Raw genomic sequence first — 57,671 nt, forward strand, 5'->3', positions numbered from 1 at the left:
CCACCGATAATTTCACCAATTCCCGGGGCTAATACATCCATTGCCGCTACGGTTTTTCCGTCATCATTTAAACGCATATAAAACGCTTTGATATCTTTTGGATAGTTTTTCACCACTACTGGGGATTTAAAATATTCTTCTGCTAAATAGCGTTCGTGTTCAGAGGATAAATCAATCCCCCAAGAAACAGGGAATTCAAATTTTTTGCCTGATTTTAATAAGACGTCAATGGCATCTGTGTAATCAATTTGTGCAAAATCAGAATGAATAAAATTTTCTAAACGGCTGATAACAGAACTATCAACGTGTTTTTCAAAGAATTTAAGATCATCTTTACGCTCATCTAATACGGCACGGAACACATATTTAAGCATCGCTTCGGCGAGTTTTGCGTTATCATTCAGATCTGCAAAAGCAACTTCAGGTTCAACCATCCAGAATTCTGCCAAGTGGCGAGTAGTATTAGAATTTTCCGCACGGAATGTTGGGCCAAAGGTATAGATTTTACTTAATGCACAAGCATAAGTTTCCCCATTTAGCTGACCAGATACGGTTAAAAAGGCTTCTTTACCGAAAAAATCTTGCGAAAAATCCACCGCACCTTGTTCGGTACGTGGTAAATTTTCTAAATCTAGGGTTGAAACACGGAACATTTCCCCCGCACCTTCAGTGTCAGATGCCGTAATCAGTGGCGTTGCTACCCAATAAAAACCTTGTTCGTGAAAGAAGCGGTGAATGGCTTGAGCCAAACAATGACGAACACGTGCGACTGCACCGATGATATTAGTGCGAGGACGAAGGTGTGCCACTTCACGCAAATATTCAATACTGTGGCGTTTAGCCGCCATTGGATAGGTATCAGGATCTTCCACCCAACCGGCTACTTCCACCTTTTCCGCTTGTAATTCTACTGCTTGCCCCTCTGCTGGGGATTCCACCACTTTACCTGTAACAATCACCGAGCAACCGGTGGTTAAGCGTAGGATTTCTTCTTGATAATTCGCAATATCATTATTGACGATCACTTGGATAGGGTCGAAACAAGAACCATCATACACCGCAAGGAAAGAAAGCCCTGCTTTAGAATCACGACGGGTACGCACCCAACCACGCACGGTAACCTGATCACCGATTTGAATTTTGCCTTGTAATACCTCTGCAATAGGGGCAATTTGTGTCATATAAACCTCAATCAAAAAATTTAGCGTAAAAACCCGCTTAGTTTACCGCAACTCAAGAAATTTGCCAAAATGAATTATTCAATTGTTTTTGTGAACTTGCCCACAAAATTGAAGTAAATAACTTGTTTTTAGGTGGCAACCTGATATAAAAAAACAATAATTTCATTTCAAAAATTTAATCCGTTGTGGGGCATTATGATCAAGGAAAGAAAACAAGATAAGTATGTCTTAAAATTACAACAATTAGGGAAAGTGTATCGGCTAATTGAACAATTTGAAGAAATTTCGCGGATTGATCTTTCAAAGCTTTCGCATTTAGCACCAGCGACGATCACCTCTTTAACCCGTCAGCTTATTAATGAACGATTAATTATTGAAAAAGCCGTGCGAAATACAGAAAACCGTGGACGTCCAGCAATTGGTTTATGTGTATCGCCTTTTTTCTGGCAGTCGTTATGTGCGGTGCTGAGTGAAGATCGTTTTGATATATTTCTTTGTGAATTAGATGGCACACCGTTGGCAGAACATTCTTTCCCGCTACGCAGTGAAGAATTTGCACAATTAGATCGCGTTTTAGTGGGGTACGTGCAAGCGTTTTTAGAAAAAACCAAACTCGAACCTTATAAAGTCATCACCTTTTCCATTGCCGTAACTGGGGAGTTAGATAATGAAGAGAGATATGTTTATCACCTTGGCAATCGCCAGCTAACACTTGATCTGAAAGCCTTATTTCACCCTTATTTTAAAATGCCTGTTATGGTAACGGATTATTTCCAAACGTGGTTGTTTGCCGAAAGCTCTGTGGGCAGTGTGATTGGTTGTGATCACGTTTTATTTTTACAACTTGATGAACGAGTCAATTTAAGCGTATTATCACAAGGTGATGTGTTACGATGTAACAAACAGCCAAAGATGAATATTGATAAGCTCATTACGCCAACGTTCAACCCAATTCAGCATCAACTCAATCCTCACTTACCTGAAACGGAACGTCATCAAATTATCAATCAGCTCACACATCAAGCTATTTATAAATTGATTGATTTGGCGTATCCCGACAATCAACAAGTGAATAATATTGAAAAAATTCACTTTTTATGTAAAAAAGCACAAGGCAATGAGGCAAAAGCGATTGATATTATTCACCATATCGCGGATTTAACGGCTTATCATTTAATGTGTTTAGTTAATATGTTTTCCTCTAAAAAAGTGATGTTAAACACCTGTTTATTGAGTGCAAAAGAGATTTTCTTAGCGCGCTTAAATCAACGTTTATCCCTTTATCATTGCAATGTGGAAGTAGTAACGAGCCGCTATAAATGGAATAGCCCTGAAGTCTTAACTGCAGCAATTAAGCAAGGGATTTATGATGGCAGTTTGCTCGGTGATCTACTGAAAAATAAAGAAAAATTGTGTTAGCTCAATACTCTCATTATGAAATTCCTTTAGAATTCCAAACAAATGGGATCATAAGGAAAAAATGATGAGCTACTTTTTTGTTACAGGAACGGATACCAATGTAGGAAAAACGGTATCCAGTCGTGCCATTATCCAAGCCTTGCAAAATCAAGGTATTCAAATTGTAGGTTATAAACCGATTGCGTGTTGCCAAGAGGATTGGGCTTATCGTGAAAGCCCAATAGAAAGCGATTATGGACAAGAAAATAATTCTGATGTCCTAACCTTAATTGACGCCACAAAAGAGAATGTAACCTACCGAGACGTGAATAGTTATAGCTTTTCCCACAGTTTGCCAATGTTAAGTGAAGACGGAGAACGCATTGATATAAAAAAAATTAACGCCGATCTCACCGCACTTACTCAGCGTTATCAATCTGTGCTAGTGGAGGGGGCATTTGGTTGGCTTACTCCAATGAATAAAGAATATAGCTTTGCCAGTTGGGCAATCTCGCACAAAATGCCAGTCGTGCTTGTGGTTGGCATTAAAGAAGGTTGCATTAATCACGCCTTGTTGACGGCGCAATCCATTCAACAATCAGGCTTACCCTTATTAGGCTGGATAGCCAATCGCATTAATCCCGGTTTAGCCCATTATGCAGAAATGATTGAAATGCTCAGCGAAAAAATTGACGCTCCATTACTTGGGCAAATTCCCTATGTTCATCGTCCTGAAGAACAAGAACTCGGGCATTACATCACTAATCTTGAGCGTTTGACTTATCTGCAAACGGAATGGGTGAAGTAGAGTAGATGAAGTAAGCGAAATTCATTAGTTGAATGATTATTAAAGTGCGGTACAAAAAATCAGAATTTTTCCACCGCACTTTGTTTTTCGCTATTATTGAATATTACTTTTGTCTAAAGCACTACAAATGCGCCGTGCTATTCACTGTTTCTAACACAAAACGCCCCGCACTTTCGTTTTCAGCTTGTTCATAACGCACAATGCTAATAGAGGTATTTGCCAAGCGTGTTACTCGCGGATTTTCACGATGGTTTTGCCAAGTTGAGCCGTCAAATAAAGCGAGCAATAAATGTAGTGTATGACCGTGAGAAACCACCAAAATATTGCCTGAATGATGTACTTGAATAATTTCATCAATGGCTTTCATTGCCCGTTTAGCTAATTCACCAAAGGTTTCGCCACGATTGCTTTTAGCCTGAAAATTGGCGGGATCTTTAGTCATTTGTTGATATTCTTCGTTTTGACGAAGGTGGCTCACTAATGCCCCTTCCCAAGAGCCAAAGCTATGCTCATTTAAGCCTTTATGTTGAAAAAAGGGAATATTTCGTTCGCCAATAATGTATTCTGCGGTATCCATCGCGCGTTTTAACACACTTGAATAGGCTGCAACAAAGGGAATATTGGCTAAGTGTTTGCCTGTTTTCATTGCTCCTTCAATACCTTCGGCGATCAGTGGTGAATCGCCTTGTCCTTGTAATAAACCTTGTTCGTTCCAAACGGTACGTCCGTGGCGGACGAAATAAAAGGTAAGTTGTTTTTTCATTACTATCCTTAAAAACGTTGAAAATTTATACCGCATTTATAAAAGTGGGCTGAATAAGAAAAATAAACGTTCGATAACGCGTTGATAAACAGGACGTTTTACCCAATCTTTATAGGTTAATAATGAAGAACTTTGGCGGTAATTTTCTTGCAAGAGGGTAACTTCATTAGCAAAAGTTTGATCTTCCACTACCATTGTAACTTCAAAATTTAACATAAAACTGCGCATATCCATATTTACCGTTCCGACTAAGACAAGGCGGTTATCAATCAACACACTTTTGGTATGTAATAGCCCTTGTTCAAATTGATAAATTTTTACTCCAGCAGCAAGAAGATCTTCAAAGAAAGTACGGCTCGCCCAGCTAACCATTAAAGAATCATTTTTCTTTGGCAGAATTAGCGTCACATCAATACCGCGTAACGCCGCAATGCGTAATGCTTCGGCAATGCTATGGCTTGGCACAAAATAAGGCGAGGTAATCGTGATGCTTTTACGCGCGGAGAAAATCGCAATAGAAAGAGATTGCGCCATTAAGTCATCTGGAAATCCCGGGCCTGTCGCAAGAATCTGTACGGCGTGAGAATTGTTCTTCTCTATGGGCAATAAAGGGCAATTAGGCAACTGCAATGGGATTTCTTTATCACTTTCAATTTGCCAATCCCACGCATACAGCCCATTTAGCACCGCTGACACCGCACCATTAATACGCACCATAATATCCACCCATTGCCCAACGTGGCTGTCTTGTTTGAAATATTTCGGATCGACCATATTCATACTGCCTGTATAAGCAATCTGATTATCGATCACTATAATTTTGCGGTGTTGGCGTAAATCAATACGACTAAAAAACATCCGTAGTAAATTAACGTGTAGCGCTTCGGTGATTTCAATGCCACTTTCTTTCATTTCACGGCAATGTTTACTTTTCAAAAATTGACGACTGCCTACACTATCAAGCAATATTCGCACTGTTACGCCGCGCTTTTGTGCAGCAATTAGCGCGTGTTGCACGTCTTCCACTAGGCCACCATTCCACCAAATATAAAACACCATATTGATGCTATGTTTGGCTTGATGAATATCATCAATAATGCTTTTTATGATACTTTCTGGCGTCTCTAAAATATGCAGTTCATTACCCAGCACACAAGGAATATTTAAGCGACTTTTAGCTAAGTCAAAAATTGGGCGATAAAGCAGAGTATTATGGTGATTGATTAATTGCGGGCATTGTGAAAAATCGCCAAACCATTGATTAAATTTCGGTGCAAGTAAACGAAATGCCTTTGCACGTTTTGTCCCTAATTTCACTTCGCCAAATACTAAATAGGCGATAATGCCTACCACGGGGACGAGATAAATTATCATCAACCAAGAAAGGGTAGCTGAAACGGATTGTTTTTTAATCACCAATCGCATTGTAATGGAGATCGTTAAAATCCAAATCAGAACAGGGATGAGATATGCTATAATCTGTTGAAAAGTAAAATTCATTTATTTTTAACCGCACTTTTATAAATGTCTAATTATGCCAGAGATCACAACGCCAATGTTTGACATTGTTTTTCAGCACGCTGATTTTATCATTATTCACAAGCCTTGTGGCATTTCCGTACATAAAGATGAGCAAGAGGTTGGTCTAACCACCTTAATGGCTCAACAATTGAATTTACCCCAAGTTTGGCTGGTGCATCGCTTAGATAGGGCGACGTCAGGATTGTTGATTTTAGCATTGAATAAGCAAGCTGCGGCAACGTTGTCTGGGTTATTTGCTAGTCATCGCATCGCGAAAACCTATCTGGCGCTATCCACTGAAAAGCCGAAGAAAAAACAAGGACGGATCATTGGGGATATGCAAAAATCGCGTAATGGGACGTGGAAATTATGCCAAAGCAAGGAAAATCCTGCCATTACACATTTTTCTTCGCTAAGCTGTGAACCCAATTTACGCCTGTTTATGTTATTTCCGCAAACAGGCAGAACCCATCAGCTACGAGTGGCAATGAAAAGTTTAGGAAGTCCCATTTTAGGTGATGAACGTTATGGCGGAAATAAGCAAAAATCCGACCGCACTTATTTACATTGTTATCAGCTTGAATTTACTTATGAAAACCAGCAAATTTGTGTGAAAGCCTTACCCAAAACAGGTGAATTTTTTACCGCACTTTCCGTGCAAGAAAAAATTCAACAATGGGAAAGGCAGAATAATTGCGAAAAGCCACAATAAAAACGTGATTTTTTAAGGCGTTAGTATTATCATTAAGAAATTTTTCAGATGTTATATTGTTATTAGAGGATAGGTATGCAACACCTTAAAGAAATTACCGAACAGGCAAAAGAAGCGATTGAAAAATTGCACGATAAAAGCCTTGAAACGCTAGATGCCATTCGTGTGGAATATTTTGGGAAAAAAGGGCATTTTACCCAATTAATGCAAGGATTGCGTGATGTGGCGGCGGAAGAGCGTCCTGCAATGGGGGCAAAAATCAATGAAGCGAAACAAAAAGTGTTAGATTTATTAAACACCAAAAAAGCACAATGGGAAGAAGAGGCCCTTAATGCACAGTTAGCGAAAGAGAGTATTGATGTCAGTTTGCCGGGGCGTAAAACAGAATTAGGTGGCTTACACCCTGTTTCAATTACCATTGAGCGTGTTGTAAAATTTTTCTCTAACTTAGGTTTTAGTGTAGAAGTTGGGCCTGAAATTGAAACTGATTATTACAACTTTGATGCACTAAATATTCCGGCTCATCACCCAGCCCGTGCCGATCACGATACGTTCTGGTTTGATGCAGAGCGTTTATTGCGTACCCAAACCTCTGGCGTACAAATTCGTACAATGGAAAAAATGCGTCCGCCAATTCGTATTATGGCACCGGGACGTGTATATCGTAACGATTATGACCAAACCCACACCCCAATGTTCCACCAAATTGAATTACTTTATGTGGATAAACACGCTAACTTCAGTGAATTAAAAGGCTTATTACACGATTTCTTACGCGCCTTTTTTGAAGAAGACTTACAAGTGCGTTTTCGCCCGTCCTATTTCCCTTTTACAGAACCTTCTGCAGAAGTCGATGTGATGGGTAAAAACGGCAAATGGTTGGAAGTGCTAGGTTGTGGAATGGTTCACCCAAATGTGTTGCGTAATGTTGGTATTGATCCAGAAGAATATTCTGGCTTTGCGGTGGGAATGGGCGTAGAACGTTTAACGATGCTACGTTACAATGTAACAGATTTACGTTCGTTCTTTGAAAATGATCTCCGTTTCTTAAAACAATTTAAGTAATTGAAAACCGAATTTAATGTAGAGAAAGAATATGAAATTTAGTGAATTATGGGTGCGTGAATGGGTTAATCCTGAAGTTAGCACGGAACAATTATGTGATCAAATTACAATGCTTGGACTCGAAGTCGATGGCATTGAAGCGGTTGCTGGTGAATTTAATGGCGTTGTTGTTGGGGAAGTGGTGGAATGCGCTCAACACCCTGATGCTGATAAATTGCGTGTAACCAAAGTGAATGTTGGTGGTGAACGTCTATTAGACATTGTATGTGGCGCACCAAATTGCCGCCAAGGGTTGAAAGTAGCTTGTGCTGTAGATGGTGCTGTATTACCGGGTAATTTTAAAATTAAGAAAACTAAATTGCGCGGTCAGCCTTCTGAAGGAATGTTATGTTCATTTAGTGAATTAGGCATTTCTGACGATCATAACGGTATCATTGAATTACCAGCCGATGCACCGATTGGGACGGATTTACGTGAATATTTACAATTAAATGATAACAGTGTAGAAATCAGCTTAACGCCAAACCGTGCCGACTGTTTAAGTATTGCGGGTATTGCCCGTGAAGTGGGCGTGGTAAATCAGCAAACAGTCAATACGCCTGAGATTCAGCCCGTTGTAGCAACCATTACTGATAAAGCACAAATTGATCTGTTAGCGCCAGAGGCTTGCCCACGCTATTTATTGCGTGTGGTAAAAAATGTGAACGTTAAGGCGCAAACGCCTATTTGGATGCAAGAAAAATTACGCCGTTGCGGTATCCGTTCTATTGATCCGGTGGTAGACATTACCAATTACATTTTACTTGAATTAGGACAGCCAATGCACGCCTTTGATGCGGCTAAAGTGAGCCAGCCTGTACAAGTACGTATGGCAAAAGAAGGGGAAGAATTAGTCCTGTTAGACGGTACAACCGCCAAACTTCAACCCAATACACTTCTTATTGCCGATCAAAATGGTCCATTAGCAATGGCTGGCATTTTTGGTGGTGAAGCAAGCGGAGTAAATGGCGAAACAAAAGACGTTATTCTTGAATCCGCATTCTTTGCTCCGTTAGCTATTACAGGGCGTGCAAGACAATATGGCTTGCATACTGATGCTTCTCACCGCTTTGAACGCGGCGTTGATTTTAATTCACAACGCGATGCGATGGAACGAGCAACCGCATTATTATTAGAAATCTGTGGTGGAGAAGCGGGCGAAATTTGTGAGGTGGTCAGTGAAGTGCATTTACCCAAAGTGAAACAGGTTCAATTACGCCGTGAAAAATTAGATCACCTACTAGGGCATTATATTCCAACTGAAACGGTTACTGATATTTTGCAACGCTTAGGGTTACAAGTAAGTTATCAAGACGGTTTATGGACAGCGATTTCACCAAGCTGGCGTTTTGATATTGAAATTGAAGAAGATTTGATCGAAGAAGTCGCCCGTATTTACGGTTATAACAATATTCCGAATAATCCACCATTAGCGCATTTACAAATGAAACCAATGCCTGAACATTTATTAGAATTGGTTCGTGTTCGCACGGCATTTGTAGATAGTGATTATCAAGAAATTGTGTCTTATAGCTTTGTTGATCCTGAAGTTCAGCAATTATTATACCCACAACAAGAGGCATTAATTTTACCAAATCCAATTTCGCGTGAAATGTCTGCTATGCGTGTTTCTTTATTACCAGGCTTACTTACCACCATTGCTTACAACCAAAATCGTCAGCAAAATCGTGTACGTATTTTTGAAGGTGGATTACGCTTTATTCCTGATAGCCAAGCAGAAAGTGGCGTTCGTCAAGAATACGTTATTGGCGCAGCGATTGTAGGGGATAAACGTCCAGTTCATTGGGAACATAAAGGCGAAAATGTGGATTTCTTTGATCTAAAAGGGGATTTAGAACGTATTTTATCGCTAACAAAGGCTGGAAATCGTTTGCGTTTTGTTGCAAAATCATATCCAGCGTTACACTCGGGACAATCCGCTGCCATTATGTTGGACGATAAAGAAATCGGTTATATTGGTACCGTACATCCAAAAGTCGTGCAACAGCTTGGTTTATCAGGTAAACCAATTGTATTTGAAATTGAATGGGCTGCCATTGCAGAAAAATCTGTGCCAAATGCCAAAGAAATTTCTCGCTTCCCAGCTAATAAACGTGATTTGGCCGTTGTCGTGGATAGCGCAATACCAGCTGGCGATGTGTTAGAAGTCTGTCGTCAAGCAGGCGGAAAACAGCTTGTGAACCTAAGTTTATTTGATGTTTACCAAGGGGCAAATTTACCACAAGGTAAGAAAAGTTTAGCGATTAGCTTAACAATTCAAGATACGGAAAAAACCCTTGAAGAGAAAGAAATTAATGCGGTAATTTCAGCAGTATTAGACGCATTAAAACAACGATTTGATGCTTATTTGAGAGATTAATATTATGACATTGACCAAAGTTGAACTAGCTGACAGCTTAATTGAAAAGCATAATCTAAATAAACGTGATGCCAAATTATTGGTAGAAAGTTTTTTTGAGGAAATTCGCGTAGCGTTGGAAAGTGGGCAAGATGTGAAATTATCGGGATTTGGTAATTTTGAATTACGTGATAAAGCCTCACGCCCGGGACGCAACCCTAAAACAGGGGAAAGCGTACCTGTTTCCGCACGTCGCGTCGTGGTGTTCAAACCCGGTCAAAAATTACGTTCTCGAGTAGAAAAATCGAAGCCAAAGGCTTAAATATTTATGTGATAAGAAAGCTATCTTTTTTTGGATAGCTTTCCTTTTATTTATTTTGTAGGTAAAAAATGCGTTTAGCTAAATTTATTTTAGTTTCCCTTGGTATTGCTGTCTTAGCAGCTTGTTCAGGGTCTCCACATTCAGCAAATCATTCAGATTCTGATGAAAAAATTTCTTATCAGGGACGACTTGATGATCCAATTATGACAATCGCCTTATTAAGTGAACATCAACGAGAATGGGCTGGCACGCCTTATCGTTTAGGCGGGCAAAGTCGCCGTGGTATTGATTGCTCTGGATTTGTGCAAAAAACATTTCGTGATCGTTTTAATATTCAACTTCCGCGTACGACAAAAGAGCAAGTGAAATATGGTACAAAAGTACCAAAATCACAAATTCAAACAGGAGATTTAGTCTTCTTTAAAACAGGGCGAGGGCCTAATGGCTACCACGTTGGGATTTATGTTAAAGATGGTCAATTCCTGCACGCATCAACTAAAGGTGGGGTGATTTATTCTTCCCTCAATAGCCCTTACTGGACGCGCACTTATTGGCAAGCGCGTAGAATGTAAAATTGCATTTATAAAAATAGAGAAATAGAAAAGTGCGGTGGAAAATGTTAATTTTTTTCACCGCACTTAATTTTTTACCCACTTTCTAATTCGCTTTACGTTTAATTCACTTCCTTAAACGCGATCATTTCATTTTGGCTAAAATCGGTTTGTTCCTCTTCATCTTGGTATAATGGGGTAGTTGGCAGATCTTGTTTATCAAAAGCAATATCGCCTTCCACACCGTCTAACTGTTGTCCACGTTGAATATCTTTGAAATTAAATAAATTTTTATCGCATAAGTGAGAAGGTACGATATTTTGCATTGCACTAAACATCGTTTCGATACGCCCCGGATATTGGCGATCCCAAGTCTGTAACATTTCTTTTACCACTTGGCGTTGCAAGTTAGGTTGCGAACCGCATAGATTACAAGGAATAATGGGGAATTGTTTGGCGATAGCATATTTTTCAATATCCTTTTCTTTGCAATAGGCCAGTGGACGAATCACAATTTGTTTGCCATCATCGCTAATTAATTTGGGTGGCATTGATTTCAGTTTGCCACCATAGAACATATTTAAAAATAGGGTTTCTAACATATCATCACGATGATGACCAAGAGCAATTTTGGTTGCGCCAAGCTCTGTGGCAGTGCGGTATAAAATCCCACGTCTTAAGCGTGAGCAAAGAGAGCAAGTGGTTTTGCCTTCTGGGATTTTTTCTTTCACAATGCCGTAGGTATTTTCTTCTACAATTTTGTAATCTACGCCAATGCGTTCTAAATATTCAGGTAAGACGTGTTCGGGGAAGCCGGGTTGCTTTTGATCTAAATTTACCGCCACAATGTCAAAATGAATCGGTGCGTTAAGGCGTAAATTGAGCAAAATATCAAGCAAAGTGTAGCTATCTTTTCCACCAGACAAGCACACCATTACCTTATCGCCCTCTTCAATCATATTAAAATCAGCAATGGCAGCCCCTACATTACGGCGTAGGCGTTTTTGTAACTTATTGAAATTGTAGATTTGTTTCTTTGTTTTTTCGTTTTGAGAAGTTAAATTTTCACTCATTGGATTTATTATTCAGTTATATCAATTTAAAAAACTTGCGTATAGTAAGGGGTAATGGAATTTTTTCCAATAGGAATATGCAGGATTTAGGTCTTTTTAGGTAGCTAAAAAAAGATGAACGTTTTTGACCGCACTTTATTATGATGATGCGGTCATTGATAATTATACTGAGTGAATATGCTGGAGAAGTACTTCATTGATGCGTGATTGCCAACCTTTTCCAGTGGCTTTAAAGGCTTCAATGACTTCTGGTGATAAGCGAATAGTGATAATTTGTTTGGTTGGCGCTTTTTGTTTACCTCTTACTTTTGGTTTTATATGCCCTTGTTTTTCCATTTCAGTTTGATGTGCAAGCACCATATTGACAAAATCATCAGGCATTGTTTCTTGTAACGATTTCATTTGTGTAAAGTCACTTTGCTGTAATTCTCGGGCTTCCCCCTCAACATTAATCAGTGGTATGTTTTTTTCTGTTTTCATATTTTTTGACCTCCCTTGCATTTGCTTTACGGAAGCTAATCACTCGAATTCCTGTTTTTATTGGCGTAAATACAAGAATATGTAATCGCGCTGTTGTACCCACATAACCCGCGGCTAAAAAACGCGGTTCGGGATAATCTTTTCTCTCATCAGCAATAATCATTGCGCTATCCCAATGAAAATAACGCGCCATTTCAAACGAGAGTTGACGCTCTTCAATATTGCGCTGATTTTTCTTTTGATCAAATTCAATTTCCATTTTGAATGTTAAATCAAATAACCATTTCTTTATTGTAAATACATTTTGCTAAATGACAAGTTTTTGTAAACATTTTTGGTAAAAAATCGATCTACAAGATCCGTAAAAAATCCTGTATAATCAACTACAATTTTTGTCTAATTTTTATTTGCTTGTGAGAATACACAATGCTTGAAACATCACAAACAATCCCTGAATTGGTCTCTTGGGCAAGGGAGCGAGAATTTTCGCTTAATTTGCCGACTGATCGTTTGGCGTTTTTATTGGCTATTGCGATTTATAACAATGAACGTTTAGACGGTGAGATGTTAGAAACGGATTTAGTGGATATTTTCCGTCATACCGCATCAGCCTTTGAGCAATCCCCCGATAATATTGCTACCCGAGCCAATAATACGATTAATGAATTAGTGAAACAGCGTTTTCTCAATCGTTTTAGTAGCGAATTTACCGAAGGTTTGGCCATTTATCGTTTAACCCCATTGGGCGTTGGGGTTTCGGACTATTACATTCGCCAACGTGAATTTTCTGCGTTACGCCTTTCTGTCCAGCTTTCTATTGTGGCAGATGAAATTCAACGTGCTTCTGAAGCGGCAGAAGAGGGTGGAGATGAACATCATTGGCGACGCAATGTGTTTGCGCCATTAAAATATTCTGTGGCAGAGATTTTTGACAGCATTGATTTCTCACAACGTGTGATGGATGAAAGTCAGCAACGCATTAAAGATGAAATCGCTGAGCTATTAACCAAAGATTGGCAAGCAGCGATTTCAAGCTGTGAACGTTTATTAGATGAAACCTCAAGCAATTTACGTGAATTACAAGATACTCTCAATTCCGCTGGGGATAAACTGCAAGCACAATTATTGCGTATTCAAGATTGTGTGATCGGACAGCAGAATCTCTATTTTATCGATCAACTTATTATTGATTTACAAGCAAAATTAGACCGCATTATCAGCTGGGGGCAACAATCTATTGATTTGTGGATTGGTTATGACCGCCACGTACATAAATTTATCCGTACAGCGATTGATATGGATAAAAATCGTGTGTTTTCGCAACGTTTACGCCAATCTATTCAACATTATTTTGAAAATCCTTGGTATTTATGGACGGCACAAGCAGAACGTTTAGTAGATTTGCGTGATGAAGAGCTTGTATTACGCGAAGAAGATGCGCTAGGGGAGTTGCCAGAAGCATTACAATACGAAAGTTTGGCTGATTTGCACGAACAAATTGTTGAACATATGCAAGCCCTATTAATTGCTTATCGCGAAAATCATCGTCCTATTAATCTTAGCCTTGTGTTAAAAGAACAGTTATATAATTATCCCGTTGAACGACATTTTGATGTAGCAAGAATTATTGTCGATCAAGCTGTACGGCTAGGAATGGCGAGTGGTGATTTAAGTGGCATATATCCACAATGGGAAGAAATAAATCAGGCGGGTGCTGAAGTACAAGCCCATATTATTGATGAATATAATTAAGAGAAAAAATGATGACAGATCAGTTACAAGATATAATTTCAGTAAAACAAGCTCAAGCCATTGCAAATCCTCTTTTTCCTGTTGTGGACAGCCAATTACGAGCGGGAAGACATATTAGTATTGAACAGCTTGATAATCACGCCTTTTTAATGGATTTTCAATATGAGTTGGATCAATTTTATCGCCGTTATAACGTAGAATTAATTCGCGCGCCAGAAGGTTTCTTTTATTTACGTCCAAAAGCAACAACATTAATTGCGCGTTCTGTTCTTTCCGAGCTAGAAATGCTTGTGGGAAAGGTATTATGTTACTTGTATTTAAGTCCAGAACGTCTTGCTCAACAAGGTATTTTTACCACACAAGAAGTTTATGATGAATTATTAAATCTTGCTGATGAAAGCAAACTGTTAAAAACCGTCAATCAGCGTTCTTCAGGATCTGATTTAGATAAACAGAAATTAGCTGAAAAAGTACGAGCAGCACTTAACCGCTTACGCCGTCTAGGAATGATTGCTACCGTAGGGGATCAGCATAGTGGTAAATTTGTGATTTCAGAAGCGGTATTTCGTTTTGGTGCTGAAGTGCGTGCAGGTGATGATCCAATGGAAGCACAATTACGCTTAATTCGTGATGGCGAAGCGGCAACACCGCAATCCTTACAAGATGAGAAAAGTGCGGTACAAAATGACGTTGAAAATGTAGATGAAATAGAAGAAATTGATGAGGAAGGGGAAGAATAATGAGCAAAGCATTTGAAGTAGAAAATGATAATTTAACCCTTGATAGTGAAGAAATGGAAAATCATCAACCTGAAGAATTAGACATTATTGAAACAGCGCAAGCAGAACAGCAAGATGCGCCTGCTCCCATTGCTCAAAATGTCGAGCGTGGAAAATTCCGCTCACTGACCCTCATTAACTGGAACGGTTTTTTTGCCCGTACATTTGATTTAGATGAGTTAGTCACGACCTTATCAGGGGGGAATGGTGCGGGGAAATCAACCACAATGGCTGGTTTTGTTACCGCATTAATTCCTGATTTAACCTTATTGCACTTCCGTAATACCACAGAAGCGGGGGCAACCACGGGTTCACGCGACAAAGGGTTGCACGGTAAGCTCAAACCGGGTGTCTGCTATGCAGTATTAGATGCAGTGAATTCTCGTCATCAACGTGTTTTAGTCGGGGCGCGTCTACAACAAGTTGCTGGACGAGATAAAAAAGTTGATATTAAAACCTTTTCTATTCAAGGGCTAAGTCTTGCACAAACACCAACAAGTGTTTTAACTGAAACGGTCAATGAACGTCAAGCAAGGGTACTAACACTTAATGAATTAAAAGAAAAAATAGAAAACCTTGGCGCACAATTTAAACAATATCATTCCATTACAGATTATCACGGAATGATGTTTGATTTAGGGATTATTCCTAAACGTCTGCGTTCTTCTTCAGATCGTAGCAAATTTTATAAACTCATTGAAGCCTCGCTTTACGGAGGAATTTCCAGTGCGATTACTCGCTCCTTGCGTGATTATTTATTACCCGAAAACTTAGGCGTCCGTAAAGCCTTTCAAGATATGGAAAGTGCATTGCGTGAAAACCGTATGACCCTTGAGGCAATTAAAGTTACGCAATCGGATCGTGATTTATTCAAGCATTTAATTACGGAAACCACCAATTATGTGGCGTCAGATTATATGCGTAATGCCAATGAACGTCGAGGCAATGTAGAAAGTGCCTTAACACATCGTAAGGAATGGTATTTAGCAAAATCAGAACGTGATTTATCACAACATCGCTTAGTGGATTTTAGCCGTGAATTGGCGGAACTTAACGAAAATGAGCAAACCCTTGAGGTTGATCACCAAAGCGCACTCGATCATCTTAATTTGGTGCTAAATGCGTTACGTCATCAAGAAAAAATCTCGCGTTATCAAGATGATGTAGAAAGTTTACGAGAAAAATTAGAAGAACAAAAATTTGCGGTAGAAGAAGCATCAGAACAGCACGAAGAAAGCCAAGCGCAGTTAGAACAATATGAACAAGAAGTGGATCAACTACGTAGCCAATTAGCGGATTATCAACAAGCACTAGATGCCCAACAAACCCGTGCGTTGCAATATCAACAGGCTATTCAAGCACTTGAAAAAGCCAAAACCCTTTGTGGATTGGCCGATCTTTCTACTAAAAATGTGGAGGATTATCACGCTGAATTTGTCGCGCAAGCGGAAGATTTGACGAATAATGTTCTAGATTTAGAGCAAAAAATGTCGATTTCCGAAATGGCGAAATCGCAGTTTGATAAAGCCTATCAACTTGTTTGCCAAATCGCAGGCGAAATGCCACGTTCTGCTGCGTGGGAAAGTGCAAAAGCATTATTACGTGAATATCCGAGCCAAAAAGTGCAAGCGCAACAAACACCGCAACTTCGTGCCAAATTACACGAGTTAGAACAGCGTTATCAACAACAGCAAAGTGCGGTGCGTTTATTGAAAGAATTTAATCAGCGAGCCGCATTAGAACTTGAAACCGCCGATGAAATTGAAGACTATTATGCGGAGCAAGAAAGCCTTGTTGATGAGCTAAATGAAGAATTAGCAGAACAGGTGGAACAGCGCTCAACTTTGCGTCAAAAACGTGAGCAGTTGAATGTCCGTTACAATGAAAATGCCAATAAAGCCCCTGCGTGGCTTACCGCGCAATCAGCGCTAGAACGTTTACAAGAACAAAGTCATAGCCAGTTTGCTGACAGCCAAGACGTGATGAATTTTATGCAATCACTCTTAGTTAAAGAACGAGAATTAACCATCAAACGCGATCAGTTAGAGCAAAAACGTCAGCAACTTGATGAGCAAATTTCTCGTTTAAGCCAGCCAGATGGTTCTGAAGATCCGCGTTTAAATGTATTAGCAGAACGCTTTGGCGGTGTGCTACTTTCTGAGCTTTATGATGATGTGCCAATTGAAGATGCACCTTATTTCTCCGCGTTATATGGCCCTGCTCGTCACGCGATTGTGGTGCGCGATTTAGACGCTGTGAAAGCACAATTAGCGCAACTTGAAGATTGCCCAGATGATTTATACCTTATCGAAGGTGATCCAAGTTCTTTTGATGACAGCGTATTGTCCGCCCAAGAGCTAGATCTAGGGGTTGTGGTTCAGGTGTCTAACCGTGAATTACGTTATTCAAAATTCCCTGAAATTCCATTATTTGGCCGTGCTGCACGAGAAAAACATTTAGAAGCCTTACAAATTGAACGTGATGAAGTATCCGAACACTATGCCGAATGTGCTTTTGATGTGCAAAAATGCCAACGCTTACACGAACATTTCAGCCAATTTGTTGGTTTGCATTTAGCCCTCGCATTCCAGCCAAACCCTGAAGAATTAATGGCACAAATTCGCCGTGAACAAGGGGAAATCGAGCGTGAATTAGGGCAGTTTACTACCACTGAACAACAAATTCGCCTTAAATTAGACAATGCAAAAGAAAAATTACAGTTATTAAATAGACTGATTCCGCAATTTGGCGTCATTGGTGATGAAGGTTTATTAGATCGTATCGAAGAATGTCGTGAGCAATTAGATTTAGCAGAACAAGATGAACGCTTTATTCGCCAATATGGCGTGACATTGTCACAACTCGAACCCATTGCCAATACATTACAAAGCGATCCAGAAAATTATGAGCGATTAAAAGCTGACTATGAACAAGCAAAACAACAACAAAAACAAATTCAACTACGTGTTTTTGCTTTAGCCGATGTGGTACAACGTAAAGCCCATTTTGATTACAAAGAAAGCGTTCAATCTGAAACCTCTGAATTAAATGAGCAGCTTCGCAATCGTTTAGAGCAAATTCAGCAACAACGTGAACAACAACGCGAACAAGTTCGTCAAAAACAAATTCGTTTTGCCCAATATAATCAAGTTTATATTGAGCTGCGTAGTTCTTATGAAGAAAAAAATAAAGTACTGAATGAGTTGCTTGAGGAAATCAGTCAGCTTGGCGTACGCGCAGATGATGGGGCAGAGCAACGGGCGCAAACACGTCGTGATGAATTATCGCAACAACTTACTACGGTACGTAATCGTCGCCGTTATTTGGAAAAACAATTAACCTTAATTGAAAGCGAAAGTGAAAATCTTAACCGCCGTATTCGTAAAGCAGAACGCGATTACAAAACACAACGTGAATTAGTGGTGGCAATGAAAGCAAGCTGGTGTGTGGTGCTACGATTATCACGCAATAGTGATGTGGAAAAACGTTTAAACCGCCGCGAGTTAGCTTATCTTTCTGCTGATGAATTACGTTCAATGTCAGATAAAGCCCTTGGTGCGTTGCGTACTGCCGTAGCTGATAATGAATACCTGCGTGATGCGTTGCGTTTATCTGAAGATAATCGTAAACCAGAAAATAAAGTGCGGTTCTTTATTGCAGTGTATCAACATTTACGTGAGCGTATTCGTCAAGATATCATTAAAACAGATGATCCGATTGATGCGATTGAACAAATGGAGATCGAATTATCTCGCCTAACTGCAGAATTAACAAATCGTGAGAAAAAACTCGCGATTAGTTCCGAAAGTGTGGCGAATATTATGCGTAAAACCATTCAACGCGAACAAAATCGCATTCGTATGCTCAATCAAGGCTTACAAAATATTGCCTTTGGTCAGGTGAAATCGGTGCGTTTAGTGGTCAATATTCGTGATACTCACGCAATGTTGTTAGATGCATTATCCGATCGCCACAATGATTATCAAGATTTATTCTCAGATAACCGCATTACTTTCTCCGAAGCCATTGCGAAATTGTATCAACGCTTAAATCCACATATCGATATGGGGCAGCGTACCGCTCAAACTATTGGTGAAGAGTTGTTGGATTACCGCAATTACCTTGATTTAGAAGTTGAAGTGTATCGTGGCGCAGATGGTTGGTTACGTGCAGAAAGTGGTGCATTATCAACGGGTGAAGCTATTGGTACTGGGATGTCAATCTTGCTAATGGTGGTACAAAGTTGGGAAGAAGAAAGCCGTCGTATTCGAGGTAAGGATATTGTTCCTTGCCGTTTATTATTCCTTGATGAAGCGGCACGTTTAGATGCGAAATCGATTTCTACCTTATTTGAACTATGTTCTCGTTTAGATATGCAATTATTAATTGCAGCACCTGAAAACATTAGCCCAGAAAAAGGAACCACTTATAAACTGGTACGTAAAATCTCAGGTAATCAAGAACAAGTTCACGTAGTGGGATTACGTGGGTTTGGTGCAACACACTAAGTTATATTAAAGTGCGGTAAAAAATAAGGGGAATTTCTACCGCACTTTAAATTTCTTTCTTTTTACTAAGGATAGCGAATGGCTTATTTATTTCTTGCTATTGCTTGTAGTGTGGCTGTCTCCGTATTATTAAAAGTCGCACGGAAGTTTAATATCGTCATTGAACAGGCAATCGCATTCAATTATCTTATTGCCCTGTTATTAAGTTATTTTTTATTACAGCCTAATTTTCAAGGACAAGGCTTCACCGAGTTTATTGTACAAAATGAAAATAGTGCCATTTTCTTAGCCCTAGGTTTATTGCTACCGAGTGTGTTCATTATTATGTCTAAAGCGGTTGAATTTGCTGGCATTGTGCGCTCTGATGCAGCGCAACGTTTATCCTTATTTCTGCCTATTTTAGCTGCCTTTATATTATTTGGCGAACAGCTCAGTCAATCACGTATTATCAGTTTAGTTTTGGCTTTTTTTGCGTTATTTTGTTTAATCAATAAACCGTGCGAACAGCAACTTTCTGTCAAAGCAGGATTGAGTTTGCTTGCTGTTTGGTTAGGCTATGGTGTCATTGACATTTTATTCAAACAAATGGCCAAAATGGGAAATGCCTTTCCAACCACCTTGTTTATTGCGTTTGCCTTAGCAATGTGCGTGATGTTTATGTATTTATTGATTAAACGAACCCAATGGAATGGCGCAAGCTTATTAGCTGGAATTGTACTCGGCGGGCTAAATTTTATGAATATTCTATTTTATATTCGCGCCCATCAAAGTTTCAGCCAAAACCCAACGCTGGTTTTTGCTGGAATGAATATTGGCGTGATTTGTCTTGGCACGCTTGTAGGCGCAATAGTATTCAAAGAAAAAATAAGTAAAATTAATGGGGTAGGCTTAGTACTTGGTATTTCTGCCATTCTCAGCCTATTTTATTTAGAACCTTTTTTAACAAGGTAAGGTAATGCAAGATAATTTTAGTTTTTTTGTTTACGATTACGAAAGTTTTGGCGTTAATCCCGCCACGGATCGCCCTGCGCAATTTGCCGGTATTCGTACTGATAAAGATTTTAATATTATTGGTGAGCCTGTGATGTTCTATTGCAAGCAAACTAATGACTATTTACCTTCACCCACTGCGGTAATGGTAACGGGTATTACGCCACAACAATGCAACGAACAAGGTTTATCTGAACCAGAATTTGCCCAGCGAATTTTGCAAGAATTCTCACAGCCAAATACTTGTGTAATGGGGTTTAATAATATCCGTTATGACGATGAAATGACCCGTTATACCTTTTATCGGAATTTTATCGATCCTTACGAATATAGTTGGAAAAATGGTAATTCTCGCTGGGATTTACTGGATTTAGTGCGTGCCTGTTATGCCTTGCGACCAGAAGGCATAAACTGGGTTTATGATGATGAGGGAATGCCCTCGTTCCGCTTAGAAAATTTAACCAAAGCGAATGGAATAGAGCATAGCAATGCCCACGATGCAATGGCTGATGTGTATGCAACTATCGAAATGGCAAAACTGATCAAACAAAAACAGCCAAGATTATTCCAATTTTTCTTTGAACATCGCGATAAAAAATCCCTTGAAAAAATGATTAACACCACAGAAATGACACCCTTGGTTCACGTTTCAGGAATGTTGGGGAATTATCGCGGTAATACCACTTGGATTGCCCCTTTAGCCTGGCACCCAAGCAATAAAAATGCCGTCATTGTGTGTGATTTAGATAGCAATATTGATGATTTACTCAATAAAAGTGCGGAAGAATTACGCCAAAATTTATATACCAAAAAAGCGGAATTGGAAGAACAAGGCATTTTGCCAGTGCCATTAAAATTGGTGCATATTAATAAATGCCCAATTTTAGCTCCAGCCAAAACCCTATTACCTGAAAATGCACAACGTTTAGGCATTAATCGTCAAGATTGCTTAGCAAACCTTGCTAGATTACGTGCAGATCTCAATATCCGTGAAAAAGTGCTACAAATTTTCACCGATGAACGGACATTTGAGCCAAACGATAATGTGGAAACTGAATTGTATAGCGGATTTTTCAGTCCAAATGATAAAAATAATATGGCTATTTTGCGTGATTTAGCACCTGAAAAATTGGCTGAACATAATTTGACGTTCCAAGATAAACGTATTGATGGCTTGCTATTTCATTATCGCGCACGACATTTCTATAAAACATTAACCAGAGCAGAGCAGTTACGTTGGGATAAATACCGCCGTAGAAAGCTGGAACAAAGTGCGGTGCAATTTGAGCAAGAATTACAAACCTTAGCGGAAGAACATCAAAACACCCCTGAAAAATTAGCTTTATTGCAACGGGTTTATGAATATGGCGTAAAATTACTAGGGTAACTTTGTGATGCTGTCACAATGTAATTATTTTTCTAACATTATGTAGAATAAAAAATCGAGTAATCTAATTGCTCGATTTTTTTATTTTTCACGTAGCGTAATCATATCTAATTAAGAAAATGATACTGCTAAATAAATTGGACATACTTATATTTCTTATTTAACTAATCAATATATCTGTTAAGTTCTCGCGAAAATACCTAATTTAGTAAACTCATTAGCAACAAGAACAAATAACAGAGACAGATGGGATAGCTTCCATCAATTCCAAATTTTATTTATTAAAATTTTACTTAAATTAAAAGTAAAGCAAGATTTTTCTAGCCTTCATCTTTAATTCTTCTTTAATTTTTCTTTACATTGCATTCATTCCAGTGCGTAACATCTAAAGTTTTAGCGTTACAACGTTGCCGATATGCTTGTTTTCACCTTGCTTAACTAGTAAAAGTGATCTGTGTGTAACCCTGTGATTTTATTTATTCGTAGTTTTCGCTAACCCGATAACTGATTTCGCATAATGTATATTATGTTAAATAATGAAGGTGTAAAAGTAACTTTTTATTACTCTCTTTTGTTGAGCTTATGGCATCTCTAATATTTTATGTTGCGCTTTATTTATTGCAGCATTATCTTATTTTTTAGATTGCTGCGCTGTTATGGTGATGTGGTAATTTACCCTTGATTTCTACAATAGATAAAATAAATGCTAATAAGATTTAAAATAACTAATATTGTGAAACTTATTAAAGAAAGAGAAAAATTCGAATGATGCTTTTGTTACAGGGTTACAAAATAATTAAACAAGATCGATAGAAATGAAAAAAATAAGGGTTTTATAAATTAGGGATATAAAAAAGTGCCTGCACGATTTGTTTAATACAGGCACTTAAAAGACATTAGAGACAATAATAATTAATCAATAAAACGTAATTTTGGAGAGGATTTATTGCTAGATGATTTTTCTATTGCTTTAGGTTTATCAACAGCTTCAACGAAACTTAACGGTTGCTCATCTTGAATTTCATCTTGTTGGGCAAGATCACCTTCAAATTCCTCTGGTTCAAACATAATGCCATCACCACTTTCTCTTGCATAAAGAGCAATAAGCGCGCCCATAGGAATAAAAATTTCTTGCGGTATGCCTTGAAAACGCGCATTAAATTGCACAAAATCATTGGTTAATTGCAAGTTTCCCGTTGCATTCATTGAGATATTTAATACGATTTGCCCATCTTTGACGTATTCAGCTGGTACTTTTACCCCTGCATACGTTGCATCAACCGCCAAATAAGGCGTACAATCATTATCTATAAGCCAATCATAATAAGCTCTTAAGATATAAGGACGTTTCGGTGAGAATTTACGCTCCATAACTCCTCTCTTTTATTTGTCATCCATTAGATTTTTAGGCGCAACTTCACCAACGGATTGCTTGAAAGAATCTCTTTGATACACGCGTTCCATATAATTTTTGATTGCTTTACTTCCCGCTCCTGTAAATTGAATACCCAGCTTCTGCATACGCCATAATAAAGGGGCAATATAGCAATCGACCAAGCTAAATTCTTCACTCATAAAATAAGGTGTTTGATTGAAAATTGGTGCAATAGCTAATAATTCTTCTTTTAATTGCTTTGTAGCCTGCTCTTTCTCAGACTCATCGCCTTGCTCAATTTGGTTTAGTAAAGAATACCAATCTTGCTCAATTCTTAACATTAATAAACGGCTTTTACCACGAGATACAGGATAAACTGGCATTAATGGCGGATGTGGAAAACGCTCATCAAGGTATTCCATAATAATACGAGAATTAAATAGCACTAAATCACGATCTACCAAGGTTGGTAATGTCCCATAGGGGTTTAATTCCATTAAATCTTCAGATACAGAACCTAGAGCCATTTCTTCCATTTCATAAGGCACGCCTTTTTCCGCTAATACAATGCGAACCTGATGGCAATAAATATCTTCTTGATTGGAAAAAAGGGTCATTATTGAACGTTTACTTGATGCACTACTCATTTTATTCCTCTGCTAACCTTTTGCTTATCTGTCATTTTAAATTAAGGGCAATATTTTACCATAAATTATAGGGAAATAGCTAAGTAAATTTATTCAATACTACTCTATCTTATTGATAACAAATTGAATTTTCCTGTAATGATTGGTTTAATAAATTTAGAAAAGAAAAATGGCAAGTGGAAACTTGCCATTTGAACAATATTTGAATAAGAAACGATTAACGTTTTGAGTATTGTGGGCGACGACGTGCTTTGTGTAAACCCACTTTTTTACGTTCAACGCGACGTGCATCACGAGTAACAAAGCCTGCTGCGCGTAATGCTGGACGTAATGTTTCATCATATTCAATTAATGCACGAGTGATACCGTGACGGATTGCACCCGCTTGACCTGAAATACCACCACCTTTAACTGTGATGTATAGGTCTAATTTATCAGTTAATTCAACCAATTCTAATGGCTGACGTACGATCATACGAGAAGTTTCGCGACCAAAATATACGTCTAATTCACGTTGGTTGATAGTAATTTTACCACTGCCCGGTTTGATAAATACACGAGCTGAAGAGCTTTTGCGGCGACCTGTGCCGTAGTTTTGATTCTCTGCCATTTTTCTCACCTCGTGATTAAATATCTAAAACTTGTGGTTGTTGTGCTGCGTGTTCGTGGTTAGGACCAGCGTACACTTTTAACTTACGATACATTGCACGGCCTAATGGACCTTTTGGCAACATACCTTTAACCGCAATTTCAATCACTGCTTCAGGACGGCGAGCAATCATTTCTTTAAATGTCGCTTGTTTGATACCACCTACATAGCCAGTGTGCCAGTAGTAAATTTTATCGCTTTCTTTTTTACCTGTTACGGCAACTTTGTCCGCATTGATAACGATGATATAATCACCTGTATCAACGTGTGGAGTGTATTCAGCTTTATGTTTACCACGAAGACGACGTGCTAATTCAGTCGCTAAACGACCTAACGTTTTACCTGTCGCATCTACTACATACCAGTCACGTTTAACTGTTTCTGGTTTTGCTACAAAAGTTTTCATTAATTAATTACCAATAAAATAATATTAATACCCAGTGTTCAATATTGAACACAACCATTAATCTCAATCTGCACCCCTTCGAGTGTGATCTCGATAAAATAATGTGCGGTGGGAAAGCCAACACATTCACAGGGTCGGGCGATTATACAAGAGCTTTAAGGAAAAAACAAATGAAAAAAGCACCGCACTTTGAAATTCTTAGTCCTTTTTCTTAGCAAGTTCGTTCACTTAATGTTTTAGAATGTTCTAGTTAAGGGGTTACCCTACCCCATTCCAAGAAAAAGCATCGAACAAGCGTTGCCATTGTTCATCTAAAGGTGCGGTGATTTTTAGCCAATTTTTTGTTATGGGGTGAATAAAGGCAAGCGTTTCTGCGTGTAGCATTAACCGATGCACGCCTGTATGTTCAGTTAAAGCGCGATTTTGATGTAAATCGCCATATTGAGTATCCCCTAAAATAGGGTGGAAAATATGCTTTAAGTGACGACGTAACTGATGTTTTCTTCCTGTGTGTGGAATTAACCTCACTAAAGAATAACGACTCGTTTGATAGCGCCCTACCCCATAAGGCATCTCTACTACCTTCAATCCTTCATAATCGGTGATAGCCTCTTGTGGTGCTTTATCTTGCTGAGCAAATTTATCGGCAATTTTATCCAATTGCACTTTCAGCGGATAATCAATCCTTCCCGGGTCTTTGAGATAACCGCGTACCACCGCTAAATAGCTTTTTTCAACCTGCTTCTGCTCAAATTGTTCGCACAGCAATTTGGCTATTTCAGCATTTAAGGCAAAAAGCAACACCCCAGAGGTTGGGCGATCTAAACGATGAATAGGAAAAACGTGCTGCCCAATTTGATCGCGCAAGGTTTGCATTACAAATTGAGTTTCGTGACGATCAAGCCAACTGCGATGCACCAACATTCCAGCTGGCTTGTTCACCGCGATCAAATACTCATCTTGGTAAAGAATATCAAGTGCGGTCATTTTGTGCGTTACAAATTTCTTCGATGGCTTTCAACGGCTCAATTAAGCGTTGCACGGCAATAATATCTTGCTCTTTCAAAGCTTCTTCAATGTAAGGTACGATAGCCATTTTATGCGGTAATGGCTCACTGCTTTCGATAACGGCATACATTCTTGGAATAAACACCCATTGTAACCATTCGTGTGCATTCATTGTATCAATACAAAATGGCTCAACGCTGTCAAAGGCAGCTGCTTCAGGAGGAACGGCTTGCCAAAGCGCTAATTCTTCCATTGCTTTTTGTAATTGTTGTAACTGGTATTTTGTTTGTTCACGCATTGTGGTTTCCTTAATTTGCTTTCTCATCTCATTCTGCCTAAAATGTGGCATTCGCCTTAGTGCAAAACTGAAGGCGTTATGATACCACAAAGCCAAATGCGAAAAAACGCAATCGCTTTCTTGATAAATTAAGGCAGAAAATGTATTTAATTGAGGCTTTTTTTACCCTTACCCAACCTAACAATATGGCTTACCCATTGATTAATCAAGTGATTGAACAATGGCGCTATAATGGACAAATTCTTGGGCGAGAAATCCCCCTTTTCCACGCTGAACTAGAAAACCAGCAAGGCATTGCAGTGCGTGTCGTTTGTCCTGAACAGCAAAGCTTGTTACCCGAATTTAATAATGTGGCGGTACAAACAGCGTTAGATAAAGCACAACGTGCCGGGATAAATTTCGATAGTTTCCAAGTTATTGCTGATGATTTAAATTCAGATCTCACCTATCAAGGTAAACGCCCTAGCTGGCAAGTGCTTTATACTACTTATTTACAATCTTGCTCGCCATTACACAGTGGGGAGGATAACTTGCCTATCCCACTATATAAATATTTTAAAAATGCCCCGCACTTGAGTTTAGATCTCATTAAATGGCAAGAAAATTGGCAGGCTTGCGATCAACTACAAATGAATGGCACAGCATTAGAACAGCACGCCCTTGCGGAAATTTCCGATCTACATAGTCATTTATCTAAACACGGCTATGCCTTATGCCAAGAAATAGAGCAACACACGGGGATTCCAACCTATTATTATTTATATCGTATTGGTGGCGAAAGTTTACAAGCCGAACAACAACGCCGCTGTCCAAGCTGTAATCAAAATTGGGCATTAAAAACACCGCTCTTTGGTTTGTTTGATTTTAAATGTGATCAGTGCCGATTGGTATCCAACCTTTCTTGGCACTGGCAATGAGGAAAAACAATGAATTACAATCACGAAAGTTTACACGACTTAAAACTTGGGCAAGAAACAAAATATGCACAAAATTATGACCGCACTTTACTGCAAGCCGTACCTCGAAAATTAAACCGTGAACAGCTTGGGATTGTGGAAAATCAACCTTTTACTTTTGGGGCAGATATTTGGACGGCTTATGAAATCTCTTGGCTTAATGCCAAAGGTGTGCCACAAGTTGCCATTGCTGATGTGGAAATTGATTTCCGCAGTGAAAATTTAATCGAATCAAAAAGTTTTAAACTTTATCTCAACAGTTTTAATCAAAGTCATTTCGAGACGGCTGAGCAAGTGCAACAACACTTACAGCAAGATCTAGCAAATTGTGCGAATGGGCAAGTCAAAGTGCAGTTAAATTCTTTGCAAAATTACCACCGCACTTTTATTGACGAATTACAAGGCGACTGTATTGATGATCAGGATATTGAAATTCATGATTACCAATTCAACCCCAATTATTTAGCAAATTGCACACAAGAGGCGAAACAGGTGGAAGAACAGTTAGTGAGCCATTTGCTCAAATCAAATTGTTTAATCACCCAACAACCTGACTGGGGATCCTTGCAAATTCATTATGTAGGCAAGCAGATTGATCGGGAAAAATTGTTACGTTATTTGATTTCATTCCGTCAGCATAATGAATTCCACGAGCAATGCGTTGAACGAATTTATTGTGATTTAATGCGCTTTGCTCAGCCAGAAAAGCTCACGGTTTATGCCCGTTATACACGCCGTGGTGGGTTGGATATTAATCCGTTCCGCTCGAATTTTCAAAGCGTACCGCACAATACACGCTTAGCCAGACAATAGGAGGTTGCAGTGGCAAATATTCATTATGTTAATCCACGAGGGAGTATGGAACAGCTCTCACATCTTGAAGTGGAATTACTCACCAAGCAAGCGAAAAGCGAACTGTATCAACTGTATCGCAACTGTTCTCTTGCCGTGCTAAATTCTGGTGCGGTAACCGATGACAGCCGTAAATTATTAAATCAATATCCTGATTTTGATATTGAATTGGTGGCGACAGAGCGTGGTATCACCCTTGAGCTACATAATCCGCCAGAAAGTGCCTTTGTAGATCAACATATTATCCGCAATATTCAGTATCATCTTTTTGCTGTATTGCGTGATATTGTCTTCGTAAATGTGCTAAGCCAACGGATTAATCCTTGTGATATCCAAGATAGCGTACATATCACCAATCAAGTCTTTTCTATTCTGCGTAATGCCAAAGCCTTGATCGTGGGTGAATTACCTAATTTGGTCGTGTGCTGGGGTGGCCATTCCATCAATCAAATTGAATACCAATATTGCCGTGCAGTAGGGCTAGAATTGGGGCATCGCGAATTAAATATCATCACAGGCTGCGGACCGGGTGTAATGGAAGCCCCAATGAAAGGGGCTGCGATTGGCCACGCAAATCAACGCTATAAACATAGTCGTTTTATCGGCATTACAGAGCCTTCAATCATCGCGTCTGAGCCACCTAATCCTATCGTTAATGAATTAATTATTATGCCCGACATCGAAAAACGCCTTGAAGCTTTTGTGCGTATGGGACACGGTATTATTATTTTCCCCGGTGGGCCGGGAACATTTGAAGAATTACTTTACATTCTTGGCATCAAACTCAATCCAGAAAATCAAGTGCAATCTATTCCATTAATCTTAACGGGGCCAAAAGAAAGTGCGGATTATTTTGCTACGATTGATCGTTTTATTGGCGAAACCTTAGGAAAAGAAGCACAATCCTTATATAAAATCATTATTGATGATCCTGTGGCAGTGGCGCGTCATATGAAATCTTCAATAGAAGAAATTCGTCATTTACGCTATGAAAATAATGATTCTTATGGCTTTAATTGGTCGTTGAAAATTGATCCTGAATTCCAACAGCCATTTATCCCAACCCACGAAAATATGGCAAATTTAGATTTACATATGAACCAAAGCAAAGTGAGCCTTGCCGCTAATCTTCGCCGTGTGTTCTCTGGCATTGTGGCGGGTAACATTAAGCCTGATACGCAAGATCGCATCGCTGAGCTAGGCAAATTCCAGCTCAAAGGGGATAAAGATTTAATGGAAAAAGTGGACAACGTGCTACAAGATTTCATCACCCAACACCGAATGAAACTACCAGACGGCGAGGCTTATGAGCCTTGTTATGAGATTATTCGTTAGTAAATAATTAATCCTCTTTTCTTGAATTGTACGGCCGCAAGCCGTATAATTCTTTCATATTAATAGAACAGAGCAAATTATTATGCAAACTAAAATCCCCAAAGCTCGATTAGAAGCAAAAGTAAATCCTGAAATTTATCAATTATTTAAACAGGCTGCAGCGATTACTGGGCGCACATTAACAGATTTTATTGTTGATGTGGTATATAAAGAATCCGTAAAAACCATTGCTGAACATCAGTCTGTGAAATTATCTGTGGCGGATCAAGTCCATTTATTGAAGCATCTAGATTCTTATGAAGTCAATCCAACAATGGAAGAAGCGCTTTCGATGCACCAACAATTCTTAGCAAGGAAAAATGCGCGTGCAGATTGAGTTAGAGCATATTGATATTGTGACATTATCTCAGTTGAAGTTAGATAGAAAATCCTTTTGCAGTCTTTCACCTGAGTTAAACCGCTATTTTTATACCCAAGCCTCACAAGATGAAAGAAAAGAATTATCGAAATGTTTCGTTTTAATTCATCAAAAACAGGCTAAAATTATTGGCTATTACACCCTATCTGCCACTGCAATTAATGTAAGCGACATTCCCAAAACACAAATTAAACAAGAGATTCGCTACCCTAATATTCCTGCTGCATTAATTGGACGATTAGCAGTTGATGAACAATTTGTCGGCTGTGATTATGGTAAATTTTTAATCGCAGACGCCATCAGCAAAATAAAGGAGTCAAAGCTTGCTGTTGCCGTATTACTGGTACAAGCCAAAGACGAACAAGCGACTGCGTTCTATCATAAATTAGGTTTTATCACCTTTCTTGAACGAAAAAATATGCTCTTTCTCCCTTTAACGAAATTGATTAAAAAATAAAAGGCATTAATAAATGCCTTTTAAAAGAATAAATTAAGAAATAATTTAATTTTTCACCGCACTTTTCTTAACTCCTTAACCCCACCCCACGACTGATCAGATAATAGGCGATGCCGTAAAGTGCGGTGATAAAAATGCCTAAAACGCTGAAAGTGTAAACAAGGCTGACATCTTGAATGCCGAGAAAACCGTAGCGGAAACCACTTATCATATAGACAATGGGATTAAATTTAGACACCACTTGCCAGAAAGGTGGAAGTAAGGAGATAGAATAAAATACACCACCTAAATAAGTTAAAGGGGTTAATACAAAGGTGGGAATAATGCTAATGTCGTCAAATGATCGAGCGAAAACGGCATTAATCAAGCCTCCTAATGCAAAGCTTGCTGTGGTAAGCAATAAGGTCGCAAGAATGACCGTCCAAGAATAAATCTGTAATGGGACGAAAAATAGCGAAACTAAGGTAACCAGAATACCAACACTCAATCCACGTGCCATTCCTCCTGCCATATAGCCTAAAATAATAATATGTGGTGAAGTGGGTGAAATCAGCAGTTCTTCCACATTGCGAGCAAATTTTGTGCTATAAAAAGACGAGGCAACATTGGCGAAAGAATGGGTTAAGGCGGACATCATAATCAGCCCCGGTACGATAAATTGCATATAGCTAAAACCGTGCATTTCACCAATGCGATTGCCAATAAGCTGGCCGAAAATCACAAAATATAACGTCATTGTAATCACCGGTGGCACAAGCGTTTGCACCCAAATTCGGGTAAAACGGCGAACTTCTTTAATAAAAATGGTTTGGAAGGCAACCCAAGCTAAACTCATTATTTCACTCCTTTATTCAGTGCCATTGAAACAAAAAGCTCTTCCAAGCGGTTAGCTTTATTACGCATACTCAATACTTGTACGCCTTGCTTATCAAGCTGTGAAAACAACTGATTTAAACCCTGCTCTCTTTTTACCTCGACTTCAAGCGTATTATTATCCAGCCAAGTTACGTTGTAACCTATTATTTCTGGTTTATTTATTTGAGTGGCTAAATCAAACACAAAGGTTTCTGTTTCTAGTTTTGCTAATAACGCTTTCATTGGCATATTCACCACCAAACGTCCTTGCTGAATAATGCCAATATGACGACAAAGCATTTCGGCTTCTTCCAAATAATGGGTGGTGAGAATAATGGTTGTGCCTTGCTGATTTAACTCACGCAAGAACTCCCACATTGTGCGGCGCAGTTCAATATCCACGCCAGCCGTAGGCTCATCAAGAATCAGCAATTTAGGGTGATGCATTAAGGCGCGCGCAATCATTAAACGGCGTTTCATTCCCCCTGAAAGTTGGCGTGATTGCTGATGGCGTTTATCCCATAAATCTAGCTTTTTCAGCCACACTTCCGCGCGTACCAACGCTTCTTTACGTGGAATACCATAATAACCTGCTTGATTAATTAAAATATCAATCACCCGTTCAAATTGGTTAAAATTAAATTCTTGCGGGACTAAACCGATATTCTGTTTTAGCTGACTTGGATTATGATCTAAATCTGCACCAAACACCTTCACTTCACCAGCAGTTTTATTAACCAAAGAACAAATAATCCCAATGGTGGTGGATTTCCCCGCCCCATTATGACCAAGTAAGGCGTAAAAATCTCCCGCTTCAACACTGAGATCAATGCCATACAAGGCTTTCACGCCGTTTTTATATTCTTTCGTTAATCCTTTGATTTCTAATGCTAACATTCAACGTTCCGTATAAAATTTATCGAAATTTTGCTCCGCACTTTTGAAATAAAAGGTAAACAAAGTGCGGTATAAATTTCGCGGATTTCTATGCGTATTTTTAAATTCTACTGACATCAAATAAATCGAGGTTGATATTATCTGGTGTACCATAAAATTTGGCGAGTGCTTTACGCAAAATTTCTGCGCGTTTCGGTAAGCCTTTTTTGGCGTAGGTTTTTACTTGTTCATACACTGCTTGTTTAAATGGTTGTGTATCGCCGGGATCACCGCTTAAATTATCACTACTGGCAATATAACGAAAACCTGCGGCAGTGGCTAAAATCCATTCTAGCGCTTGTGGTTTCACCTCCACTTGCTCGAACTCACGCTGACGTTGTTCAGAACGCCCATCGGGTTCATACCAATAACCAAAATCTTCTAATTTACGCCGTGCTTTGCCTGCAATTAGCCAGTGAGAAATTTCGTGCAAAGCGCTACTATAAAAGCCTCGAGCAAAATAAATGGCATTGTAAGGACAATGTTCATTGGCGGGCAGATAAAGTGGCTCATCGCCCCCTTTGACCAATTTGGTATTATATTCTTGCTCAAAGCATTGATTAAAAATGGTAATAATGTCTTCTAAACGATGCTCCATCACAACTCCAAAAAATAATAAGGCACAAAGTCTGTGCCTGAAAATTTGAAAACGCCCTATTTTAACATTTATGGCGGTTTAGTCACATTCATTATTTTAAAGGGCGGACACATCGGCCCGCCCCTACACTAGTATCAATGAATGATAACTGATTATAATTAAACGAATTTCGTAGGGGCAGAGCTATGTGTCTGCTCGAAAAAGCGTTTATTTTAAGCCATCACTTCTTTATTACAACGCTTCAACACGTCTTGCTAATGGTAACAATTTAAAGGGCAAACACATCGATTCGCCCCTACTTCCATATAAATGAATGATAACTGATTATAATTAAATGAATTTTTGTAGGGGCAGACCTATGTGTCTGCCCGAAAAAGCGTTTATTTTAAGCCATCATTTCTTTATTGCAACGCTTCAACACGTCTTGCTAATGGTAACAATTTAAAGGGCGAACACATCGGTTCGCCCCTACACCAATATAAATGAATGATAACTGATTATAATTAAATGAATTTTTGTAGGGGTAGAGCTATGTGTCTGCCCGAAAAAGCGTTTAGTTTAAACTATCACTTTTTTGAAGTGCCTCAATACGCTTTTCCAACGGTGGATGGCTTAAAAATAATGAAGCTAATCCACCTCTTTTACCATTAATGGCAAAAGCAGCAAATTGCCCTTCCATTTGTTGTGGCTCGTGAAGTTGCTGTAAGCGGCGTAATGCAGCAATCATTTTTTGTTTTCCGACTAAATGAGCCGAACCTGCATCTGCACGATATTCACGGTAACGAGAAAACCACATTGCGATCATACTTGCCAAGAAGCCGAATACCACTTCTAGCACCATTGAAACTAAGAAATAAATACCACTGCTGCTTTCACCGTTGTCGTTGCGATTGCTCGCCACCACATTGGCAATAAGGCGAGAAATAAAAATCACAAACGTATTTAACACTCCTTGCAACAAGGTCATTGTGACCATATCGCCATTTTGAATATGGCTGATTTCGTGGGCTAGCACTGCTTCTGCTTCATCTTTGGTCATTGCATTGAGCAATCCTGTACTTACGGCAACCAACGAATTGTTTTTGCTTGCCCCAGTGGCAAAGGCATTGACATCAGCAGAATGATAAATCGCTACCGTTGGCATCGGGATATTCGCATCACGTGCTTGAATAGAAACGGTATTCAATAACCAGCGTTCTTGTTCCGTGCGTGGCTGTTCAATCACCTGCCCATTCACTGATCTTAATGCCATTGTTTTGGATAAAAATAAGGAAATCAATGAGCCACTGAAACCGAATAGCGCTGCCATAATTAATAATCCGCTAGCATCTTGCGCACGGATACCCGTTAGGCTCAAAATAATATTGAAAACAATTAGCACGGCCATATTGGTGGCTAAAAAAAGTAAAATTCGCATCATAGAAAGTTCCTCATTGTAAGTATGTGATTGATTATCCAATAAATGATTAAAGGAATAACCAATATAATTATAAATTTTGTAATTTCAAGATTTAACGGTTCAGTTTTCCCACAAACTCATCTGTTTTTCTTCTTGTTGTTCCGGTAAATGAACGTGCAGACCAATTAATCGAATGGATTTATCCTGACGGCGTTGCCAAATTTGTGCCAATAATCTACGGAAATTTTCTTGATTAAAATCCACCGCACTTTTCTCTAAGGTAGTGATTTGAAAATCATCAAATTTTAACTTTACACCAATTTTACGCAATTTTTGCACAGGTAAATGAGGACAAGCACGTTGTACACGGCTGACTAATTGCTCATACAATTGACTTAGCACGGCTTCCCCTTGTTCTAGCTCCGTTATATTTTTCAACAATGTGGTTTCTACCCCGACGGATTTCCGCAATCGCTCGGGCTGGACTTCCCTTTCATCAATAGCGTGGCTAAAATGCCAAATACGCTGTCCGCTCTTGCCTAATTGATTGAGTAATAAATGCGGCTCAAATTGCTGTACATCAGCACAGGTTTTTAAGCCCATTTCCAATAAGCGTTGTGTGGTTACCTTTCCTACTCCCGGAATGGCACTGAGCGGAAGGTTGCGTACAAATTCCTCTACATCATTCGGTTCGATGACAAATTGTCCATTCGGTTTATTTTTATCAGATGCAATTTTGGCTAAAAATTTTAATGGGGCGATACCTGCTGAAGCCGTTAATCCTGTTTCGGCAAAAATGGCTTGACGAATTTCTTGCGCAATCCACGTTGCCGATCCAGAGCATTGTTCACAATCTGTTACATCTAAATAGGCTTCATCTAAAGATAAGGGTTCAACCAAATGCGTATAACGATGAAATATTTGCTGAATTTGTTGTGATACCTGTTTATATAACGGCATATTTACGGGTAATAAAATTAAATTTGGGCAACGCTTCAAGGCTTGTGCCGTTGGCATTGCACTGTGTAACCCAAATTTCCTTGCTTCATAATTACAGGTGCTAAGTACACCACGTTGCTCTGCCGATCCACCTACCGCCACAGGCAGGTTTTTAAGATGCGGTTTATCCCGTAATTCAATGGAAGCATAAAAGCAATCCATATCAATATGAATGATTTTTCTTGTTTTTGACATCGTGGCGTAAATTTCTGGAAAAAAATAATGGATAAAGTGCGGTGCAAAATTGGCAACATTTTACCTGTTTTTAAGGCAAATCGAAAATAATAAAAGTGCGGTAAAAAATTAGGGCGAATTTTTCGCCCTAATTAAAAAGAGTTAGCCAACCCAAACGAATTTGGCAATAAAAAGTAAGGCAACCACCCAAACTGGTGCATTGACTTCTTTCCAGCGCCCCGTACAAACTTTCATCACACAGTAGCTAATAAAACCAAAGGCAATGCCTTCCGTAATGGAATAAGTGAATGGCATCATCGCCGCGGTGATAAAGGCAGGTGTGGCTTCGGTCAAATCTTCCCATTGAACACGAATTAAGCTTGAGGCCATTAAAATTCCTACATAGACTAACGCGCCTGCAGTCGCATAAGCTGGCACAACACTGGCTAATGGTGAGAAGAAAATGGTTAATAAGAACAGCACACCAACCACAACGGCTGTCATTCCTGTACGTCCCCCTACGGAAACGCCCGCACCACTTTCAATATAGGTACTAATGGCAGACGTACCGATGTACGAGCCAGCAACCGCACTCACGCTATCCACATAAAGCGCTTGTTTCATTTTTGGAAAGCGCCCTTTTTCATCGCTGATGCCCGCTTTGTCCGTTACACCGAGTAACGTGCCTGAAGAATCGAATAAATTCACCAATAAGAAAGAGAAAATGATGCCAAGTAAAGCCGTATCTAATGCGCCCATAATATCCACTTTGCCTACGACTGGGGCAAGACTCGGTGGCATTGAGATCACGCCGTGAAAAACGACACTTTCATCAAAAATTAACGCCAACGTGGTAACCACAGCAATTGAAATGAGTACACCTGAATAAATATTACGCGCGGCTAATACCACAATGATAAAGAAGCCTAAAATGCCCATTAATACTTGTGGATTATGTAACTCGCCCAATGCCACTAAGGTTGCTGGATTTGCGACAACTAACCCCATATTTTTAAAGCCAATGAGCGAAATAAAAAAGCCAATCCCAGCACCAATTCCAACGCGTAAACTCAAAGGAATAGATGCCATTAACCAATAGCGAATTTGGAATAAGGTTAAGATAAACAACCCAACGGAACCCCAAAAGATCGCCCCCATTCCCACTTCCCAAGAATACCCTAATTTCCCTACTACGACATAAGCAAAAAAGGCATTCAATCCCATTGCTGGTGCAAGTGCGATAGGCAGATTGCTAAATAATCCCATTGCAATCGTACCAAATGCGGCGATTAAACAGGTTGTAACGAAGACCACTTGCTTATCCATCCCCGCATCACCAAGCACAGAAGGATTAACAAAAACAATATAAACCATCGTAAAAAAGGTGGTGATCCCTGCGATAATTTCTGTTTTTGCCGTGGTATTTTTTTGATTTAATTTAAAAAGTTTTTGTAGAAAAGACTGATTTTCCATTTTTTAATCCAGATTAGTTGATAAAAAAGATGAAAAACGCGACTTAAAGAAAGGTGTTTTTCCTGCCAATTCTAGCAGAACGAAAACGATTTCGCGATAGGTTTTCGTAAATTTTTTAATGAAAAAATAAAGTGCGGTAGAAAAATTGCTTATTTTTTTCTGACCTCACTTTTTTACGCTATCCTGCTCTACAACTCTTAATTATAATTCAATACTGAATTTCTACACTCAAACGCGATTTTGCACACTAACCACTTAATACACAAAAACGCTCACCATTTTAAGCAAAAAGACTCAACAACTTTTCGTAAGCTACAGCATATTTGAGAATTACCCCTCCCACTCTTTTAAAAACTGTGATCACTATCACGATTTTAGGATTATTTTTTGATTAATTTATTTTATAATGATAAAAGTATTTTTATTGAAAATTTTCACGCTACGATACTTACAAATAACAGTTTAAAGAGATGATATTGTAATGATAAAAGATTTTTTCATAGCTATCTATCATATAATTTTATATTTAAAAAAATTTTTGGTGCATATTTATAAAACCATTCACCCAGCACATTGGGGATTGATTTTGTTTTTCTCAATAGGTATGTCTTATCTCTCTTTACCAATATTATTTAATAAATTTAATATCGAGTTTCATTCTTATAAAAACATTAACGTTACTGTTCAAGATTATGTAATGAATGGAATGCTTAATAATTATACAACCATTAGAAAACTAAGCAATAAATGTTATCATAAATATTGTGGCTTATCAGGTAACGGAGAATATAAATTATCAGAGATAAAATTCATTAGCATACATGGACGAAAAGAAATATTTTCTTTTTGCATTGATGAAAAATGTTTTTCTAATATAGATAATAGTTTAATTGAGGAAGAAAAAAAAGAATTAACATATAAAGCAACCGTTGCTATGTGGTCTGTATTATTTCTTATTATTGTTGTTTATGTGCAATCAGCATGTTTTGAATATTTAGTAACCAAAAAACATAAAAAGACAATTTATGATATAGATGGATAATAATTTAAAGAGATAACATTATATATGATAAAATATTTTTTTATAATCCCCTATCAGATCACCTTATTCTTCAAAAAGGTTTTTATATATATTTGCAATGAGCTAACCTTAATTCACAAGGTGTTTATAATTATTGTTTCTGTAATAATTCTTTATTCCTCTCTACCTATTTTATTATTTAATAATTTTAATATAACCTATAAATCTTACCAAAACATAGATATAATCATAAAAGATTATAAGATAAATGGAAGATTAAATAACCACACTACAATTAGACAGATAAATAATAACTGTTACAAAATATACTGTGGCTTATATAAAAGCGGAAGGTATGAATTATCAAGTATAACTTTTATTGACATATCCTCAAGAGGAGAAAATGTATATAGCTTATGCCTAAAAAATGGAGAGTGCTTTTATAATATAGATGATGAATTTATTGAAAATAGAAAGTTAAGAATAGCTAGATCAGCAAAATGGGGGATGTTAGAAATATTAGCAGTCATTTTAGGTGCTTTATTTCAAATTAAAATGGAAAAATATTTTTCTAGAAAAAATAAATCAAAAGAGGAATAAATTATGAATGGTAAAGACTTATTAATTGCGAAATTTGTATCTGATATTGGTACATTAGATGGAATAATAGAAACAGGTAGTATTTCTAGAAAATGTAGTTTAGATACTTTTAATGAAAATATAGCAACTTCTGCAATTATCACAACCTCTACTTAGTAAGTAGGTTTCCTATCCCTTATCTTGGAGTTGCTGGTGGTGGAATTTCTGCATTCAGTGCAGCCGTCAATATAGGGGTTAATAAACAAATTACAGCCAATGATTTATTTACGCTTTTAGCTGGATTAGCCGGGGCGGTTGGAGTTTTAGCCGCCTCTCCGGGAATGGCTGTAGCCGCCGCTGTTTTTACTGTAAGTGGCATTGCAGTTTCTATCCATGATAGTTTAAATCATAGAGATGCGAATGGCTGTATAGTCCCACCTGCTATACCGCTCGGTCCTTTAGCTCCACCACCAGATAAACCTAATACGGGAGGAGCAGAGGGTGTAAACATTGATCCATTAATTATTGATATGAATGGTGATGGTATTAAAACAATTTCTAAAGATAAAAATATTTTTTTTGATTTAGATAATAATGGCTTTGCTGAAAATACAGCATGGGTTGATCAAAATGATGCATTATTAGTATGGGATCGTAATAATAATGATGTTATTGATTCGGGTGAAGAGTTATTTGGTAATCACACAACCTTACAAAATGGGAATAAGGCAAAACACGGCTTTGAAGCCCTAGCAGAATTAGATAGTAATCAAGATCAGATTTTTGATGAAAATGATGAGACCTGGACCATATTAAAAATATGGATTGATAAGAATCAAAATGGAATCTCTGAAGAAGATGAGTTAATAAATTTAGCCGACACAGGCATTAAAAAAATCGAACTTCATTTCCAAAACAGTGATTATCAAGATGAAAATAATAATGATCATAAACAACGTTCACAAATTATTTGGCAAGATGGACGTATAACCGAAGTTGCTGACATTTGGTTTGATACAGATAATAGTAAAAGCTATTTTAAAGAAAACATTGAAATAAGTGATGAAATTAAAGCAATGCCCAATGTAATTTCATTTGGAAACGTATTAAATTTGCATCAAGCAATGGTAAAAAATCATCATTTAATTTATGTTATTGAAGAATATATTAATTCATCAATAGCAGATAAAAAGCAGTTGATTAACAATCTAATTTTTGAATGGACAGAAACCACAAGTGTTACTAAAGACAGTAGAGGAAGCTATATTGATGCAAGAAAAGTTGCCACATTAGAAAATTTAACAGGACAACCATTCTTACAGCAAGGACGCAATAGTAATCCAACACGAGATGCTGCAAAGCTATTAGAGGAAGAGTTTGATAAATTTGCTGATTATGTTGCAGCACAAATAGATTCACAATCTATCTATAAGGAGATTTTTACAATAACTTCTTTTAATATTAATGAAAAAGGAGAATTAGAATTTGATTGGAGTAAAATCAACACTAAAATAGAAAAAACTTTTGTAGAGTATGATATGGAAAAGCTAATCCATTTATTAAAAACCTACCAAAACTTAGCTATCTATAATCAAGAGTTTGAAGCATTAATAAAAACAAATTTAACACAGTTGGCTGAAAACAACCCTATATTAAAATCTGTGATAAATCATCATATTATAGAGGGTGATGATAGCGATAATGTAATTGAATCAACAAACGAAAAAGAATTAATTTATACAGGAAACGGCAATGATATAATTAGAGCTAACCTAGGTGATGATACCTTAATTGGAGGTCAAGGAAATGATATTCTAAAAGGTGGTTTTGGTGCGGACACTTACCTATTTAGTAAAGGTCATGGGCAAGATACTATTTTTGAAGATAGTAATTACTCTAACCGAGAACATGATATTGACACCCTTCAGTTTATTGATGTTAATTTTGATGAAGTAAAATTTAGCCGAGAAAGTAACGATTTAATTTTATTTGGTTATTCTAAAAATGATAGCATAAGAATAAATAAATTTTATGTACATGAGGATTATCAAATAGATCGCTTTACTTTTGCAGATCAAGCATTGACTAGAGATGAATTAAAAAATAATAGTATTATGAAGCTATATGGTACAGAGAATAACGATATTATTAACGACTGGCAAGGTAGCACAACTATTTTTGGTGGTGATGGCGATGATATTATTAATGCTGTTCAGGGGGACGACACCTTAATTGGAGGTCAAGGCAATGATATTCTAAAAGGTGGTTTTGGTGCGGACACTTACCTATTTAGTAAAGGTCATGGGCAAGATACTATTTTTGAAGATAGTAATTATTCTAATCGAGACTATGATATTGATAGCTTAATATTTACAGATATTGAAGATATATCAGATCTTTATTTTAGTAAAAATAATAATGATCTCATTATTCAATCTTTACTACAAAAAGATAAAATTACAATTAAAGATTGGTATAATCATAATGATCACAAAATAGAGCAAATTAAATTTGCTAATTCGGCTGAATTAAATATCCATCAGACTGAAAAATTAGTAAAAGAAACAATGGAAATCTTGCCTCAATATACTGCTGATAATTTTTCACCTTTGGATTTACAACAGTTTAAATCTCATATTAATCAAGTAATTGAGGTTCTGTAAAAATATAGTCACTTCAATTTTAAAGCAAGATAGTACTCCCTATGAAAGGGTGAATACGAGCTAGCAGCGTATTATTGTAAAATCAAGTGCAAGTGAAGGGAGCAAAAAAAGAAAGCGCGGTAGAAAAAACGTAAATTTTTTCACCGCACTCTCTTTTTGAACTCTTTCTTTTTGAACTCTTTAAAAGCAAATCAATAACCCGATTGGTATACCAATTCGGCTAATTTCACTGCCATTAAGGCGAGGTTAAAGCGTTGTTCGTCTGCCACTGACCAAAATTCGATGCCATTTTCCACCGCACTTTCTCGCTGATTAAGGTTGCTGATGTGCAGTTTGACTTCGCTTTCACCGTTTTCATTTTCGCCATTAATTACAGGGGTAATTTGGCTTTCTGGGTGATATTCAATCAAGCTATTTTGTTGCCACATTTCTGCTACGGCTTCACTTGCCACATCATAATCAAAAAAGGCGCTGACTTGTTGGGCAAGACCGTAAAACACAGGAACTTGAATTTGGTGGAACACTACATTATCAAGCTGTGGGAAAATTTTCTGCACTTGCGCGCTCAAATTCGCACTTTTTACAGGGAAAACATCAAAGGCTAGGCGCTGAACATTTTCATCTAAAGGGATACCATTTAATAGTTGTGCGGTTTGTCCGGCAAGCTGTGCCACTTTTTCATCTCCCATATAGGAAGCAGGTAATAATGATGTAATAAGTACCTGTTTTAGTGGATATTGTTGCAATAAATCAGCAAGTGGCAAGAGGCTTTGAGTTACTTGTGGATTAGGTAAAGCAACAATATTACGCTGACGTAATTCCATAACTTGCTGATCATTTACGGTAGGAAGAACAAGCGGAACATCAGGTAAACTGGCGCAAATCCCAAACAAATCCATCACCACGCAACCCGCATCTGCTGCTTTTGCTAAATGGCTTGCCGCTGACACTTCGCCTGCGAACAAGACATAATTGAAAGTTGTCCAATCCACCTCATCTGGCACTATTTGCGCCACCGCTTTATTGTTAAAACGAATTCCCTGTTCTTCATTAAATGGAAAAATTTCCACAACGGATAGGTGGTCAATTTCAAGCTGGCTTTGTTCTAAACATTCAGCCAGTTTTTCGGCTAATTCAAATTCTGCGGCAATGGCGATCTTTAACATTTTTTCTCCCTTAATTTTAATAATCGGCGTAAAATAAGCCTCGCATTTTACCGAATTCTAATAGGAAAAGAAAATGACACCCGCTATTGATTTATTAAAAAAGCATAAAATCCCTTTTGTGTTGCATAGTTATGATCACGACCCAAACAACCTCCATTTTGGTGATGAAGCTGCAGAAAAATTAGGCATTCCGCCCGAACAATCTTTCAAAACTTTACTTGTGGCTGAAAATGGCGATCAGAAAAAACTCGCTTGTTTTGTGCTTCCTACGGCGAATAAGCTGAATTTGAAGAAAGCAGCAAAAGCTATCGGCGTGAAAAAAGTGGAAATGGCAGATAAAGAGGCTGCCCAAAAAAGCTCGGGGTATTTAGTCGGAGGCATTAGTCCGCTAGGGCAAAAAAGAAAAGTGAAAACAGTGATTGCACAATCTGCGCTAAATTTTGAGCATATCTACGTATCAGGTGGAAAGCGAGGGTTAAGTGTGGAACTGTCTCCTCAGCATTTAGCCGAGATTTTGCAAGCAAATTTTGCGGATATTGTTGATGACATAGAATAAAAAAGGCTCAAATGGGAAAGGGGTAATATTTGAGCCAATAGGGAAAATTAAGTTATTTATCTAAAAAGCGGAAGTATCTTGGAATAAACCTACTTTTAGATCTGTTGCTGTATAAATCACTCTGCCATCGACTTCGACTTCACCATCAGCTAATCCCATCACTAGCTTACGGTTTACCACACGCTTCATATTAATGCGGTAAATCACTTTTTTCGCCGTTGGTAAAATTTGTCCTGTAAATTTCACTTCACCAACACCTAAGGCTCTGCCTTTACCTTTGCCACCAATCCAACCAAGATAGAAACCAACAAGCTGCCACATAGCATCTAACCCCAAACAGCCCGGCATTACTGGATCACCAATAAAATGGCAAGCAAAGAAAGGCAACTCAGGGTGAATATCTAGCTCTGCTTCAATATATCCCTTCCCAAAGGTTCCCCCTGTTTCATTCATTTCTACAATGCGATCCATCATTAACATTGTTGGGGCTGGAAGCTGTGGGCCTTGTTCGCCAAATAATTCACCACGCCCTGATGCCAATAAATCTTCATAGTTGTAGCTACTTTTTTTATTTGGTGTACAAGTGTTTGTCATTTTTATGTCCTCTAATATGTGATGATACTGAATGTATCAATTCGGCAGCTATTCTATCAGGCTTTCGATGAAATAGATACAGCTAACACTTGTTCGCTAAACTTGTCCGATCAGTGGGTAAATAAGTGAATTTTAATAAAGAAAAAGGCGAACATTGCTGCTCGCCTAAAAATCAGAAAAATCTCACTGCTCTTTTAACGAGACTTAATTCTTCCTCAGCTTTTTGCTCTGGTTTGGTAGAAAAGTGCGGTATAAAAAATGTTAATTTTTTCTCCCCAATAACCAATGCCAAAAACCACTTTTTTGTTGCTCAGAATGGGCGTTTAAACGTTGATTAATAAGCTCACTGAGTGGCTGATTTTGTTCATTATACGTGCTATCTTCCTCGGCTAATAAATGGCGTTTAAACAAAATCTCACAGGCTTGAAAAACATCATCAACCGCCCAAATTGAAAATTGCTGATTTTTCACCGCATTGATTACCTGTTCCGATAAACTCAGCTGATTTAACACCGCAGAAGGCACAATCACGCCTTGATTCCCCGTTAGTCCCCGTTTTCCACAAATGGCAAAAAAGCCTTCAATTTTTTGATTTACTCCACCGACAGAATGAACAAGTCCAAACTGGTCAATCGCCCCTGTAATTGCGATGGATTGAGGTAACGGTTGCAATGCTAAGGCACTGGCTAACACACAGAAACAGGCAAGCGACGCACTGTCGCCATCAATTTCACTATAAGATTGCTCAAAAACGATAGAGGCAGAAAACGGCAGTTGAGTCGGTAAATCCAAAATATTCGCTAAACACACTTCAGCAATCATTGTACCTTTACTATGAATATTGCCTGCCAGCTCATTTTTACGTTCAACATCAATCACTTCTCCCTCACCAAGCTGAACAATACAGCTAATTCGTGAAGGTTCACCAAAGGATATTGGGCTACCGGGATACTCAATCACCGAAAGCCCATTAATTTGCCCGACTGCCTCACCTTGAGTGGCAACATAAATTTGTTCGTACAGAATATCGGCATAGGTTTGCTGTTGTAAAAAGCCTTGTTGCTGCTGTTTTGCTTGAAAATATTGCTCAAATTGCACCGCACTTAATTCATCGGATTGTGCTAAGGTTCGGGTGTTGCTCAGCATTTCTTTTAGTTTTAACGGTGAAATATTAATGCAATGGCGATCTTCACTTTCTCGCACTAAAAGCTGATATAACCTATTTATTCCCTCAATGCTAAGCTGTATGCCAAGCTGTTTGGCATAAGACTGCACATAATTTTGCCATTGCTGCTGTGTTTGCTCATCATCAAGAGAAAAATAGCTTTCAATTTCGCCGTAATCGGCAAGTTGGTAAAGATTATCGTCTAATTCTTCTAATAAAGCGAGTTGCGTGCGATCGCCCAATAAAATCACTTTTAATGTCAGATCGTAACTTGGAATCTCACAAGGCAATGGTTTATAAGGGTGTAAAGACTGCCAATGAAAATGCTGTTCGCTCAAAAGCTGTTTTAATCGTTCCCATAAGCCTACTTGTGTTAATAAAGGTTCTACGCTTAAAATCAGCACCCCACCATTGAGTTGATGGACCAAGCCACTTTGTAAATCAATCTGTTGTGCGTTTTCTCGTACATTACCAAATAATCGCTGGTGATCATAATAGATCGCACTTGCCACTTGTTTTTTTGCTGCAAAATTATCTTCCAAGCTAGTCGCATTTTGTAAGGTGATAGTAGGCAATCGTTGCTCAGAACCTTGTTCAATATGATAACGCACACCTTGCAACGGCAAATGTTGTGATTGGAATTTACTGATGTACTTTTCCAGTAACGCCGCATATTCCCCTTGCTGATCGGCTTTTAACACGAGCAAAGTGCGGTCAGAATTTTGTAAGAATTGCGCAATGCTAGCTCGGGCGCGAGATTGTAAATCAAAAAAATCAATAGATTGTGAAAAATCTGCTCGTCCTGCTAATTCAGGACGCAAATTCTGCCAAGATAAAACTTGATTAAATAACGCAGGCAAAGTATGTGGCTCTCTTTGAATAATTGTTGAAAGTGTGGATTATCGCATAATCTGCTAAGCTTGAATATCCCACAAGTAGCGACTAAATTTAAATAAACGAGAAAAATCTCAATAAGAATTATTAGGCGGATTTTTGAATAACTTGAGTAAGAAGCTCTTTGATCGCAGTTATCTCACTTGAATATGAAATGAGAAAAACAATAAATGCAATAATTGCTGTTGATGCTGCAATGACAAAACCCGCAGCTGCCTTATACCACTTACGCTCTTCAACAACTTTATCAAGCTTATTATTAATTTCAATTAATGTTTTTTCCATTATTTTGAAGTTTGCTTTGAGTTCTCCAATATCTTCTTTTATTTCACTTATTTTTCCCTCAATAGCGACAAGCTCCTTCTGTCTGCCTTTCAATTCAGTATAAGTTGAGGCATAAGTAGTAACAACAGTACCAATAACTGATGATAACTCATAATTCTTTTTCATTGCCTTATTCCTCCATTTTATGAAGTCTATCCTGCAACATCTTTATCATTTCATTCGTGCTTGCAAAAATATCTTTTTGATGTTCAGGTGCAATGCTATCAGAAGTAATCATTTGATTCTTTACATTTTCTAATAACTGAACAATATCCTGTATAACTTGCGTAGAATTTTGTTCGGTAGTAGATAATGGTAAAACGATTCCTCGTAAAACGAGATCTAACCCTAACACTCGGTTAAACAGAGAGAGATAGCGTTCCTCATTATAACGAGTAAATCGCTCAAACTCCGCTCTAGAAATGTAATCAGACGTATGATTCTCCTTGATAATTCATCGCATTTTGCAATAAATAACATAGATTGTAAAGGATAATGAGCTGACCTATTTAACAAAACAAATCCCATTAATAGAGGCAAATGAATAAAATTTACTAGCGAAAAAAATCAGAACAGCGTAAACTTATAGAGTTACCCCGTAACGGACTTGAGGGAATACGATGAAATACCAAAAGCTAGAAAATCAAGAAGCGCACTGGAAATGGCTCTATTTAACCAAAAAAGCCCGTGAAGGGGAGCAAATTACACGCTATGAAGAGCGTAGTTTACAGCAAGAAATGGTACGCCGTTTGATCGCTGTGCAAAATAATGCTGTACAAATAGAAGAATGGGTGAAAATGCATCTTTCACCTAATTTAGTCGTGAAATTAGATCAAGCGATTCGCGCGCGGCGTAAACGTTTTTTCAATGCGGAAAAGCAAACCACCAAGAAAAAATCAATTGATTTAGAATATTCTGTATGGTTAAGGCTATCAAGATATGCTAAGAAAATGAAAATGACGCTTTCTGAAACCATCACTTATATGATTGATGAACGGGAAAGTAAAGCGGCTTATGAACACCAAATGTCGGCAATGAAAGAAGGGTTAAAAGATTTATTGAAAAAATAGACCGCACTTTTAAGATAAGATAAAGCCTCCAAAAATGGAGGCTATTTTATTCTTTGAGTTAGTCGATAAGCCGGGTTCTGTCGTTGAACAATCATTCATCTAGGCGTTTATTCACACAAACGCTCAAGCAACCTACCCGAACTCTGAGCGGGCCACCCATTGAGTTCCTATTTGGTCTTGCTACGAGTGGAGTTTACCCTGCTGTGAAATGTTACCACTCACACGGTGCGCTCTTACCGCACCCTTTCACCCTTACCTGTGCTAAAAAGCCATCGGCGGTCTGCTCTCTGCTGCACTTGTCGTAGGCTTTCGCCTCCCAGACGTTATCTGGCACTCTGCCCTATGTAGCCCGGACTTTCCTCTCGTCTATTTGTCCCACTAGGTCGTTATAAACGGTTTAGGGCTTCAATAAACCAGCGATTGTTTGGCTAACTCGGAGCAAGAGTATAGCGCAATATCAAGGAAATGCAAGAAAAGCACAATAAAATATCTTGCTAGAGTTCATAAAAAACTTGCGCTAAAATAACCGCACTTTTGCTTAATATGAAAGAGGCAACAATGGATTATCTTAAAATCGCACAAGACACCCTCGCGGTGGAACAAAAGGCCTTACTACAGCTAAGCCAGCGTTTAGATGAGCAATTCAACCAAGTGGTAGAATTAATTCTAAATTGCGAAGGGCGCTTAGTTGTCGGTGGAATTGGTAAGTCAGGGCTGATCGGCAAAAAAATGGTAGCAACCTTTGCTTCCACAGGGACGCCCAGTTTTTTCCTTCACCCCACAGAAGCCTTTCACGGCGATTTAGGTATGCTCAAGCCCATTGATATTGTAATGCTAATTTCCTACAGCGGTGAAACCGATGATGTAAATAAACTTATTCCAAGTTTAAAAAATTTTGGTAATAAAATCATTGCATTAACCAGCAATAAACAATCCACCTTGGCAAAACACGCAGACTATGTGCTAGATATTACGGTGGAGCGTGAGGTTTGCCCGAATAATCTTGCACCGACCACTTCTGCCTTGGTTACACTCGCCTTGAGTGATGCCCTTGCCGTTGCATTAATTACCGCAAGAAACTTCCAACCTGAAGATTTTGCCAAATATCATCCGGGAGGAAGTTTAGGTAAACGCTTGTTATCCCGAGTGAAAGATCAGATGCAAACTAAATTACCTATTGCACAGCTTTCCACCTCATTTACCGATTGTTTAAGCATTATGAATGAAGGACGTATGGGGGTGGCAATTGTAATGCAAGGCAATGAATTAAAAGGCATTATTACCGATGGTGATATTCGCCGAACGCTCACACGCAATGGTGCGGAAGCCTTAAGTAAAACCGCACAAGAACTGATGACCTCACAACCTAAAACCATCAATGCCAATTGCTATTTAGCGGAAGCAGAAAATGTGATGAAAGAACACAAAATTCATTCATTAATTGTGTTAGATGACGCTAAAAACGTGGTAGGTTTAATTGAATTTTCGAGCTAATACTATGATTTCAAACGAACAATTACAAAATATCAAACTCGTGATCACCGATGTGGACGGCGTACTCACAGACGGTTTACTCCACTATGATGCCAACGGTGAAGCCTTTAAAAGTTTCCACGTTCGTGATGGTTTAGGCATTCGTATGTTAATGGAAAATGGCATACAGGTTGCCGTACTTTCTGGGCGAGACTCCCCTATTTTACGCAAACGCATTGCTGATCTTGGTATTAACCTGTTCTTTTTAGGCAAATTAGAAAAAGAAAGCGCCTGTTTTGAATTAATCAAACAAGCTGGCGTAACCCCAGAAGAAACGGCATTTATTGGCGATGATAGCGTAGATCTCCCTGCTTTTGCAGTATGTGGATTATCCTTTGCGGTAGGTGATGCGATGGATTATGTACAAGATTGTGCCGATTACGTGCTACAACGTCACGGTGGTCAAGGCGCATTTCGTGAAATGTCAGATATGATTATGCGTGCGCAAGGAAAAAGTGATGCTTTTGCCACCGCACAAGGCTTTCTCAAAACCGTAGAAAATATGGCACAGTAAAACAATCAAAAAGGAAAAGAGCGGTCAAAACTAATTTGTCTGTGCTTTCTTAAAAGATATTGTTATCCATTTTGAGTGTAAGGAAAATACAACGATAACCATAATTTTCTTAATAAATCTCAAAAACCTTCTCTAATCATTGAGTTTTTATATTATTTCAATAAAAGAAAGTTCTCCGTGCTAATTTTAATAAAATCAACAACCGAAATTAGTTCAACTTCTAAGCTGCTTATTATTTTTCACTACACTTTTTTCTTTTCGTAATTATTAGAAGAGTTAGAGTTCATTAATAATACGATATACCCAGTTTTCTAGTGGATCTTTATATTTCAGCATTTCTGCCCGCATTTCTTCTAACATTTCCTTTTTCACTTGCTGATATTTGGGATCAGAAAATAAATTATGTAACTCTTCAGGGTCATTACGAACATCGTACAATTCTCCTACATCACTTGCATTAAAGACCAGTTTGTAATCTTTCCTACGCCACATTCTTTGTTCAAAATAAACAAAATGCCCCGCTAGTTGAGCGAGTAGCCCTTTGCGATCATTGGATTTACTTTTTCGTAAAATGGGCAATAGGCTTTCTCCTTGAAAAGTTTCTGGAATGGGTTGTCCTGCAATATCAAAAACGGTGGAAGTCAAATCGTGCAAATAAACTAAATTATCATCTACTTCGTTGATACGTTGGGATTGTGGATCTTTAATAATCAGAGGAATATTATAGGTAGTATCAAACATAAACTCCCCTTTTTCGATCATTCTATGTGCGCCCATTGCATCGCCGTGATCTGCGGTGGCGACAATAAAACAATCCTGATAAAGATTGTGTTTTTCAAGGAAGTCAAATAAGTCACCAATGGCATCATCAATTAATGTGATATATCCCCAAAATTTGGTTATTACCTCTTTCCAGCGTTCTTCACTGGCTTCCCACATTCCCCACATTTTAGAAATCGTACGATAATGTCCCGGTTTTCCTTCTAAAGGCTTGAAGAAGCTCTGATCTAACACGACGTCTTTTGGATCATACATTGAATAATAAGGCTCCGGTACAATGCAAGGAGTATGTGGTCCCCAAAAATTAATCCAAGTAAAAAAAGGTTTGTGTTGTATTAGCGATTCTTGGATAAAACTTTTCGCTTCATCAATAATAAAATAAGGTAATGTCTGTTCTTTTGTGCCAGAAAGCAAACCACACAGCTCTTGAACGCGTAGATGAGGATTGTCACCAAAATAAGCTAAACTTACTTCAGGTGTTGGGAAACCTTTTTCTGCAAGCCATTCAGGATAACGATTTGGTTGAGTTGGTGCCTGATCGAAGACTAAATTTTTATAAACGCGACTTCCTGGGTAACCATACCCGTCAAAATTATGCCCTTTAATATCGTAATCTTTTGGCACAGATCGCGTGCCAACGTGCCATTTTCCAGCTACATAGCAATTGTATCCTGCCAATTTACCGATATGAGGCTGTTCAGGAGGCACTTCCCCTATTCCGCCTTTTTCTCCATTACGAATAATGCCGTGTGTGGACGGCATTTGCCCTGTAAATAATGACGTACGTGCAGGTCCACATACTGAAGCTGGCGTGAAAGCGTTGTTAAAACGCACGCCTTCTCGCGCTAGACGATCTAAATTCGGCGTTTTGACAATCTGATGCCCATACGCACCGAGCATATCTTTTCTAACTTGATCTAAAAGAATATAAATTACATTTTTCATTGATTACACCTTTTTCTTATTTCGACCAATTACCACAAATAAAATCACTTGAAGAATAACGTAAGCTGCAAGTACCCAAAGTGGTTTCCCATTTTCTGAAGCAAGCCCAATAGGTGAAAGCAGTGCATAAAGTGAAACCAAACCTAAAGCAAGGGAGGCTACTGTAATATTAATATATTCCCAATTACTTAAATCGACATTGCTTTGGTTAGAGAGATTATCAGCATAAGGCGTTTTTCTGCGTAAGAATAACCCTAAGACGAGCATTAATATGACATCAAAAACAAATAGTGCTGCCATAACATATACAAAATTTACTTTTACATTAAACACCCAAACAATGAGGAAATACAAAATAATATGCACCAATAAAGCAATACGTGCGGCTAATCCTGATACGGTTTTATTAAATAGCCCGACAGCAAATAAAGCAACAATAGGAATATTGACAAAACCGGCAAAACGTTTAGTAAGCAAGAAAATCCCCTCTGTACCAAACATTAATAAAGGACCAATAATGATCGTGATAATTGCCATTATTGCTGAAACCTTTTTCGCATAAACAATTAATTCGGTTTCACTGAAGGTTCTTTGCGTTAGTGAAGGTAATAAATCCTTACAATAAATGGTTGCTGCTGAATTTAAGAAGGAATTGAATGTACTTAAAATTGCACCAAATAATGCCGCAATAAAGAACCCTTGTAATACGGTTGGTAATACTCGATTGACTAATTCTGGATAGGACAAATCGATTGGATTTATTCCTTCCCCCAAAATATGAAAACTCAATAAACCCGGTAAATTTAAAATGGTAGGGAGTAAAAGCAAGAAGAGAGCTGCAATCAAAATCCCTTTCTGACCTGATTTTAAATCTTTTGCCCCTAATGCACGTTGCACAATCGCTTGGTTCGTCGTCCAATAAAAAAAGTTTACAATTAAAATGCCTGTAAACATAGCTGGCCAAGGTACCGCATCCGTTGCACTACCGATTGCATTAAATTTTTCAATATGGGTTGTCCCAACAATGCGTAGCCCTTCAATGAAACTCCCATTTCCCAAATAAATTAGCGCAAAAATAGGGACTAATATAGCACCAATAACTAAGATAATCGCATTCGCCGTATCTGATACAGCCACCGCTTTTAAACCACCAAAAATGGCATAAATTGCGCCAATAAAACCAATTGCCATCACGGTATAAACAATAGATTCAGCGTAACTCATTCCAAATACGCTTTCTAAGTTAAAAATTTTATTAAACGCAATTGCTCCAGTATAAAGTGCGGTCGGAATTACGATAAATAAATAAAAAATTAAAAATAATCCAGACATAATCAAGCGAGTTTGGCGATCAAAACGACTTTCAAAAAACTCTGGAATGGTGGTATAGCCATTGCGAATATATTTTGGTAATAAATACAGTGCTAAGAAACAAAGTGGAATAACTGATTGAACCGTCCAAGCTATAATGGAAAAATTACCTTTATAGGAATTCGCATTGACACCGATAATTTGCTCTGTAGATAATGATGTTAATACCATAGAGCAACCAATAACTAAACCATTTAATCCCCGTCCAGCAAGGAAATATCCTTTCGCTGTTGATAAATCATCATTTTTGGTTTTTTGCCAAGCTACCCACGCAACTGCCCCTGTTACAAATAGAAAACTAAAAATCGTCAGCCACATAATAACTTCTCCTCCGTCAATTAACCGTAGATTTAGTTTACTTGGTGGGTAAGAAAGTCAATTATGATGATAGTCATAATTTCACTGTGATGAAGATCACAACTTGGCAAAATAGTTTGATAATAAAAAAGCCTTTCTAATGAAAGGCTTTAAAGAGATAAGAAATTTATTTTTTCTTTTTCGCTTTTGGATTTGGTAAATCTGTAATTGAACCTTCAAATACTTCGGCGGCTAAGCCCACAGATTCATGTAAAGTTGGGTGTGCGTGGATAGTTAATGCAAGATCTTCTGCATCACAACCCATTTCAATAGCTAAACCAATTTCACCTAGCAACTCACCACCGTTTGTACCGACAATAGCGCCACCGATAATACGGTGAGTATCTTTATCAAAGATCAATTTAGTTAAACCATCTGCGCAATCAGAGGCGATTGCACGACCTGATGCTGCCCAAGGGAATTTTGCAACTTCGTAGTTAATACCTTCAGCTTTACATTCTTTTTCTGTTTTACCTACCCAAGCTACTTCTGGCTCAGTATAGGCAATAGAAGGAATGACTTTCGGATCAAAATAGTGTTTTTGTCCAGCAATCACTTCTGCAGCGACATGACCTTCATGTACCCCTTTGTGAGCAAGCATTGGTTGCCCAACGATATCGCCAATCGCAAAGATATGTGGCACATTGGTACGCATTTGCTTATCCGTATGGATAAAGCCACGATCATCCACTTCTACACCAGCAACATTGGCATCGATCAACTTACCATTTGGTGTACGACCGATTGCAACTAACACGGCGTCATAACGGCGAGTTTCATTCGCTGCTTTGCCTTCCATTGAAACATAAATACCATCTTCTTTTGCTTCAACCGCAGTCACTTTGGTTTCAAGTAATAAGTTGAATTTCTTCTCAATACGTTTTGTGTAGATTTGAACAATATCTTTATCGGCAGCCGGGATCACTTGATCAAACATTTCTACTACGTCAATATTAGAACCAAGTGCGTGATATACTGTACCCATTTCAAGACCGATAATACCACCGCCCATAATCAATAGATTTTGTGGTACTTCTTTTAATTTTAGTGCATCTGTTGAATCCCAAATACGTGGATCTTCGTGTGGGATAAATGGTAATTGGATTGGGCGTGAACCCGCTGCGATAATCGCATTATCAAAATGAATGGTTGTTTCACCTTCTTCACCCGCAACAATAATCGTATTAGGGCCTGAGAATTTACCATAACCATTTACGACTTGTACTTTACGCATTTTAGCCATTCCAGCTAAGCCGCCTGTAAGTTGATTGATGACTTTTTCTTTCCAACCACGGATTTTGTCAATATCAGTTTGTGGTTCACCAAATACGATACCGTGTTCAGCTAAAGATTTTGCTTCTTCAATCACTTTTGCAACGTGTAATAAGGCTTTAGATGGGATACAACCAACGTTTAAACACACTCCACCAAGGGTTGAATAACGTTCAACAATAACGGTATCTAAGCCTAAATCCGCACAGCGGAATGCTGCTGAATAACCAGCTGGGCCTGCACCAAGTACAACAACTTGTGTTTTAATCTCTTTATTCATTTTTTACCTCGTTAAATTCTTGCGATTTTTACACCGCACTTTAACTAAACAGCGTTTCCCATTAATGAGAAACGCTCAGGAAATTACATTACTAAACGGCGAAGATCGCTTAATACACCATTAATGAAGGTGATAAATCTTGCGCCATCTGCACCATCAATCACACGGTGATCGTAAGAAAGTGATAATGGTAACATTAAGCGTGGTGTGAATTCTTTACCGTTCCACACCGGTGTCATTTCAGATTTAGACACACCTAAAATCGCCACTTCTGGTGCATTTACAATTGGCGTAAATTGTGTACCACCAATACCACCTAAGCTTGAAATGGTGAAACAACCACCTTGCATATCCGAAGCCGTCAATTTACCTGCACGTGCTTTTTTCGAGATTTCCGCTAATTCACGTGAAAGTTCGATAATGCCTTTTTTGTTCACATCTTTAAATACTGGTACAACCAAACCATTTGGTGTATCGACTGCGACGCCAATATTAACGTATTTTTTCAAGATCAAGCTTTGTGCATCTTCGGATAACGAGCTATTGAAGCGTGGATAAGCTTCTAAGGCTTTCGCTACCGCTTTCATAATAAATACAAGTGGGGTGATTTTTACATCAAGTTTTTGTTTTTCCGCAAGCACATTTTGCTCTTTACGGAATTGCTCTAAATCCGTGATATCCGCTTTATCCCATTGTGTAACGTGCGGAATCATTACCCAGTTACGGTGTAAGTTTGCCCCAGAGATTTTTTGGATACGACCTAATTCCACTTGTTCTACTTCACCAAATTTGCTGAAGTCCACTTTCGGCCAAGGGAGTAAGCCTAAACCCGCACCATTTGCTGCACCTGTTGATGTTGCAGAGACAGAACCGCTTTCTACGGCTTTCACTGCCGCTTTCACATAAGCTTGAACGTCTTCTTTTAGGATACGACCTTTACGGCCTGTTCCTTTCACTTTATCTAGGTTTACGCCAAATTCGCGCGCTAAACGGCGAACAACTGGTGTTGCGTGAGCAAAACTTGCACTCGCTGTAACTTCTGCTTGGTTAGCCGGTTGCGCAGATTGCGCTGCTGGTGCTGGGCTAGCTGCTTGAGTTTGTACGGGGGCTTGTGTAGCTGGTTGTGTCACTGGCGCAGCAGCTAGTGCTGAACCTGCAACTTCAAAACGCATAATCAATGAACCCGTTGAAACTTTATCACCTGATTTCACTAAAATTTCTTTCACTACACCAGCAAATGGGGCAGGCACTTCCATTGAGGCTTTATCGCCTTCAACCGTGATTAATGATTGCTCTTCAGAAATACTATCACCCACGGCAACCATAATTTCAGTCACGTTTACTTCATCACCACCAATATCTGGAACGTGAACGTCTTGCACGCCACCAGAGACTGCTGCAGGAGCAGTTGTCTCCTCAACCGCTGGTTGCGTCGCTGGCGCTGCGGCAGTAGTTTCAAATTTCATCACTAATGAACCCGTTGAAACTTTATCGCCTACTTTAATAAGAATCTCTTTTACCACACCAGCTACAGGCGCAGGCACTTCCATAGAGGCTTTATCACCTTCTACGTTTAAAATAGATTGTTCTTCTGAAACAGAATCGCCTACGCTCACTAAAATTTCAGTCACGTTTACTTCATCGCCACCAATATCTGGAACGTGAATTTCAATCACAGAACCACCCGCACTTTGTGGAGCAGCAGGCGCAGCTTTTTCTTCCACGGCAGGTGCTGGTGCAGCAGCTGCACCTTCTAAAATAAACATCGGTGTACCTGTTGAAACTTTATCACCAACTTTTACTAATACTTCTTTAATGACACCCGCTTCAGGTGAAGGCACTTCCATAGAGGCTTTATCACCTTCAACATTAATTACTGATTGATCAACTTCAACCGTATCACCCGCTTTTACCATTACTTCGGTAACGGTTACTTCATCGCCACCAATATCTGGAATTTGAATTTCTTTAGCCATTTTCTTTTTTCCTCAAAACTCCCCTCACCAAAGCAAGGGGAGCGATGTTAATTATGCGTAAAGTGGATTAATTTTATCTGCATCAATGCCATATTTTGCAATAGCATCTGCCACAACTTTCTTATCAATTGTACCTTGTTTTGCAAGCTCAGTTAATGCGGCGATCACAACATAATGTGCATTCACTTCAAAATGTTCACGTAAGTTTTCACGGCTGTCTGAACGACCAAAACCGTCTGTACCTAATACACGATAACTTTGTGCTGGCACATAAGCACGTACTTGTTCTGCATAAAGCTTGATGTAATCTGTCGCTGCTACAGCCGGCGCATCATTCATTACTTGTGCAATGTATGGTGTTTTGGCTTCTGCTTCAGGATGTAATAAGTTCCAACGCTCTACATTTGCGCCATCTCGTGCAACTTCGGTAAATGAAGTTACGCTATACACATCAGAAGTAACACCAAAGTCATCTGCAAGCAATTTCGCTGCTTCACGAACGTGGCGTAAAATCGCACCTGAACCTAATAATTGAACTTTGCCTTTACCTTGTCCTGTTACCGTTTCAAATTTATAAATACCTTTACGAATACCCTCTTCTGCACCTTTTGGCATTGCAGGTTGCTCATAGGTTTCATTTAAGGTTGTGATGTAGTAGTACACATCTTCTTGCTCTGGACCATACATACGGCGAACACCGTCTTGAATAATCACAGGTACTTCAAACGCAAAAGCAGGATCATAAGAAATACAGTTTGGAATAACTGAAGATTGAATATGGCTATGACCATCTTCGTGCTGTAAGCCTTCACCATTTAGCGTTGTACGACCTGAGGTACCACCGATCATAAAGCCACGCGCACGTTGGTCGCCAGCTAACCACATTAAATCACCAACACGTTGGAAACCAAACATTGAGTAATACACAAAGAATGGAATCATTGGCACGTTGTTTGTGCTATAAGAAGTTGCTGCCGCAATCCAAGATGCGGTTGCACCTTGTTCATTAATCCCTTCTTGTAACACTTGACCATCAATGGCTTCACGATAGTAAGAAACTTGTTCGCGATCTTGTGGCGTATAGTTTTGTCCGTGTGGGTTATAAATACCAATTTGACGGAATAACCCTTCCATACCAAAAGTACGCGCTTCGTCTGCAATAATTGGCACAATGTGTTTACCCACAGATTTATTTTTCAACAATACGTTTAATGAACGAACAAACGCCATTGTGGTTGAAATTGGACGAGATTGGGCTTCAAATAATTGTGCAAACTCCTCTAACGCTGGCACTTCAAGCTCATAGGTAAAGCGTGGCGCACGCGTTGGTAAATAACCATTTAATGCTTGACGGCGCTCGTGAAGATATTTGTATTCTTCTGAACCTTCTTCAAACTTGATATATGGTAATTTTTCAATCTCTTCATCGGATACCGCAATATTGAAACGATCGCGAACGTGTTTAACGCCCGACATATCCATTTTCTTAACTTGGTGAGCAATGTTTTTACCTTCCGCTGCATCACCCATACCATAACCTTTAATGGTTTTCACTAATAACACAACAGGTTTATCTTTAACTTGTTTTGCTTTATTGAATGCGGCAAAGACTTTTAATGGATCGTGACCACCACGGTTCAATGCCCAGATTTCATCATCGGTCATTTCAGCCACTAATGCTTCAGTTTCAGGGTAACGTCCAAAGAAGTGTTTACGAACATAAGCACCATCTTTTGCTTTGAAGGTTTGATAATCGCCATCAACCACTTCCATCATTAATTGCAATAATTTACCTGAAGTATCACGTTGTAATAAACGATCCCAACGGCGACCCCAAACAACTTTAATTACTTCCCAGCCACAACCGTTAAATTGCGCTTCTAATTCTTGAATGATTTTGCCATTACCTGTTACAGGGCCGTCTAAGCGTTGTAAGTTACAGTTGATAACAAAAACAAGGTTATCTAATTTTTCACGAGCGGCAAAAGCAAGCCCACCACGAGATTCTACTTCGTCCATTTCGCCATCACCTAAGAATGCGTAAACGGTTTGATCTGCGGTATCTTTCAAGCCACGATTATGTAAATA

General features: G+C 38.6%; 52 protein-coding genes and 1 other RNA gene (2 of these 53 cut by a window edge). 25 read left to right on the forward strand and 28 right to left on the reverse strand.

Features of this window, described 5'->3' with window-relative positions; all coding sequences use genetic code 11:
• Window positions 1–1,181, reverse strand: partial view of an asparagine--tRNA ligase gene (asnS, locus tag L4F92_RS05710; RefSeq protein WP_250363001.1) — the 5' portion only. It extends 223 nt beyond the left edge of the window; the window shows 1,181 of its 1,404 coding nt (coding positions 1–1,181); its start codon is at window positions 1,179–1,181; its stop codon lies beyond the left edge, outside the window.
• Window positions 1,182–1,376: 195 nt separating this feature from the next.
• Here asnS and L4F92_RS05715 point away from each other — a divergent pair, with 195 nt between their 5' ends.
• Both L4F92_RS05715 and bioD read left to right on the forward strand, forming a co-directional pair.
• Window positions 1,377–2,600: an ROK family protein gene (locus L4F92_RS05715; RefSeq protein WP_250363002.1), complete on the forward strand. Its 1,224-nt coding sequence runs from the start codon at window positions 1,377–1,379 to the stop codon at window positions 2,598–2,600.
• 64 nt (window positions 2,601–2,664) lie between these two features.
• The gene (gene bioD / locus L4F92_RS05720) at window positions 2,665–3,387 is read left to right on the forward strand and encodes a dethiobiotin synthase (protein WP_250364563.1); all 723 of its coding nucleotides are present in this window, start codon (window positions 2,665–2,667) and stop codon (window positions 3,385–3,387) included.
• Window positions 3,388–3,508: 121 nt separating this feature from the next.
• Here bioD and L4F92_RS05725 read toward each other — a convergent pair whose 3' ends face one another.
• Window positions 3,509–4,150, reverse strand: a complete 642-nt coding sequence (locus L4F92_RS05725) for a histidine phosphatase family protein (RefSeq protein WP_250363003.1) — start codon at window positions 4,148–4,150, stop codon at window positions 3,509–3,511.
• Between the two features lie 36 nt (window positions 4,151–4,186).
• The gene (gene cls / locus L4F92_RS05730; protein ID WP_250350260.1) at window positions 4,187–5,650 is read right to left on the reverse strand and encodes a cardiolipin synthase; all 1,464 of its coding nucleotides are present in this window, start codon (window positions 5,648–5,650) and stop codon (window positions 4,187–4,189) included.
• Between the two features lie 34 nt (window positions 5,651–5,684).
• Here cls and L4F92_RS05735 point away from each other — a divergent pair, with 34 nt between their 5' ends.
• The 5 genes from L4F92_RS05735 to L4F92_RS05755 all read left to right on the forward strand — a co-directional run bounded on the left by L4F92_RS05735 (window position 5,685) and on the right by L4F92_RS05755 (window position 10,740).
• Entirely contained in the window at window positions 5,685–6,383 is a 699-nt protein-coding gene (locus L4F92_RS05735; protein WP_250350259.1) for a TIGR01621 family pseudouridine synthase, read from the forward strand.
• Between the two features lie 75 nt (window positions 6,384–6,458).
• Window positions 6,459–7,448: a phenylalanine--tRNA ligase subunit alpha gene (gene pheS, locus L4F92_RS05740; RefSeq protein WP_250350258.1), complete on the forward strand. Its 990-nt coding sequence runs from the start codon at window positions 6,459–6,461 to the stop codon at window positions 7,446–7,448.
• Window positions 7,449–7,479: 31 nt separating this feature from the next.
• On the forward strand, window positions 7,480–9,867 hold the full coding sequence (gene pheT, locus L4F92_RS05745; RefSeq protein ID WP_250363004.1) for a phenylalanine--tRNA ligase subunit beta: 2,388 nt from the start codon (window positions 7,480–7,482) through the stop codon (window positions 9,865–9,867).
• Window positions 9,868–9,871: 4 nt separating this feature from the next.
• A complete protein-coding gene (locus tag L4F92_RS05750; RefSeq protein WP_103855875.1) occupies window positions 9,872–10,168 on the forward strand; it encodes an integration host factor subunit alpha in 297 nt (98 codons plus the stop codon).
• Window positions 10,169–10,236: 68 nt separating this feature from the next.
• A complete protein-coding gene (locus L4F92_RS05755; RefSeq protein WP_250363005.1) occupies window positions 10,237–10,740 on the forward strand; it encodes a C40 family peptidase in 504 nt (167 codons plus the stop codon).
• Between the two features lie 101 nt (window positions 10,741–10,841).
• On the opposite strand, the gene ttcA is transcribed toward L4F92_RS05755, so the two are convergent.
• From ttcA to L4F92_RS05770, 3 genes are all read right to left on the reverse strand, one after another.
• Complete coding sequence (gene ttcA / locus L4F92_RS05760) at window positions 10,842–11,792, reverse strand: tRNA 2-thiocytidine(32) synthetase TtcA (RefSeq protein WP_250363006.1); 951 nt, start codon at window positions 11,790–11,792, stop codon at window positions 10,842–10,844.
• A 162-nt stretch (window positions 11,793–11,954) separates the two neighbouring features.
• Window positions 11,955–12,272, reverse strand: a complete 318-nt coding sequence (locus tag L4F92_RS05765; protein WP_250363007.1) for a BrnA antitoxin family protein — start codon at window positions 12,270–12,272, stop codon at window positions 11,955–11,957.
• Window positions 12,241–12,531 (reverse strand): BrnT family toxin, encoded by a 291-nt coding sequence (locus tag L4F92_RS05770; RefSeq protein ID WP_250363008.1) that lies wholly within the window; start codon window positions 12,529–12,531, stop codon window positions 12,241–12,243. Before L4F92_RS05770 ends, L4F92_RS05765 begins: the two co-directional genes overlap by 32 nt.
• Before the next feature lie 167 nt (window positions 12,532–12,698).
• On the opposite strand from L4F92_RS05770, the gene mukF reads away from it, so the two are divergent.
• The 5 genes from mukF to sbcB all read left to right on the forward strand — a co-directional run bounded on the left by mukF (window position 12,699) and on the right by sbcB (window position 21,688).
• Complete coding sequence (gene mukF, locus L4F92_RS05775; protein ID WP_250363009.1) at window positions 12,699–14,024, forward strand: chromosome partition protein MukF; 1,326 nt, start codon at window positions 12,699–12,701, stop codon at window positions 14,022–14,024.
• Window positions 14,025–14,035: 11 nt separating this feature from the next.
• A complete protein-coding gene (gene mukE, locus L4F92_RS05780; protein WP_250351688.1) occupies window positions 14,036–14,764 on the forward strand; it encodes a chromosome partition protein MukE in 729 nt (242 codons plus the stop codon).
• Window positions 14,764–19,311 (forward strand): chromosome partition protein MukB, encoded by a 4,548-nt coding sequence (gene mukB, locus L4F92_RS05785; protein WP_250363010.1) that lies wholly within the window; start codon window positions 14,764–14,766, stop codon window positions 19,309–19,311. Before mukE ends, mukB begins: the two co-directional genes overlap by 1 nt.
• Window positions 19,312–19,389: 78 nt before the next feature.
• Window positions 19,390–20,262 carry a DMT family transporter gene (locus L4F92_RS05790; RefSeq protein WP_250350250.1) on the forward strand — a complete coding sequence of 291 codons (873 nt, stop codon included), beginning with the start codon at window positions 19,390–19,392 and terminating at the stop codon, window positions 20,260–20,262.
• A 4-nt stretch (window positions 20,263–20,266) separates the two neighbouring features.
• Entirely contained in the window at window positions 20,267–21,688 is a 1,422-nt protein-coding gene (sbcB, locus tag L4F92_RS05795) for an exodeoxyribonuclease I (RefSeq protein ID WP_250350249.1), read from the forward strand.
• A gap of 912 nt (window positions 21,689–22,600) precedes the next feature.
• Here the strand turns inward: sbcB and L4F92_RS05800 are convergent.
• The 6 genes from L4F92_RS05800 to L4F92_RS05825 all read right to left on the reverse strand — a co-directional run bounded on the left by L4F92_RS05800 (window position 22,601) and on the right by L4F92_RS05825 (window position 26,071).
• Window positions 22,601–23,059 (reverse strand): ClpXP protease specificity-enhancing factor, encoded by a 459-nt coding sequence (locus tag L4F92_RS05800; protein WP_250363011.1) that lies wholly within the window; start codon window positions 23,057–23,059, stop codon window positions 22,601–22,603.
• A gap of 12 nt (window positions 23,060–23,071) precedes the next feature.
• Entirely contained in the window at window positions 23,072–23,710 is a 639-nt protein-coding gene (gene sspA / locus L4F92_RS05805) for a stringent starvation protein SspA (RefSeq protein WP_250363012.1), read from the reverse strand.
• Between the two features lie 217 nt (window positions 23,711–23,927).
• Window positions 23,928–24,320: a 30S ribosomal protein S9 gene (gene rpsI / locus L4F92_RS05810; protein ID WP_017806615.1), complete on the reverse strand. Its 393-nt coding sequence runs from the start codon at window positions 24,318–24,320 to the stop codon at window positions 23,928–23,930.
• Window positions 24,321–24,336: 16 nt separating this feature from the next.
• Window positions 24,337–24,765, reverse strand: coding sequence for a 50S ribosomal protein L13 (gene rplM, locus L4F92_RS05815; RefSeq protein ID WP_017806616.1), 429 nt, complete (start codon window positions 24,763–24,765; stop codon window positions 24,337–24,339).
• A 258-nt stretch (window positions 24,766–25,023) separates the two neighbouring features.
• Window positions 25,024–25,752: a tRNA pseudouridine(65) synthase TruC gene (gene truC / locus L4F92_RS05820; RefSeq protein WP_250363013.1), complete on the reverse strand. Its 729-nt coding sequence runs from the start codon at window positions 25,750–25,752 to the stop codon at window positions 25,024–25,026.
• The gene (locus L4F92_RS05825; protein WP_250363014.1) at window positions 25,739–26,071 is read right to left on the reverse strand and encodes a YqcC family protein; all 333 of its coding nucleotides are present in this window, start codon (window positions 26,069–26,071) and stop codon (window positions 25,739–25,741) included. The genes truC and L4F92_RS05825 overlap by 14 nt, the downstream gene beginning before the upstream one ends.
• A 140-nt stretch (window positions 26,072–26,211) precedes the next feature.
• On the opposite strand from L4F92_RS05825, the gene L4F92_RS05830 reads away from it, so the two are divergent.
• From L4F92_RS05830 to L4F92_RS05850, 5 genes are all read left to right on the forward strand, one after another.
• Window positions 26,212–26,988: a Zn-ribbon-containing protein gene (locus L4F92_RS05830; RefSeq protein ID WP_250363015.1), complete on the forward strand. Its 777-nt coding sequence runs from the start codon at window positions 26,212–26,214 to the stop codon at window positions 26,986–26,988.
• Window positions 26,989–26,997: 9 nt separating this feature from the next.
• Window positions 26,998–27,840 (forward strand): NADPH-dependent 7-cyano-7-deazaguanine reductase QueF, encoded by an 843-nt coding sequence (gene queF / locus L4F92_RS05835; RefSeq protein ID WP_250363016.1) that lies wholly within the window; start codon window positions 26,998–27,000, stop codon window positions 27,838–27,840.
• 9 nt (window positions 27,841–27,849) lie between these two features.
• Window positions 27,850–29,214, forward strand: a complete 1,365-nt coding sequence (ppnN, locus tag L4F92_RS05840) for a nucleotide 5'-monophosphate nucleosidase PpnN (protein WP_265748335.1) — start codon at window positions 27,850–27,852, stop codon at window positions 29,212–29,214.
• Between the two features lie 82 nt (window positions 29,215–29,296).
• Complete coding sequence (locus L4F92_RS05845; RefSeq protein ID WP_103855273.1) at window positions 29,297–29,590, forward strand: type II toxin-antitoxin system TacA family antitoxin; 294 nt, start codon at window positions 29,297–29,299, stop codon at window positions 29,588–29,590.
• Window positions 29,574–30,089: a GNAT family N-acetyltransferase gene (locus tag L4F92_RS05850; protein ID WP_250363017.1), complete on the forward strand. Its 516-nt coding sequence runs from the start codon at window positions 29,574–29,576 to the stop codon at window positions 30,087–30,089. Before L4F92_RS05845 ends, L4F92_RS05850 begins: the two co-directional genes overlap by 17 nt.
• A 67-nt stretch (window positions 30,090–30,156) precedes the next feature.
• Here the strand turns inward: L4F92_RS05850 and L4F92_RS05855 are convergent, their stop codons facing one another.
• From L4F92_RS05855 to L4F92_RS05880, 6 genes are all read right to left on the reverse strand, one after another.
• Window positions 30,157–30,924 carry an ABC transporter permease gene (locus L4F92_RS05855; protein WP_250363018.1) on the reverse strand — a complete coding sequence of 256 codons (768 nt, stop codon included), beginning with the start codon at window positions 30,922–30,924 and terminating at the stop codon, window positions 30,157–30,159.
• Window positions 30,924–31,841 (reverse strand): ABC transporter ATP-binding protein, encoded by a 918-nt coding sequence (locus L4F92_RS05860; RefSeq protein WP_250363019.1) that lies wholly within the window; start codon window positions 31,839–31,841, stop codon window positions 30,924–30,926. The genes L4F92_RS05855 and L4F92_RS05860 overlap by 1 nt, the downstream gene beginning before the upstream one ends.
• 100 nt (window positions 31,842–31,941) lie before the next feature.
• Window positions 31,942–32,478, reverse strand: a complete 537-nt coding sequence (locus L4F92_RS05865) for an elongation factor P hydroxylase (protein WP_250363020.1) — start codon at window positions 32,476–32,478, stop codon at window positions 31,942–31,944.
• Window positions 32,479–33,031: 553 nt separating this feature from the next.
• Complete coding sequence (htpX, locus tag L4F92_RS05870; RefSeq protein ID WP_250363021.1) at window positions 33,032–33,898, reverse strand: protease HtpX; 867 nt, start codon at window positions 33,896–33,898, stop codon at window positions 33,032–33,034.
• A 99-nt stretch (window positions 33,899–33,997) separates the two neighbouring features.
• Entirely contained in the window at window positions 33,998–35,071 is a 1,074-nt protein-coding gene (dinB, locus tag L4F92_RS05875; RefSeq protein ID WP_250363022.1) for a DNA polymerase IV, read from the reverse strand.
• 141 nt (window positions 35,072–35,212) lie between these two features.
• On the reverse strand, window positions 35,213–36,523 hold the full coding sequence (locus L4F92_RS05880) for an NCS2 family permease (protein WP_250363023.1): 1,311 nt from the start codon (window positions 36,521–36,523) through the stop codon (window positions 35,213–35,215).
• Window positions 36,524–37,004: 481 nt separating this feature from the next.
• On the opposite strand from L4F92_RS05880, the gene L4F92_RS05885 reads away from it, so the two are divergent.
• The 4 genes from L4F92_RS05885 (at window position 37,005) to L4F92_RS05900 (ending at window position 40,786) form a co-directional block, all read left to right on the forward strand.
• Complete coding sequence (locus tag L4F92_RS05885) at window positions 37,005–37,565, forward strand: hypothetical protein (protein WP_250363024.1); 561 nt, start codon at window positions 37,005–37,007, stop codon at window positions 37,563–37,565.
• A 24-nt stretch (window positions 37,566–37,589) separates the two neighbouring features.
• Complete coding sequence (locus L4F92_RS05890) at window positions 37,590–38,144, forward strand: hypothetical protein (protein WP_250363025.1); 555 nt, start codon at window positions 37,590–37,592, stop codon at window positions 38,142–38,144.
• Window positions 38,145–38,147: 3 nt separating this feature from the next.
• A complete protein-coding gene (locus L4F92_RS05895) occupies window positions 38,148–38,300 on the forward strand; it encodes a hypothetical protein (RefSeq protein ID WP_250363026.1) in 153 nt (50 codons plus the stop codon).
• A gap of 164 nt (window positions 38,301–38,464) precedes the next feature.
• Window positions 38,465–40,786 carry a calcium-binding protein gene (locus L4F92_RS05900; protein ID WP_250363027.1) on the forward strand — a complete coding sequence of 774 codons (2,322 nt, stop codon included), beginning with the start codon at window positions 38,465–38,467 and terminating at the stop codon, window positions 40,784–40,786.
• A gap of 191 nt (window positions 40,787–40,977) precedes the next feature.
• Here L4F92_RS05900 and L4F92_RS05905 read toward each other — a convergent pair whose 3' ends face one another.
• Complete coding sequence (locus L4F92_RS05905; RefSeq protein WP_250363028.1) at window positions 40,978–41,952, reverse strand: oxidoreductase; 975 nt, start codon at window positions 41,950–41,952, stop codon at window positions 40,978–40,980.
• 73 nt (window positions 41,953–42,025) lie between these two features.
• On the opposite strand from L4F92_RS05905, the gene ybaK reads away from it, so the two are divergent.
• On the forward strand, window positions 42,026–42,508 hold the full coding sequence (gene ybaK, locus L4F92_RS05910) for a Cys-tRNA(Pro) deacylase (RefSeq protein WP_250363029.1): 483 nt from the start codon (window positions 42,026–42,028) through the stop codon (window positions 42,506–42,508).
• Window positions 42,509–42,568: 60 nt separating this feature from the next.
• Here ybaK and fabA read toward each other — a convergent pair whose 3' ends face one another.
• From fabA to L4F92_RS05925, 3 genes are all read right to left on the reverse strand, one after another.
• Window positions 42,569–43,102: a bifunctional 3-hydroxydecanoyl-ACP dehydratase/trans-2-decenoyl-ACP isomerase gene (gene fabA, locus L4F92_RS05915; RefSeq protein ID WP_250363030.1), complete on the reverse strand. Its 534-nt coding sequence runs from the start codon at window positions 43,100–43,102 to the stop codon at window positions 42,569–42,571.
• 261 nt (window positions 43,103–43,363) lie between these two features.
• Entirely contained in the window at window positions 43,364–45,127 is a 1,764-nt protein-coding gene (locus tag L4F92_RS05920; RefSeq protein WP_250363031.1) for an AAA family ATPase, read from the reverse strand.
• 121 nt (window positions 45,128–45,248) lie between these two features.
• A complete protein-coding gene (locus L4F92_RS05925; protein ID WP_250363032.1) occupies window positions 45,249–45,611 on the reverse strand; it encodes a hypothetical protein in 363 nt (120 codons plus the stop codon).
• A gap of 494 nt (window positions 45,612–46,105) precedes the next feature.
• Here L4F92_RS05925 and matP point away from each other — a divergent pair, with 494 nt between their 5' ends.
• Window positions 46,106–46,555 carry a macrodomain Ter protein MatP gene (matP, locus tag L4F92_RS05930; protein ID WP_250350231.1) on the forward strand — a complete coding sequence of 150 codons (450 nt, stop codon included), beginning with the start codon at window positions 46,106–46,108 and terminating at the stop codon, window positions 46,553–46,555.
• A gap of 50 nt (window positions 46,556–46,605) precedes the next feature.
• Here the strand turns inward: matP and rnpB are convergent.
• An RNA gene (rnpB, locus tag L4F92_RS05935) (RNase P RNA component class A) lies at window positions 46,606–46,991 on the reverse strand.
• A 122-nt stretch (window positions 46,992–47,113) separates the two neighbouring features.
• On the opposite strand from rnpB, the gene L4F92_RS05940 reads away from it, so the two are divergent.
• Together L4F92_RS05940 and L4F92_RS05945 are read left to right on the forward strand one after the other, a co-directional pair.
• Window positions 47,114–48,049: a KpsF/GutQ family sugar isomerase gene (locus tag L4F92_RS05940; protein WP_250363033.1), complete on the forward strand. Its 936-nt coding sequence runs from the start codon at window positions 47,114–47,116 to the stop codon at window positions 48,047–48,049.
• Between the two features lie 4 nt (window positions 48,050–48,053).
• Window positions 48,054–48,602, forward strand: coding sequence for a KdsC family phosphatase (locus L4F92_RS05945; protein ID WP_250363034.1), 549 nt, complete (start codon window positions 48,054–48,056; stop codon window positions 48,600–48,602).
• 276 nt (window positions 48,603–48,878) lie between these two features.
• On the opposite strand, the gene L4F92_RS05950 is transcribed toward L4F92_RS05945, so the two are convergent.
• The 5 genes from L4F92_RS05950 to aceE all read right to left on the reverse strand — a co-directional run.
• Complete coding sequence (locus tag L4F92_RS05950; RefSeq protein ID WP_250363035.1) at window positions 48,879–50,327, reverse strand: sulfatase-like hydrolase/transferase; 1,449 nt, start codon at window positions 50,325–50,327, stop codon at window positions 48,879–48,881.
• Between the two features lie 3 nt (window positions 50,328–50,330).
• Window positions 50,331–52,016: a solute:sodium symporter family transporter gene (locus tag L4F92_RS05955; RefSeq protein WP_250363036.1), complete on the reverse strand. Its 1,686-nt coding sequence runs from the start codon at window positions 52,014–52,016 to the stop codon at window positions 50,331–50,333.
• A 166-nt stretch (window positions 52,017–52,182) separates the two neighbouring features.
• Window positions 52,183–53,607, reverse strand: coding sequence for a dihydrolipoyl dehydrogenase (gene lpdA / locus L4F92_RS05960; RefSeq protein ID WP_250350226.1), 1,425 nt, complete (start codon window positions 53,605–53,607; stop codon window positions 52,183–52,185).
• Between the two features lie 83 nt (window positions 53,608–53,690).
• Window positions 53,691–55,583 carry a pyruvate dehydrogenase complex dihydrolipoyllysine-residue acetyltransferase gene (gene aceF / locus L4F92_RS05965; protein WP_250363037.1) on the reverse strand — a complete coding sequence of 631 codons (1,893 nt, stop codon included), beginning with the start codon at window positions 55,581–55,583 and terminating at the stop codon, window positions 53,691–53,693.
• Between the two features lie 51 nt (window positions 55,584–55,634).
• A protein-coding gene (aceE, locus tag L4F92_RS05970; RefSeq protein ID WP_250363038.1) for a pyruvate dehydrogenase (acetyl-transferring), homodimeric type crosses the window boundary here: on the reverse strand, window positions 55,635–57,671 show its 3' portion. The gene runs 627 nt beyond the window's last position; only the last 2,037 of its 2,664 coding nucleotides appear in the window; its start codon lies beyond the right edge, outside the window — the gene reads right to left on this strand; the stop codon is at window positions 55,635–55,637.

The sequence above is a fragment of the Avibacterium sp. 21-595 genome (assembly GCF_023611905.1).
Classification (GTDB): Bacteria; Pseudomonadota; Gammaproteobacteria; order Enterobacterales; family Pasteurellaceae; genus Avibacterium.

Excerpts from the sequence above, each read along its gene's own strand:
- L4F92_RS05715 (WP_250363002.1), top strand. The coding sequence starts at position 1,377 with ATGATCAAGGAAAGAAAACAAGATAAGTATGTCTTAAAATTACAACAA.
- bioD (WP_250364563.1), top strand. The coding sequence starts at position 2,665 with ATGAGCTACTTTTTTGTTACAGGAACGGATACCAATGTAGGAAAAACG.
- L4F92_RS05725 (WP_250363003.1), bottom strand. The coding sequence starts at position 4,150 with ATGAAAAAACAACTTACCTTTTATTTCGTCCGCCACGGACGTACCGTT.
- cls (WP_250350260.1), bottom strand. The coding sequence starts at position 5,650 with ATGAATTTTACTTTTCAACAGATTATAGCATATCTCATCCCTGTTCTG.
- L4F92_RS05735 (WP_250350259.1), top strand. The coding sequence starts at position 5,685 with ATGCCAGAGATCACAACGCCAATGTTTGACATTGTTTTTCAGCACGCT.
- pheS (WP_250350258.1), top strand. The coding sequence starts at position 6,459 with ATGCAACACCTTAAAGAAATTACCGAACAGGCAAAAGAAGCGATTGAA.
- pheT (WP_250363004.1), top strand. The coding sequence starts at position 7,480 with ATGAAATTTAGTGAATTATGGGTGCGTGAATGGGTTAATCCTGAAGTT.
- L4F92_RS05750 (WP_103855875.1), top strand. The coding sequence starts at position 9,872 with ATGACATTGACCAAAGTTGAACTAGCTGACAGCTTAATTGAAAAGCAT.
- L4F92_RS05755 (WP_250363005.1), top strand. The coding sequence starts at position 10,237 with ATGCGTTTAGCTAAATTTATTTTAGTTTCCCTTGGTATTGCTGTCTTA.
- ttcA (WP_250363006.1), bottom strand. The coding sequence starts at position 11,792 with ATGAGTGAAAATTTAACTTCTCAAAACGAAAAAACAAAGAAACAAATC.
- L4F92_RS05765 (WP_250363007.1), bottom strand. The coding sequence starts at position 12,272 with ATGAAAACAGAAAAAAACATACCACTGATTAATGTTGAGGGGGAAGCC.
- L4F92_RS05770 (WP_250363008.1), bottom strand. The coding sequence starts at position 12,531 with ATGGAAATTGAATTTGATCAAAAGAAAAATCAGCGCAATATTGAAGAG.
- mukF (WP_250363009.1), top strand. The coding sequence starts at position 12,699 with ATGCTTGAAACATCACAAACAATCCCTGAATTGGTCTCTTGGGCAAGG.
- mukE (WP_250351688.1), top strand. The coding sequence starts at position 14,036 with ATGACAGATCAGTTACAAGATATAATTTCAGTAAAACAAGCTCAAGCC.
- mukB (WP_250363010.1), top strand. The coding sequence starts at position 14,764 with ATGAGCAAAGCATTTGAAGTAGAAAATGATAATTTAACCCTTGATAGT.
- L4F92_RS05790 (WP_250350250.1), top strand. The coding sequence starts at position 19,390 with ATGGCTTATTTATTTCTTGCTATTGCTTGTAGTGTGGCTGTCTCCGTA.
- sbcB (WP_250350249.1), top strand. The coding sequence starts at position 20,267 with ATGCAAGATAATTTTAGTTTTTTTGTTTACGATTACGAAAGTTTTGGC.
- L4F92_RS05800 (WP_250363011.1), bottom strand. The coding sequence starts at position 23,059 with ATGGAGCGTAAATTCTCACCGAAACGTCCTTATATCTTAAGAGCTTAT.
- sspA (WP_250363012.1), bottom strand. The coding sequence starts at position 23,710 with ATGAGTAGTGCATCAAGTAAACGTTCAATAATGACCCTTTTTTCCAAT.
- rpsI (WP_017806615.1), bottom strand. The coding sequence starts at position 24,320 with ATGGCAGAGAATCAAAACTACGGCACAGGTCGCCGCAAAAGCTCTTCA.
- rplM (WP_017806616.1), bottom strand. The coding sequence starts at position 24,765 with ATGAAAACTTTTGTAGCAAAACCAGAAACAGTTAAACGTGACTGGTAT.
- truC (WP_250363013.1), bottom strand. The coding sequence starts at position 25,752 with ATGACCGCACTTGATATTCTTTACCAAGATGAGTATTTGATCGCGGTG.
- L4F92_RS05825 (WP_250363014.1), bottom strand. The coding sequence starts at position 26,071 with ATGCGTGAACAAACAAAATACCAGTTACAACAATTACAAAAAGCAATG.
- L4F92_RS05830 (WP_250363015.1), top strand. The coding sequence starts at position 26,212 with ATGTATTTAATTGAGGCTTTTTTTACCCTTACCCAACCTAACAATATG.
- queF (WP_250363016.1), top strand. The coding sequence starts at position 26,998 with ATGAATTACAATCACGAAAGTTTACACGACTTAAAACTTGGGCAAGAA.
- L4F92_RS05845 (WP_103855273.1), top strand. The coding sequence starts at position 29,297 with ATGCAAACTAAAATCCCCAAAGCTCGATTAGAAGCAAAAGTAAATCCT.
- L4F92_RS05850 (WP_250363017.1), top strand. The coding sequence starts at position 29,574 with ATGCGCGTGCAGATTGAGTTAGAGCATATTGATATTGTGACATTATCT.
- L4F92_RS05855 (WP_250363018.1), bottom strand. The coding sequence starts at position 30,924 with ATGAGTTTAGCTTGGGTTGCCTTCCAAACCATTTTTATTAAAGAAGTT.
- L4F92_RS05860 (WP_250363019.1), bottom strand. The coding sequence starts at position 31,841 with ATGTTAGCATTAGAAATCAAAGGATTAACGAAAGAATATAAAAACGGC.
- L4F92_RS05865 (WP_250363020.1), bottom strand. The coding sequence starts at position 32,478 with ATGGAGCATCGTTTAGAAGACATTATTACCATTTTTAATCAATGCTTT.
- htpX (WP_250363021.1), bottom strand. The coding sequence starts at position 33,898 with ATGATGCGAATTTTACTTTTTTTAGCCACCAATATGGCCGTGCTAATT.
- dinB (WP_250363022.1), bottom strand. The coding sequence starts at position 35,071 with ATGTCAAAAACAAGAAAAATCATTCATATTGATATGGATTGCTTTTAT.
- L4F92_RS05880 (WP_250363023.1), bottom strand. The coding sequence starts at position 36,523 with ATGGAAAATCAGTCTTTTCTACAAAAACTTTTTAAATTAAATCAAAAA.
- L4F92_RS05885 (WP_250363024.1), top strand. The coding sequence starts at position 37,005 with ATGATAAAAGATTTTTTCATAGCTATCTATCATATAATTTTATATTTA.
- L4F92_RS05890 (WP_250363025.1), top strand. The coding sequence starts at position 37,590 with ATGATAAAATATTTTTTTATAATCCCCTATCAGATCACCTTATTCTTC.
- L4F92_RS05895 (WP_250363026.1), top strand. The coding sequence starts at position 38,148 with ATGAATGGTAAAGACTTATTAATTGCGAAATTTGTATCTGATATTGGT.
- L4F92_RS05900 (WP_250363027.1), top strand. The coding sequence starts at position 38,465 with ATGGCTGTAGCCGCCGCTGTTTTTACTGTAAGTGGCATTGCAGTTTCT.
- L4F92_RS05905 (WP_250363028.1), bottom strand. The coding sequence starts at position 41,952 with ATGTTAAAGATCGCCATTGCCGCAGAATTTGAATTAGCCGAAAAACTG.
- ybaK (WP_250363029.1), top strand. The coding sequence starts at position 42,026 with ATGACACCCGCTATTGATTTATTAAAAAAGCATAAAATCCCTTTTGTG.
- fabA (WP_250363030.1), bottom strand. The coding sequence starts at position 43,102 with ATGACAAACACTTGTACACCAAATAAAAAAAGTAGCTACAACTATGAA.
- L4F92_RS05925 (WP_250363032.1), bottom strand. The coding sequence starts at position 45,611 with ATGAAAAAGAATTATGAGTTATCATCAGTTATTGGTACTGTTGTTACT.
- matP (WP_250350231.1), top strand. The coding sequence starts at position 46,106 with ATGAAATACCAAAAGCTAGAAAATCAAGAAGCGCACTGGAAATGGCTC.
- L4F92_RS05940 (WP_250363033.1), top strand. The coding sequence starts at position 47,114 with ATGGATTATCTTAAAATCGCACAAGACACCCTCGCGGTGGAACAAAAG.
- L4F92_RS05945 (WP_250363034.1), top strand. The coding sequence starts at position 48,054 with ATGATTTCAAACGAACAATTACAAAATATCAAACTCGTGATCACCGAT.
- L4F92_RS05950 (WP_250363035.1), bottom strand. The coding sequence starts at position 50,327 with ATGAAAAATGTAATTTATATTCTTTTAGATCAAGTTAGAAAAGATATG.
- L4F92_RS05955 (WP_250363036.1), bottom strand. The coding sequence starts at position 52,016 with ATGTGGCTGACGATTTTTAGTTTTCTATTTGTAACAGGGGCAGTTGCG.
- lpdA (WP_250350226.1), bottom strand. The coding sequence starts at position 53,607 with ATGAATAAAGAGATTAAAACACAAGTTGTTGTACTTGGTGCAGGCCCA.
- aceF (WP_250363037.1), bottom strand. The coding sequence starts at position 55,583 with ATGGCTAAAGAAATTCAAATTCCAGATATTGGTGGCGATGAAGTAACC.